The following is a 57671-nucleotide window of genomic DNA, read 5'->3' as shown; positions in this document are numbered from 1 at the left end:
AGTTTGCTTACCATGAAATAATAGAAAAAAGGCTGCACAGCTAAAAACGGCTGTGCAGCTTCCTTTTGCTCATTGAATATCGCTTTCACTGGTGCTTCTTCGATTTACGGGCAACGCGCTCTATCGCAGAAATAGGTTTGGTAGCTAGGTACTTGTTTCATTTACGAGTGGTAATGCAGAACCTTACTTGCAATCTGCAACGCACAGGCTTGTTCCTGTGCGGAAAACAGATGCAGAGCGGGAGCTCAGTCGGATTCCAAAGGCAGAGCCTTTGGTCGTTGAGAGGGAATCCAAAGGGAGAGAATCGATACTCTCCCTTTGGAAGGCCTTTGCCTACTTTCACCCTTTCGTGAAAGTAGGTGCCCGCCCCGGCACGAGGGGCAAAGCCCTGCGCCAGCAGAATACCTTGCGCCCAAGCGGAATTCTTCTTCTCCAACAAAGCAAAGACCCTTACTAAATAAAAAAAGATAGCACAAGACACGAGGGGCAAAGCCCTGCGCCAGCAGAAAGCCTTGCCCAAGCGCAACACTTCTTTTACTAGCCAAGCAATGACTCTAAACTAAATAATTAAAACTTCTAATTTAAAGAGGAGTTTGAGGAAACTTAGAATAGCTTATCCTCTGCCATCTGCTTGTACAGTTCGTAACTATTATGCGCGTTCTTTTCTGCTTCCTCCATAAGCTGGTCTGCGCTCTCTGGGTTAGCAGAAATCATCTGCGTGTACCTCAGCTCACCCTTGAGGAAATCGCGGTATGGCTCTGCAGGCTGCTTAGAATCCAACACAAACGGAGCTTTGTCTTGCGCTTTTAGCATGGGATTGTAGCGGTATAGGTGCCAATAACCAGCGTTTACAGCTCTTTTCTCTTCGTTCATGCTCGTTCCCATCCCCTTAATAATACCGTGGCTTACACAGGGTGAGTAAGCAATAATGAGGGATGGCCCGGGGTAGCGCTCAGCTTCCATAATGGCTTGCAGTGTTTGAATATAGTTTGCACCCATTGCAATTTTCGCTACATAAACGTTCTTATAGCTCATTGCCATCATACCAAGGTCTTTCTTACGGGTTCGTTTACCAGCTGCCGCAAATTTGGCTACCGCGCCAATTGGGGTAGATTTGGAGGCTTGCCCTCCGGTATTGGAGTAGATTTCGGTATCCAAAACCAAAAGATTTACATCCTCACCGCTTGCCAGCACATGGTCAAGCCCACCGTAACCAATATCATAGGCCCAGCCGTCGCCTCCAATAATCCAAACAGATTGCTTTACCAGGTAATCCTGCATATCGCGTATCTTTTGTAATTGAGGGCAATTGTTTGTGTTCGCTTTTTCCAATGCGGAAATTAACGCCTTGGATTCCTCTTTTGCTGCTGTTCCGGAGAAAAATGCCTCTAGCCAATTGGAGAGTGCAGTGCGCAGTGGTTCTTCCAGCTTTGGCTGCTGCAAAGCTTCTTCCACCTGTAATGCGAGGTTTTCACGAATTTGCTTTGAGCCCAAATACATACCGTAGCCAAATTCTGCATTATCCTCAAACAAGGAGTTAGCCCAAGCGGGGCCTTTCCCATTTGCATTCGCAGCATACGCAATGGAGGGAGCGCTGGCACCCCAAATTGAGGAACAGCCAGTCGCGTTTGCAATGAGCATGCGGTCACCAAACAACTGCGTAACTAGCTTTACATATGGTGTTTCTCCACATCCGGGGCAAGCACCGTTGAATTCAAGAAGTGGTCTGCATAGCTGGCTGCCTTTCACGGTGCTTGAGGGGATTAAATCCCTCTTTTCGGTTAGAGTCATCGCAAATTCCCAATTACTGCGCTGTGCTTCCTCTTGGTCAGCGGGCTTCATAATCAGTGCCTTACCCTTAGCCGGGCAAACATCTGCACAGTTGCCGCAACCGGTGCAATCTAAGGGGCTTACCTGAATGCGCATTTGGTAGTTTTCCAGCCCTTTTCCGGTTGCCTGCTTGGTCTCAAAGGATTCTGGCTTACGCTTTGTTTCCTCTTCGTCAAGCACCATCATGCGAATGGTAGCGTGGGGGCAAACATAAGAACACATACCGCACTGTATGCAGCGCTCAATTTGCCATTCCGGCAGCATAACGGCAATACCGCGTTTTTCATAGGCAGTGGTTCCAAGTGGGAAGGTACCATCCGGCATATCTAAAAATGCACTAACCGGCAAATCGTTGCCTTCATCTCGTGCCATCACCCTTTGAATACGAGAAATGAACTCCGGTTCATTTGTTTCTTTTTTGGAACTGCTCAAAGTAGAGGAAGTCTCTTGCCCCCATTGTTCGGGAACTTCCACTTGGTGCAGAGCCTGTATGCCGGCATCTACTGCGGCATAGTTCATCTCAACCACCTTTTGTCCCTTTTTGCCGTAGGCTTTGAGGATACCCTCCTTGAGCAGGGTAACCGCTTGGTCAAGTGGAATTACTGGTACAAGCTTAAAAAATGCTGACTGCATAATCATATTAATGCGATTGCCAAGGCCAATTTTTGATGCTATATCAATCGCATCCACCGTGTAAAACTTCAGCCTTTTTTGTGCGATAGTACGTTTGAGTGCCTCCGGAAGATTGTGCTCGAGCTCGTCGCCAGACCAGTTGCAGTTTAATACAAAAATACCTTCTTCTTTGATGCCGCTTAAAATATCGTAATTATAAAGAAAGCTTTTGTTGTGGCAGGCAATATAATCCGCTCGGTCAATTAAATAGGGGGAACGGATGGGGTTATCACCAAAACGAAGGTGAGAAGTCGTAGTTCCGCCCGATTTTTTACTGTCATAAGAAAAATAGGCCTGCACATATTTATTGGAGTTCTCTCCAATAATCTTTACGGCAGATTTGTTCGCCCCCACCGTTCCGTCGGAGCCTAATCCCCAGAACTTACAATTGATGCTTGTCGACTCGTGTTTTGGCTCAATTTCAGCCAAAGAGAGCATGGTTACGTCATCATCAATTCCAATTGTAAAACGGGGAAGAGGCGTTTCTTCATCCATATTGTGAAAGACAGCCAAAATATGCCCGGGGCGGGTATCTTTTGAGCCTAGACCGTACCGTCCACCGAAAATGCTCACATTCTTTCTTTGCTCTAAAACAACCTTGCTTACATCCAAATACAAAGGTTCACCAATGGAGCCAGGTTCCTTGGTGCGGTCCAGCACAGAAATAGAGCGTACGCTTTCCGGCAAGGCGTTTAGAAGGTGCTCGGCAGAGAACGGCCGGTAAAGATGAACACTTACAACACCCACCTTTTTGCCCTCTGCGGTAAGCTGGTCAACCACTTCGCGAATGGTGTCGCATACAGAGCCCATTGCGATAATCACATGAGTTGCATCCGGTGCTCCATAGTAGGAGAACAACTGGAATTCTCTGCCTGTAATTTTGGAGTAGGACTGCATAAGCTCTTCTAAAATGCCGGGAACACGGTCAAAATAGGGGTTTTGTACTTCACGTCCCTGAAAATAAATATCTGGGTTTTGTGCAGTTCCCCTTGCCACGGGGTGATTTGGGTTAAGCGCTCTTTCTTTAAACGCCTGCAATGCCTTTTGGTCGAGCAGAGGCAGAACCTGCTCGTATTCTGGAACTTCAATTTTCTGGTATTCATGAGAGGTACGAAAGCCATCAAAGAAGTGTATTACAGGCAAACTCGCTTTAATGGCACAAAAGTGAGCAAGGAAAGCATGATCCACAACCTGCTGCACATTGGTGGAGGCCAGCATAATGGCTCCGGTTTGGCGGCAAGCCATGACGTCTTGGTGGTCACCAAAAATAGATAAAGCATGAGTCGCAAGCGCACGGGCAGAAACGTGAAGAACACCGGGCAGCAGCTCGCCAACCATTTTATAAATATTGGGTACCATGAGCAGCAGGCCTTGTGAGGCGGTGTAGGTAGTACCGAGTGCACCGGCCTGCAAAGCCCCGTGCATGGCACCAGCCGCTCCTGCTTCCGACTGCATTTCTACAACCTTTACCGGCTGTCCGAATAGATTTTGCTTCCCTTCGGTTGCCCATTGATCCACATGCTCTGCCATGGGGGAAGAGGGAGTGATGGGGAAGATGGAAGCAACCTCTGTCATCATGTAAGAGGCGTAAGCCGCAGCCTGATTTCCGTCAACTGTTTTCGTAGACATGGAAGTAATCTCCTTTATTTCTACAAACTAATTTACAGTTAGTGTTGCTATAAGTAAAAGGCTTATTCTTATTTGCCTAAAATATGTGTATGGTGTATCATAAAATAAAAAGGAGAATGAACTTTATGATAAAAGTAGTTGCTAGAAGTATCATTAAAGAGGGTTGTTTAACAGAAGCATTGCAATTATATCGATTGTTGATTGATGAAACGGTTCAAGAAGAGGGTTGTATATCCTACGAGTTGTTTCAGGAATTAGACAATGCACATCATCTAACATTAATTGAAGAATGGGTAGATTTAGAGGCACTCAAACGGCATACAGAAACACCCCATTTTATTAATTTGGTGGGCAAGCTCTCCTCCTATGAAACCGAATTACCAGTATTGCTTTATAAAAAGGTATTTGAATAACACAAAGGAAAGCCGCCGATATTTCGGCGGCTTTCCTTTTATAGATAGGGTTGCAGGTGAAAAATTAATCCGGCAGGTTTGCCAAAGAAAGAATCTGCTCGCAAATCTCTTCTTCTTTTTTCTGTACACCTGCAAAATTCATGTGTGGAATATAATAGGCTTCCAGCTCGTCGTGCAGCTTTTTGGTTCTGGAAAGAGCACTAACCGCCTGTGCAATGAGCATATGGTAATTCTTTGCGCTAAAGTCAATTGCTTCAATCTGGGCGTCAGTGAGTAATTTGTCAGTATATTGAGTCATATCAATTACAGAGTCACCCACGTGGCTCCAAGAATAACCCACCGGCTCTGAAATAAATGCGACCTTTAATTCCGGAATAAATACGTGCTCAATGCGGGTGTCTGGTGCTAAGGGGCAATAGTACCGCTCAACATCTAACCCACGGAATACCGCTTCTGCCGTAACTTTTTCCAGCAATTCATGTACACCAATTCCCCAAAGATTCTGAATTAAATACACTTTTGTCGCGCAGTTTGAGAGCGAATCCAAATGATACACCACACCGGATGGAGTAATGGCACTTGCAAATAAACGGCGGATAGTCCCCATTTTACCCGTAATCGGGATTTGCGACAGCTCATTGTTAATAATGTGCCGTGCCTGGGAAAGAGCACCGGCTTTGTCTGTTACAAGCTCCAGCGTCTCGGTCACGTCGTCCATAAGGCTCTTAGCCGCCGCTAAATATTTGTATGCGTGTTTGTATTGCTGCTTGTTTTCTCCACTAATACGCACAATTTCATCACGGTTTTCCCGAATGCCTTCGTCGTCCCAATACTCCCCTAAATTAACAATTTCATCGACTGCGGCAGGGTAAACAGGGTCGGTTACGTGCGGCGCGGTTCCATCTACTAACGCCACACCCAAGGCGGGGATTACAAGGCCGTCCAGAGAATCGGGGTCAGAGGCACAGTGCATGTACTCAAGGTCGAATCCCTCCAGCGCCATGCGGTCACCAATGTGTTTTAAAAGGGTGGATTTCCCCACGCCGGGCCCGCCCTTCAGGCAATAAAAACGCTTGGTTTGCGGTAAGGGTAGTATATAAGCAAAATAAGAGAAAAAGCCTTGGCTTGTATTATTACCCGGGAATAAGTGACGAATTTGATTGTCTGCCATAGAAGCACCTCGCAATTTGCAATATAAATATTCTTCTTACATACTATGCGTTAATCGAAATTCCAATACAAATATTTTGTTTGAGAACATAGGATTTTGTAAAATGGCTCCTTGGGATGCACCAAAACTGAATATTAAAAATACAGTAGGCTATAATACAAACAGCTTTTCACACCGGTTTTGTTGAGAAATGAGTCATAAGGCAGAAGGAGATTTGTAATGACGAATAAAGAAATTGGGCGGGTTTTAAATCTGTTTGAGGTCGGCGAAGCGACAGGGCATAATTTTATATTGTCAAAGACGAGCCCCGTTGTTCATGAGGTGAGTGATGATAATATTGAAGAGCTCCTCGAAAAACACTTAATTACTAAAATTCGAGAGGGCGATGCCGGGCAAAACCAATATATGATTACCGAATTAGGGCTAAGGGTACGGAATGGGCAGGCAGAGGTTTAACTCTGCCTGCTTTTCTATTTTTAATTAATTCGATAATCTAAGCCCAATTAATCACTGCCGTTATCTTGAAATCGGCTGAGGGAATGGTCGCCAGTTTAAAATCGAGGGCTGTGATGACTGCGACGATTGTGGTGATATCGTTGCTGCCGAGCCTTGTGCTGCCTGCTCCAGCTTTTTAAAGTTAGGACGCGCCGCAGATTTTTCGATAAAATAGGCGCTTTGGGTTGCACCGTCCACTCGGTTGGCATTGAGCATACGCAGAATTCGGTCGGCAGTGGTTAGCCCAATACCGTGCCCGTAATAAAGCCCACCCGGCATGATGATGACGTTTTCCCCCTGTAATTCTGAGACCTCGGGGTCCACTTCGGGATTAATGAAATACCCGCGGTCACCTAGCATAACATCGGCAACCGATTGAGGAGTTCCCACTTCCCGCAGGAGGGGGTCAAGCCTATGCCAGTTCATCAAGTAGATTGAGGGAAATAGTCGGTTAAAGGTATCGTCTGAAAGAAGCTCTAGCAAAGCTTTATAATACACGATTACCATTGCTGTGGCACATTCGGTACCATACAACCGTCCATTTTTGAAAATATCGCGTATTGCGTCGCTGGGCTTTACCCCTTGCTTTAATAAAAAACCGCCGTTGCTGGTTCTTTCCCAAAATTCAGGGTTTACTTTGGATTTGTGAAATACCGTAAAATTCAAACCGCTTTGGTTTAAGTCTCTTGCGGCATTCACAATTTCTTTTCGTAGAGAGAGCTCAAATTGCAGCTGCTTTAGTGTATCGTAACGGTAGGTTTCCGCACTGTCAGACATCTGCTTTAGCACCTGCTGCTCTACGCTATTCTCCGGGTACGCAGCAATTAGTTCGGAGATTGGTTGAGATGAACCGGTGATTGCAATCATTCCTCTCCCTCCAATCTTGCCTTAGCAGCTTTCATTTGTTCGTGGGTAGGTACTTGCAGCCATTCCTGCCAATCAGAAATACTTTTGTTGTGGATTCGATGCGAGTAGTTGGATAATAAGCGTTTTTCATCCTTACTCAGCTTTTGGAAGCCAGCCATACATTGCTGTTCTTCCGGCGCTAAAGTTGCAATGGGTACCTTATTTAAGGAGGGGGTACCCTTTTGCAAATATTTGCGCTCTAAATCCAAAGTGCAGAACTCCGGTTTACTGGTGTATTGAAAGCTTTCATCGGTAAAGTAGAGGTAAGGCAGGTTTTCTTCCAGCCAGTCGAGGTAAGCATCCAATGCTTCTTTTCTACCGCTTTTTAAGGCAGATTTCTCAATCATGTCAGTGTGCAATAATTCTGCGGCTAAATTGGCATCTTTCTGGTTCTCTGAGGAGAGACGCTGCGCAATCAGCTTTAGCACCTGTGGGTCGCGGAAGCGAAACAAGGCCCACACCAAATCGTGAATGAGGCGGTCGTTTCGGTTTCTCTGAAACAATACATCTGTCGCTGATGGCAAAATATCGGCGTCCTTGTGAATGTTGATGAGGACGGAAATACTTAAATCCAATACTTCTTCATAATCATCTTCCAAAATCTCTTCCTTAGAGCCTGTTTCTAGAATCCACTTTAGAACCGGGTAAGAGGATTTTTGCTTGGCAGAAAATGTGTTCATACCAACCGCTTTATACCCTTTTACTTGGTTGATGAGTTGCAATGCAGTCATGTTTCGCATATTTAAATATCGTTGCGCATGTTGCTGTAAAATCGGTTCATGGAGTATGTACAGGCAGGGGAAAGCTAGGCGATTATCGTTAAGCTGAGAAACGGCCTGCCGTACATCCTTTTTCGCATTCTCAATAAAGGCAGTTTTACATGCTTCATTTCCCTGTGAGGTGCGAATTTGATCCCAATAACTCATATTACTTATCTGATCTGAATTCATAAAAAATCAACTCCGTCTTTTTTAGCCCCAAACCTTTATCTTTAAAAGGCATGGGTAAAGGTTATCTTCTACTATGTTATTAAGGCAGGGTGTCCTTGTTTCTTATAAAGACAGAAAAGTTGAAAAAGAACGACGATACATAGCTGCTATCTTACATAAAAGATTTATTTAAATATGAAAAAACCACAGGATTCTTCTAGTGAATCCTGTGGTTTTTGAGCTCATTTTTTGTTGAAATAAGCGGGCGAAAATGTCGCAGTTTATCCAAGACCGAGACGTGTAATTTCGACACGATATGACGTTTTTTATTATATATTATCTCTTTGAAGAAGTCAATCTTGCTAAAAAATCAACTAAAAACAACGAAAAAACATAAATATTTTAGTTAATATTATTGAAGCGTTGTAGACTTTTAATAATTCGCCGTCAGCATTAACGTCATAGAAAGGAGTTTTAACCATGGCACGTAAAGGTGAAAATATATATAAACGTAAAGATGGGCGCTGGGAAGGAAGAGTAATTCAATCGGAGGGAAAGTATCGATATTATTACGCAAAGTCGTACCGCGAAGTACGCGAAAAAATGAAAAACTCTAACGAAAACGAAACGCCAACAATTATAAAAGAGCAAGAATCAAAAGGAAATGCCGCAGTTTTATTTAACAATTGGTTATTAAAAGATTCGCTCAACCAATTAAAACCTTCGACGTACGAAAGCTATTATTACTGTATGAAAAGTTATGTAATCCCGTATTTTTCTCAATCACAAAATACACGGTTGTCTGAAAAAACAATTACAGATTTTGTGCAATCGATTCATAGCAATCAAAAGCTATCTGTAGCTTATCAAAAAAAAATCTTATCAATATTTAAAACAGCTTTGAAAGGAATTTTTAAAAATTCACCTGAGGATCAGACTCTCATTGATAAAGTAATGCTTCCGAAAGTAAAGTCTTCAGTAACTGAAGTACCAGTTTTCAGCTTAAAAGAGCAGCGACTGATTGAATATACGGTTCAAAGCTCAAAAGATAAAAGAATGTTAGGAATTATTCTGTGCTTTTACACAGGAATCCGTCTTGGCGAGCTTTGTGCATTGAGATGGGGCGACTTTGATTTTGAAGCTGGAACGATGTCTATTCGCCGTTCTGTGTCACGTGTTCGAAATTTTGAATCAGAAGAAGCGAAAACGAAGCTTAGCATAGGTACTCCTAAAAGTAGTACCTCATGCAGAAAGATTCCCATTCCAGCATTTTTTTACAAACAGGTAAAAGATAAGATTCTTATTCCAAAAGCTGAATATTGTTACGTTCTTTCCGCGAGCACAGAACCATTCGACCCAAGAGCTTACCAAAGGCTTTATAAAAAAATATTAATAGAGGCAGGAGTGACAAATCGTAAGTTTCATGCAATACGACATACCTTTGCAACAAGAGCGTTAGAGCTAGGGGTTGATATGAAAACTTTGAGCGAAATTTTAGGCCATTCCAATGTTAATATTACTCTTAATGTGTACGCCCATTCTCTGATGGAGCAAAAGAAAATAGCGATTGAAAAAATGAATGAGCTGTATTTTACCCATGTAGAAAACAACTCATTCGCCGTCAATTCAGCCGTCATAAATACAAATACAGCAGTATAGACCGCGTTTTTATTGAATTACGCACGGTCTTGGATAAACTGCGACGAGAAAAAATTATTCTTTTTATTATATTACCCTTATTATAATACGATATGATTCAAAAGGAAAAGCTAATTCATTTAGTATTTTATGGCAACAAGCTCAAAAGAATGAGGTTTTAATAATCTCTTCTAAATATTTATCATTCTGAGAGGGGTAATTAAATGCGGAAAAAGAATTGTAACAGCGTGAAAAAAACTTTAGAAAACATCTTAGCAAAAGGGAAGTGGCTTGTCGAGAGTCATACATTCATATTCTCTGGAAAGGATGAAAAAAACTAAGAGAAATACGGTAAGAAAATAAGCATTTGTTATAGAAAGGCGATTTATTATGAAAAAATATAAAGATTTTAGCATAGCTCGCAAACTATCTACCGGATTTTTCGCAATGATCTTTTTTATGATCGCTATTGGCGGTGTAGGCACTTACGGAATGATAAGTATAAATAACTTAGATACATATTTGTACCAACAACAAACTGCTCCTATTGAAAAGTTAATTAATTCCTACGAAGCAATTTACCAGAGCCGAATTGATGTAAGAGAAGCAATTATTGAAGTTGGCGATAGCAATGAAATCTTAAAGTATGAAAAAAACTGCAAAGATAGCGTGTCGGTTTTTACAGATAATTTGAAAGAGTATAGAAAAACAACCGTAAGGCAAGACAGCCTGGTTTTACTAGATGAAATTGATAAGCTGTACAATGAATCTTATGTTATTGCCATGAACAATGCTATTCAAGAAGCTAAGGCTGGAAAAGCAAGGGAAGCTGCTGACGAATTGGACCGCGTTGCAGATAAAACAGAGCTTCTGTTTCAAGATTTACAGAAGTTAGTGGATTTACGCATGGAATCCGCAAAGCAAACAAGCGATTCCAACGAGCGTTCCGCTCTTATTATGACCATTGTCCTAGTCGTATTTGCGGTTATTGGTGCGATTGCCGGTATGGTTTTAGGCAAACGGATTTCCCTCACCATTACAAAGCCGATTGGCCGTGTTGTAGAGGCTGCCGATTTAATTGCGTTAGGTCATGTAGATGTAGATTTAAGCGACATGCTTTCCAAAGACGAAACCGGTCAACTTGCCGCCTCGTTCAACCAAATGGTTGATGGAATTCGCAAGCAGGTGGTTGCAGCAGAGGTAATTAGCAAAGGCGATTTTACGCAGGAGGTTCCGCTGCGTTCTGGTGAAGATGCGCTGGGTCTTGCTCTTGACAGAATTAAAAACGAGTTGAGTAATACGCTCCAGCTTATCAGTATGGCAGCCGACCAAGTAAATACCGGCTCTGAGCAGGTTTCTTCTGCCGCGCAGGCCCTGTCTTCCGGTGCTACGGAGCAGGCAGCGTCCGTTGAAGAGCTTAACGCTTCCATTGTAAGTGTTGCAGAGCGTGCTGCTCAGAACGCAGTGAGCGTAAATAATGCAACCACCTATGTCGATCAGTCGGTAAAGGGTATCTCCGAAAGCCACGAGTATATGCAGAGACTCAATGGCGCTATGCGTGAAATTGGAGAGGATTCTCATCAAATTTCGAAAATTTCGAAGCTGGTAGAAGACATTGCGTTCCAAACAAACATCCTTGCGCTGAACGCAGCGGTTGAGGCCGCTCGTGCAGGCAGTGCCGGCAAAGGCTTTGCCGTTGTTGCGGATGAGGTACGTAATCTTGCCGCGAAATCGGCTGAGGCAGCCAAGCAAACATCTGACTTGATTCAGAAATCGGCAATAACCGTAGCAGAAGGGGAGCGCATTGCAGTTGAAACTCTAGGCGTACTGGGACAAGTAGCTGAAAAATCCCAAATGGTAGACCAGGCGATTCGAGAAATTGACGAGGCTTCTACGGAACAGGCTGCTGCGATTGAGCAAATTAACCAGGGGCTTTCTCAGGTATCTGCGGTCATACAGAATAATGCGGCAACAGCGGAAGAAAGCTCTGCCTCCAGTGAAGAGCTTGCGGCACAGGCTCAAACCTTACAGCAGGAAGTTTCTAAATTTAGGCTTGCAGGTTCACCAAGCAATAACACGTATCGTTTACAAAATGATACGAGCGACTCGTATTCCGGGTTTACATTTTAAGCCTTTCAGAGTCTAAGGTGAAAGAAAAGGAGGCCTTTTAGAATATGGGACAAACAGTTGAGCAGGATTATGACATACAAGATGAGGTAAAGGGGCGCTATTTAACCTTTTGGATTGACAAACAGCTTTTTGCAGTTTCCATTGCAGATGTGGTTCAAATTGTTGGAATGCAGGATATTACCCAGCTTCCCGATTACCCTCACTATGTAAAAGGAGTAATAGACCTGCGTGGGCAGATTATACCGCTTGTGGATGTACGTCTTCGCTTTGGAAAAGCCGAGATTCCTTACAGTGACCGAACTTGCATCATTATTATTTCGGTGAAGGAAAATCACTTTGGCTTAATAGTAGATGAGGTGGATGAGGTTACTGATATTCCTTCTGAAAAAATTGCCCCAACACCGAAAGTGAATACCGATCAAACAAATTCTTACTTAATTGGAATTGCTCAGCTAGAGAGCACAGCGGAAAAAAACCGAATTGCCCTCATCATTGATACCCTGAAAATTTTAAGTGAAACAGAGTTATTGGTGAAAGCCGAAGCAAACTAGGAATAAAGACGGAGTTACTTCTAAGTTACCGGTATGGTTTATCAAAATAGCGTACTCCAGATTCTTCTAAGGAGTGGAACCATTGAAAGGAATCAATGAGATAGTATCTGCAGATGAAATATTACATCTGCTCCCCGAAGAACAAATTCAACATAGCATCAATGTGGGAAAGCTCATGGAGTACTTTTCTGTATGGCTCAGTGGATATGCTGACCAGCCCATGCTCCAGTATTACAGTTTAGCGGCTTATTACCACGATATAGGCAAGGCGTATGTTCCTGCCGAACTGCTAACAAAAACAGGGATTTTAGCTACGGAAGAGTACCGTTTGATACAACAGCACACCGTATACGCCAGAAAATGGTTGGAGTCTGCCGGTAGGGAAAACGTTGCCGTAATCCCAAAAGAAATATTAGACTTACTGTTCGATGCAGCAGTGTACCACCATGAACATTGGGATGGCACTGGCTATCCGTATGGAAAAAAGGGATTGGAGATTCCGCTTGTGGCTCGTGCAACTGCCGTTTGTGATGCTTACGATGCCATGGTAAGTGGTCGCTCGTATCGACCAGCGTTTTCTCATGACTATGCCTGCGGTGAGCTTAAGAGGGGAGCCGGTCGGCAATTTGATCCGGAACTGGTAAAGCTATTTTTAGAATATCAGGAGAAAAATGAATAAGTCTATTTATTCTACTTCTGAATAAATAATGGTCTTAGTACTCAAATTCAAACACCCACCAACCTATTTGGCTGGTGGGTGTTTTGCAGTTTTTATATCATTCTGTTCGTTCATGGTTCAATATCATCGCTTGTTATAACTGGAATTTATCAACAAGTTCTTTTAATACTTGCGCTTGTCCAGAAAGCTCTTCACTTGCTGCTGCGCTCTCTTCCGCTGTTGCTGAGTTTGTTTGCACAACGCCCGAAATTTGATTTACCCCCTCTGTTACTTGATCGATTCGTTCGGATTGATTTAATGACGCTTTGGCAATTTGATCTACCTTATCTGCAACCACCTGAACGCTTTCAACCACTTCGTTGAGTGATTTCTGGGTGTTGTCTACAATCAGGGCACCTTTTTCCACTTGTTCACGTGAATGATTAATTAATTGTGCGGTGTCTTTTACGGCGTTCGCACTCTTTGTGGCAAGGTTTCGTACCTCATCTGCCACTACGGCAAAGCCTTTTCCTGCCGAACCAGCTCTGGCGGCTTCAACAGAGGCGTTTAAAGCGAGAATGTTTGTTTGAAAAGAGATATCTTCAATTGTCTTTACAATCTTTTCAATTTGATTCGAAGAATCATTAATTTTAGACATTGCCTCAACCATTTCCAGCATGTATTGGTTACTGGTTTCAATTTGCTGCAGTACATTAGCCGCTCTATCATTTGCGTTATCTGCATTCTGTGCATTTACTTTTACATGCTCCGCGATTTCAGAAATGGCAGTAGAGAGCTCTTCAACAGAATTGGCTTGTTCACTAGAACCCATGGCCAAAGACTGAGCGCCAGTTGCAAGCTGTTCAGAGCCGCTCGCAATTTGGTCGGATGCCTGATTAATCGAATTCATGGATTCATGCAGAGATTGAGTGATGTTCTCCAGTGAGTTTTTGATTGGTATAAAATCACCATTATATTCAAGGTCGGACTGTACCTGAAGGTTGCCATTTGAAAGCTCATGCAGAACGGAACTAATTTCTGTAATATAACTTCGTAAAGATAAGATTGTAACCTTTAAAGATTGAGCTAAAATGCCAACCTCATCTTGTGTTTTTACTTCAACGGTATCCGATTGTAAATCGCCTTTTGCAAGCAGCTCCAATCGGTTACAAACAAGTGAAATCGGTTCCGCAATTGATTTTGCGGTTTTTCTCGCAAATAAAGCACTTAAAATAATACAAATCATCGAAGAAATCAATAAACCGATAACTGTAAAATTAATCGACGATGTCATCTCTTTGATGGGAGCCACAATTCCAAAGGACCACCCGTTTGTTCCTGGTAAGGGCGCGTGGTAACAAATGCGATCTCCGGTACTGTAGGAATAAACTGTTATTCCACTTTTTGTAAGGTCAGCATATTTGTGTATCTCCGCAGTTTTGCGTTGCTCAACCTTTTCTTTTGAAATATTACCAATCAGAACACCATCTTTATTAATTATAAAGGCGCTTCCGCTTTCACCCACCACAATGTTTTGAATAAAGGGGCTATATACATTGTAGTCTAAAATCGCCATTAAAACACCTTTAAAATTATGATTTGAGATTGGTGTACAAGCAATAACACAGAATTTGCCATTAATATCGTTCATTGGTTCTGAGAAATATGTATTTCCAGCCAAAGCATCTTTAAAATACGGTTGATCGGCTATGTTCTTCCCATTCAAATCCGCATTACTGCTTAGGATAAGGCCATCGGTAGTTACTAGACTTAGGGACTCGTAACCCATCGAGTTCTTTTGTTGCTCTAAAATCGTCTTTAACTGTGTGCTTGTTAATCCCGGTTCTGCAAGTGTGCTGGAAAGAGCAACACCCCGAAATGAGGTTTTCATTTGATTCATGCCATTGTCAATGGATTCTGTGAGGATATTACCCATGGTGGTTAAATCATCGTTCATGTTCTGCGTTAATCCCTGATAGCTGGAATAAATGCCTACGCCCAGGCTTAAAAGAACGGTAAGAATAACAACTGGTAACGTATTTAAGATCAGCTTTACCTTTAGGGATTTGAGATTGCGTATCATTAATCGTTTTCGCATTCTAAGCATCCTTCTTCTCATTATTTTCTGCGTTTGTTACAGAGTCCTCCTTTTGCCGCAAAGAATCTTCTAATAAGTTATTTCGACCTGATACGACAAGAGTTTGAATTACTTTAGTTACTAAAGAAAATAGAATGAAATATCATTTTTAGTTTTAATATAGGAATATCACTGTGTTTTTTAAAAGAGATGATTATCTAAAAATGGAAAGAAGAACAAATAGTGCACTTGCACTTACAAAAATCAGTGTTATAATTTGGGTACAGAGAACCTTCTTCTAACATGAATTGGTTAAAACAGAAGAACTCTGAAATTTGCAAATGGAAAGTTTGTGCGGCATGATATTTACTTTTTTACACGCAATTGAGAGCATTTTAACCATCATCATTATGTTTATGACCGGTTGGGTTTTAACACATGTAGGTTGGTTGGATGAAAAGACAAGTGTTATCTTCTCGAAAATCATTGTAAATGTATCGTTCCCATGCTATATGCTATGGAATTTGATGTCTAACTTTGATAAAGCCAAGCTGCAAGAGCTTTCCGGCGGCTTGATAATTCCCATCACCTCTATTTTACTTTCGTATTTTTTAAGTGTACTCGTAAGCAATCTTATGAAAATAGACCCCAAGCGCAAGGGGATTTTCCGCTGCATCTTTTTTACATCCAACACCATATTTATTGGGCTGCCCGTTAATTTGTCTTTGTTCGGTGCGGAAAGCACACCTTATGTTCTAATTTATTACATTGCGAATACGTGCTTTTTCTGGACGCTGGGAAATTATGAAATCAGCAAAGACGGAGAAGGGAATCGAGAAAAACAAAAATTCTCTTTTGATGCCATAAAAAAAATCGCAAATCCGGCAATGGCAGGCTTTGTTGTTGCCATCATCCTTATTCTATTAGAGGTACAGCTTCCTCGCTTTGTCATGGATAGCTGTAAATACATTGGTGAGCTAACAACTCCGCTCGCAATGTTTTTTATTGGAATTGTTCTTCACTCCACTCCATTCAAAAAGCTGCGCATTGACCGCGACATAATTGTATTACTGCTTGCACGTTTTGTTCTTTGCCCCGTCGTTGTAATTGCATTAGAGCTATTTATTCCAGTGCCTTCCATGATGGCGAAGGTGTTCGTGATTCAGGCAACCATGCCTGCTGTTACCAGCACTGGTGTTATTGCAAAGCAGTATGGAGCAGACGTTGAATTTGCGACCATTGCAACCGTAGTTACTACCATCGCCAGCATGATAGTAATACCAATTTACATGATTTTGATTTAATAACAAGGGGCAGGGAATTCTAAGATTATAGAATTTCTCTGCCTTAACTTTTGTTTTAAGAGAACTAAAAATAAGAGATTTATTCCAATTCGACAGCTTGTTTTTTTAACAATCAATTGGTATAATAAAGCTTAGTTTCGCCATGCTTTAACAGGTAAACATGCTTATTTGAGACAAGCTTCTCTTTCACAAAAATCCAGTCAAAAGCATCTACCGAAACAGAAAGACAGGTGAAGAGTGTGAATGAAGATTTTATTACTTTTACCATTGGCAAACAGAAAAAAATAGCACTGATCGCGCACGACGGCAAAAAGCGAGAAATGATTGATTGGTGCTTTGAGAACCAAGAGATTTTAAAGGGCCATTTTCTATGCGGAACCGGCACAACAGCGCGGCTGGTGGCAGAAAAAACTGGCTTGCCCGTAAAAGGGTACAACAGTGGTCCGTTGGGCGGCGACCAACAAATCGGTGCTAAAATTGTAGAGGGTAATATTGATTTTGTCGTCTTTTTTTCAGACCCTCTTGAAGCACAGCCCCACGACCCCGATGTAAAGGCTTTGCTGCGTATTGCTCAGGTTTACGATATTCCAATCGCAAACAATCGTGCCACAGCCGATTTTTTGATTCGCTCTGAATTTATGAATCAGGAATACCAGCATAAGGTGATTAATTTTAAAAAATCCGTTAGTGATCGTGTAAATGACCAGAATCTGCTTCATTGAGCATCCAAGGGGAGAGCAATTATGATAACAACTAAAATTTTAATCAATAACGTGGAAAAGGTAAAAGCGTTTTCTTCTATTGTTTCTCAGAAAAATGTTGATTGTGAGATTGTAGAGGGCATTTATATTATTGACGCAAAATCCATAATGGGTATTTTCAGCATTGATTTGTCGGAACCGGTTGAGCTTCGAATTCACTCCGACGATACCTCCATTCTCAATACATTAAAAGATTTTATAGTTACAGAAGCCTAATTGCAAAACAACTTGGGTACGGCTGAATTCAGTCGTACCTTTTTTGTGTAAAAAAATAAAAATGGAACTGCGGTTACACTTGCATTTTTATTGACAGAGCGGGCAGAATCGCCTATGATAAGTACGTGTTCCGTTTTATGGAAAAAAGTAAAAAGAGTGAACGATATTTGATTTTGTGCGTAATATTGGCGCTATGGAATCAATACTAATACAACAGGGCAAATGCGCTGTTTTCGAAAGAATGCGCCAGGGTAGACCGGCGCTTTTTCAATGGTAGAATCAGGGGGTTGTATCATGCGTTTATTGGATTTGCTGCAAGGTTTGCAGTATACGGCTGCCGGTAACCTTGAGGTTCCGGTGGAAGATGTTATTTATGATTCCAGAAAAGTAAAATCCGGCTGTGTATTTGTGTGCCTTCGTGGTGCCCGGGCAGACGGCCACAAGTATGCCCAGCAGGCGGCGGAAAGCGGTGCCTGTGCAATTGTTGCAGACCACCCGTTGCAACTTACAAAAGAGGTTCCGGTTGTTGTTGTACCAGATACGCGCTTGGCTTTGGCAGAATTGTCTGCTGCGCATTTCGGTCACCCCGCAAAGCGGATGAAAACCGTTGGCGTTACTGGTACCAAGGGAAAAACGACTACAACCTATATGATTCGTGCCATTATGGAGCAAGCGGGTCTGAAAACAGGTTTAATTGGCACAATTGGAGCGGTAATCGGCGACCGTGTAATCCCTACGGAGAATACAACGCCGGAGTCTTATGAGATACAATCTTTCTTAAAGCAGATGGCAGACGAAGGCTGCCAGTGTGTGGTGATGGAGGCTTCCTCTATTGGCCTGAAAGCAAACCGTACCGCGGGCTTTACGTTCGACATTGGCTTGTTTACGAACTTTTCGCCTGACCATATAGGTGGCGATGAGCATGAATCCCTTGAGGAGTATTTGGCGTGTAAGAGCATGCTATTTCGCCAGTGTAAACTTGGGATTGTAAACATGGACGATGAAAACTGGCAGGCGATTTTAAAGTACCATACCTGTGAGGTGGAAACCTATGGCTTTTCTGCCGAGGCACAGCTCCGTGCAGAAAACGAGGGCCTTGTTTCGCGCCCCGGGTATTTGGGCGCAAAGTTTGATTTAAGCGGGCTGATGAATTTCCCCGTTACCGTAGATATTCCCGGTAAATTTAGTGCCTACAATGCGTTAGCCGCCATCGCCGTGTGCCGCCACTTCCCGGTTACACAGGAGCAGATTCAAAGCGGGCTGAGTGCAGTTACGGTGAAAGGTCGGGTTGAGCCGGTTCCGGTTCCCGGCGATTACACACTGCTCATCGATTATGCGCACAATGCGGTTAGTATGGAGAATATTCTCGAAACGCTTCGCGAATATGAGCCGAATCGATTGATATGTCTGTTTGGCGCAGGCGGTAACCGTGCAAAGTCCCGGCGGTACGAGATGGGTGAGGTGTGTGGCCGCTTAGCCGACCTTTCCGTTATCACTGCCGATAATTCCCGATTTGAGGATGTAATGGACATCATTGCTGACATTAAGATTGGTATGGCGAAAACCGATGGAAAATATGTGGTGATTCCCGACCGGCGGGAGGCGATTCGCTACTGCCTCGAAAATGCTCAGCGGGGAGATGTTATTGTTCTAGCGGGAAAAGGACATGAAGATTACCAGGAAATCCGTGGAGTGAAACACCCGTTTGATGAACGCGTGGTAGTGGCAGAGCTCCTGAAAGAAATAGAGAAAGCGTGAGTGGAAACATGAAAATGCTGGCCAGAGAGATTGCTCAGGCATGCGGCGGCAAAATTCTTGGGGGCAACCCCGAGCAGGAAGTAACCTTTGTAACAACAGATAGCCGCACAGCGGGTAAAGGAGCGTTGTTTGTACCAATCGTGGGTGAACGGGTTGATGCGCACCGCTTTCTGGCTGCCGTGGCAGAGGCGGGGGCTGCCGCCGTTTTAACACAGCAGGGCAGGGTGGAGGCTCCCGCGGGGGATTGCGCGTGGATTGCCGTAGAAGATACCCGAACCGCTTTACAGCAGATTGCAGGAGCATACCGTTCTCGTTTTTCCATTCCGGTAGTAGGTGTTACTGGTAGTGTAGGGAAAACCACAACAAAAGAAATGCTTGCACTTGCTCTTTCTGTGGATCGGGATATTATGAAAACCGAGGGTAACTTTAACAGCCAGCTTGGTGTTCCACTCACGGTGTTCCGGCTTTTACCAGAGCACGACATAGCGGTTATTGAGATGGGCATGAGCCAATTTGAAGAAATGGGGCGTCTCGCTCAGGTGGCAAAGCCTACTTGCGCGGTGATGACCAACATTGGCATTTCTCATATTGAAAACCTGAAAACACAACAAAACATTCGGGCTGAAAAGCTGCACATTACCGATGCTTTTACCAAAGACTCCGTTTTGTTTTTAAATGGGGGTGACCCGTTACTGGCAGAGCTAAAGGGCACACGTTCCTGCCGTACGGTGTTTTTTGGTTTTGAGCCTTGGTGCGATGTAACTGCCGAAAATATTATTTCGCACGGCGGCATTACAGAGTTTACTGCGGTATCGCGGGAGTTTTGTGTTCCGGTAACACTTCCCGTTCCCGGGGAGCACAATGTGCTCAATGCGCTCGCCGCCTTGGCGGTTGCACAGTACTTAGGTGTTTCACCCTTAAAGGCAGCGGAACGCCTGCAAACATATTCACCGCCCTCAATGCGCCAGCAAATACACCGAATAGGCGAAGTAACGGTTATCGATGACTCGTACAATGCGAGTCCCGATTCCATGCGAAGCAGTGTGAATATCTTAATGGATTTAAAGGGGAGCGGCCGTGCCATCGGCGTGTTTGCAGATATGCTCGAGCTGGGTGAGTATTCGCGCCAAGCACATTTTGATGCAGGTGCGTATGCGGCATCACGCGGAGTGGATGCGCTGTTTGTAGTTGGTGAGCAAGCGCAGGAGATTCGCTGGGGTGCGATTTCGGCAGAAGCCCATTTGCCGGTGTTCTCTTTTCTATCGAATGAAGAAGCACTCGAGAAGTTGAAAACATATTTAAAGCCGGGAGATGTTGTTATTGTAAAAGGCTCCCGAGGGATGAAAACTGATGAAATTGTTCGGGGTTTGCTTGCAAGTAAAGATTTAGTTTTTATCAAATAGTGATTATATAAGAGAAGCGTTTGCCGATTGGCAAGCGCTTTCTTTTTTACTTTGCAAGTAATTGTTTTGTTGGTGAAAAAAGTTTTGCGCTAGGGCGCAAGGTTTCTGCTGGCGCAGGGCTTGCCCCTCATGCCGGGGCGGGCACCTACTTTCACGAAAGGGTGAAAGTAGGCAAAGGCCTTCCAAAGGGAGAGTATCGATTCTCTCCCTTTGGATTCCCTCTCAACGACCAAAGGCTCTGCCTTTGGAATCCGACTGAGCTCCCGCTCTGCATCTATTTTCCGCACAGGAACAAGCCTGTGCGTTGCAGTTTGTGCGTAAGATTTTGTGTAACTGCCTATAAATTTAGGAAAAGAAATGTTGCGATACAGGTTTCTGCGAGGGGACGAGAGCGCTCTAAAAATGACCGCCGACGGACGGAATCGGGTTGCTCATTTTTTTATCATGGCTAGGAGAGTGGGCATTTTTAATGGAGCGCCTTACCAGTAGCTATTGTATTACGGTTTGGGGTCGTTTCNGGCGAGCCTGCCCCGGCTTGAGGGGCGAACGAAAAGAAAGAAGAATCTTCCTACGGCGGAAGCCGCTATAAAAGCTTCTATTATAGATGATTTGTTATTTAAGTAGTTTTGCGCTTGGGCGCAAGGCTTTGCCCTCGTGCCATGTGCTATCTTTTTTTGATTTAGTAAAGGTCTCTGCTTTGTTTGGAAAGAAGAATTGCGCTACGGCGCAAGGATTCTGCTGGCGCAGGGCTTTGCCCCTCGTGCCGGGGCGGGCACCTACTTTCACGAAAGGGTGAAAGTAGGCAAAGGCCTTCCAAAGGGAGAGTATCGATTCTCTCCCTTTGGATTCCCTCTCAACGACCAAAGGCTCTGCCTTTGGAATCCGACTGAGCTCCCGCTCTGCATCTATTTTCCGCACAGGAACAAGCCTGTGCGTTGCAGTTTGTGCGTAAGATTTTGTGTAACTGCCTATAAATTTAGGAAAAGAAATGTTGCGATACAGGTTTCTGCGAGCGGACGAGAGCGCTCTAAAAATGACCGCCGACGGACGGAATCGGGTTGCTCATTTTTTTATCATGGCTAGGAGAGTGGGCATTTTTAATGGAGCGCCTTACCAGTAGCTATTGTATTACGGTTTGGGGTCGTTTCCCAAACGGATTCCAAAGGCAGAGCCTTTGGTGAGTCTTTCCTCCTTTTCTTCTCATCAAGAAAAGGAGAGCCTGCCCCGGCTTGAGGGGCGAATGAAAAGAAAGAAGAAATTCTCTGCGGCTCTAGCCGCTCTAAAATCTGTTAGACTCTTTTTTATTTAGTTTAGAGAAAGTTTATGCTTGGCTAGTAAAAGAAGAGTTGCGCTCAGGCGCAAGGTTTCTGCTGGCGCAGGGCTTTGCCCCTCGTGCCGGGGCGGGCACCTACTTTCACGAAAGGGTGAAAGTAGGCAAAGGCCTTCCAAAGGGAGAGTATCGATTCTCTCCCTTTGGATTCCCTCTCAACGACCAAAGGCTCTGCCTTTGGAATCCGACTGAGCTCCCGCTCTGCATCTATTTCCGCACAGGAACAAGCCTGTGCGTTGCAGATTGTTCCTAAGGTTTTGCTTTACGCTTATAAAGCCATCATCCAGAATTGTGGATAAAGACAAAAAAGAACGCCGTTCCATAAAGGAACGGCGTGAGCCGCACGGGCGATTGTGCGGCGTTATACTCTTACAGACAATAGCGCGGCGAAGCTGGGGGATTCTATTTATTCCTCCATATGCTCAGGGGTTCTTTCTTGTGCTCAGGGGTACTTTTGCTTGTTCACTTTTTTTCCTGGGAGTGGAAAGTGAATGTGTGTGCTCAGTGGTGTTATTGTTAAAAATGCAATATTAAATCCCACAATCTTTCACGGCTTATCACTTTTGTGAATTCCGTGAACCCCAGCTCCGCGTTGCCCTGTCTGTAAGGCAACAAAAAGCGCTCGTCACGGATAGACCCTCCTCTTTCAGGATCAGTTCCACAACAAGCGCTCATTCTATCAGTGCATCTCACAACCAGAACAGAAAATGTCCCTTTTTGTGTTCCCCTCGCTGTTTACAAGTGGGAACAAATGGGTTATAATTGTGAAGCAATCCGCAGCGTAAGCTGTTGTTATGGAGGTGTGTTCTCCGTAGCAGAGGGTGGGTGCTGTGAACACCCATCCTCGCTTTGCACTTATATGTGCCCTACCCCCATAGTTTAACAGTATTTGCCAGAAAAAGCAATGCTAAAATTGAATTTTGGGAAAAAATATCACATTTTTCGTTGTTTTGTCGGATTTTTAGAAATCCGGCTTTTTTATATCCTATTGTTTTTATAACGAAAGAAATGGAGTAAATTTGCATGAATCATCAAGAAATGATAAGGCAGTTATATGGCGCAAGGATGTTAAGCACAAGTTCGGATTATGAATTGTTTGATGATGCTTTCGAAAAATTGCAGGAACCGATAACTGCTGATGACGTTTGCGAATTATGCAAGGTTTTTCATGACGATACAAACGACGATGAGGTCATGTTTGGGTTGGTGCATCTTATGGAACAGCTTGAGAGAGACGAGTACCTTAAATGTATTGCGGAGTGTACCCCCAATATGGTAGAAGCGCCGGTATGGGCAAAGCTTCTAAATAAACGAATCATCAACAATCAGCAAGATTTTATGGAGTATATCACAGTTATAAGAAATTTAGATGTACATAGTAAAGAGAAGATTTTGAGTTTGCTAAAAGACGTCAAAAACGATAATCCGCAAAGATTCGGTGAAAAAGTGAACCTTATCGTTAGCACTGCAATGGGTACAAATGGGTGAGTGATTCAGTGAACGTTTGGGTTCGCCGCACTTTAAAGATTAAAGGAACGTAATTCGAAGAAGAAGGTGCCGCATCATGCTACATAGAAAGAAAAAAAGTGAGCTGGAGCGCGTTTTGTACCGCGGTTTTATGCTTATTTCTACCTTGGTGATTCTGCTGTCGCTTGGTGGAACACTGTACTTTGACATTGACCGCCAGCAAAAAGAAATGGACACCATGATTAGCGGTATTGCCGCCTACATTTCAGAGGGAACCGATGTGGTAACCATGCTCGAAAGCGGTTACCCCTCCCCCTATGTGAAGCAGTCGCTCGATGCACTGTATGGGACAATCCCCAACATTAGCGTAGCGGAGGTCTGCAATAAAGACGGGGTACGTTTTTATCGTACTGACCGCCAAAGCACGGGGGAATCTTATGTAGACGGAGAGGAAATTCCCATTTTACAGGGCAGTAAGCCGTATATCACCATGGGGTATGGTACAAAGGGAGCACAGCGCCGTGCGTTCCATGCGGTAAGCAACGCTAAGGGTGAGATAATTGGCTTTGTGATGGTGTCTGTGTTTGTGGGTGTGATTACCGCTCGCGCGCAAAGCATCGCCTTGGTGCACCTTATGATTTTGGGTGTGATGCTGATTATCGGGTTTTTCTTGAGCCATGCGATTCTTCGTGTTCTTCGCAAAACCTTGATGGGCTTTCAGCCAGAGGAGCTGCTGCGCCGCTATTTGCGGCAGGATGTTGTTCTAAGTGCCGTTGCAGAAGGCTTGGTGGCAACCGATACAGCGGGTACGGTATTGTTTGTGAATTCAGCGGCTCGCAGTATGCTCGGTGAGGAAGAGGTGTTGGAGGGCAGGCTGGTTTCTGAGCTGCTGCCGGATTCACGGCAGGAGGCCGTTTTGAGTACCGGGCAACCGGAGGAACGCCGCTCCTGGATTGTAGGCGGGCACTCGGTGCTGGTGAACGAGGTACCCATTCGAAAAGATAATAACTCGCCCGCAGAGGGAGTACTCACGGTTTTATATGACCGAACGGAAATGCTCCATATGTCAGACGAGCTGTTCGGCGCACGCAGTATGATTGATGCGCTTCGTTCCTATAACCATGAGTTTTCGAACCGCCTGCATGTTATATTAGGGTACCTTGAAACAAATCAGAACGAAAAGGCGATTGGGTATATTATTAACAGTAACCTGATAACCGGGCAGGTAATCTGCCAAACGGCAGATCAAATTCGTGTGTCGGAGCTGTGCGCGCTGGTTGTGGGTAAAATGATGCACGCGGCAGAGCAGGGGATTCAGCTCAAATTAATGGGAGACAGCATTTGCATTGAGCAAGATCTTCTCATCCCGGTAGACGATATGACTAGCATCGTAGGGAACCTGCTGGAAAACGCAATTGAAGATTTGAACCTGTACAAAACGGAGCTTCGGGAGATTAAGCTTGGCCTGTATTGCCGGCCTGACTGCAATATATTAATTTGTGAAGATACCGGCCGTGGTATTTCGAATAAGGTTATGGAGCATATGTTTGAAAAAGGTTTCTCCACAAAAGGAGAGTACCGGGGTACCGGGCTGTACCTGGTTCGCCGTGTTGTGCGGCAGTACGGCGGGCGAATCGATGTAGAAACGGAAGAGGGAGAAGGCACCGTTTTTACAATCACTTTCACCAGAGAGGAGCAAAAGGATGTATCAGGTAATCATAATTGAGGATGATTCTATGGTGGCGGACATCAATTGCCGGTATATTGAGAATACCCCCGGATTTGCGGTTCAGGCGGTGTTTCAAAATGGCGCACAGGCGTTGGAATATTTAAAAACACATGAGGTGCCCCTCATCATTCTGGATTTTTACACTCCCGTGATGAACGGCATGGAGTTTGTGGATTGCCTGCACGGGATGGGCAAAGCACCCGATATTATTATGGTGACCTCTGCCAGCGATGCACAAATCGTTTGCCAAATGGTGACGCGCGGGATTATTGATTATTTGGTAAAGCCGTTTGAGTACCATCGCTTTCGAGAGGCGCTGGATAAGTTTCGCCAATCCCGTGAGCGGTGGGATACGATTGACCATGCACTCCGGCAGGAGGATATTGATGAGCTGTTGTCTACCGGTGCCAACAAAACGGCTCCCGCGCAAATTTTAGCAAAGGGACTCAACGAAAGCACCATGAACATGATACGCCGCTTTTTAATGGAGAATCGTTCTACACTCTTTACGAGTGAGGAGATTGCCGAGCGGGTACATCTCTCTCGTATCACGGTTCGACGTTATATGAGCTTTATGGTGGAAACAAACGAAATTACGAGCACAATCGACTACCAAACGGGTGGACGACCTGCAATTAAGTATTCTTATAGTCAAACTAAATAAAAAAGCTTTTTGCATTTATGGCGTTATGAATAAGTCACACAGTTACTTTAGCTACAAAAGAATTACCTTAGTTACTTAAATTGAAATCATTCTTTCTCCGATTTATACTCAGATTGTAATCAAGGTGGCCGGGGAAGCCTCCTAGAATACGAAGAAAGGCTGGTGACAAACTACATAGGGTAGATGAATGGAACGGCGGTTCGATTCACAGAATAGTAACTACATAAGGGAGAGGATTTTGTGGTAGTATCTTTTGACGTAATGCAAAGCTGTGCACTTGCGGCCCTCGTTGTACTGCTTGGCCGTAGTCTTGTAAAGCGCGTTAAATTTTTTCAAACCTATTGTATTCCAGGCGTTATTGTATGCGGACTCATTGTTAGTATTTTATTGTCTGTCCTGAAGAATGGCGGAGTTTTAACCGTTAATTTCGATGTTAAGGTTCTTAAAGAATTCTTTATGGATATCTTCTTTACGGCGGTTGGTCTAACGGCTTCTGCCAAGCTGATTAAGAATGCTGGTGGTAAGCTTCTAATTGGCATCACCATTACAACCATTGGTTCCATTCTAGCTCAGAATTTACTGGGTATTCTTCTGACAAAGCCCTTGGGCTTGCACCCGCTGCTCGGCCTTGGATTAGGCTCTCTGTCTCTCATGGGTGGTGTTGGTACCTCCGGTGCAATTGCTCCTATGTATGAAGCACTCGGTGCCGCTAACGCAACGGTAATCAGCGTTATGGGCGCAACCTTTGGCATGATTTTTGCCAGCCTGATTGGTGGCCCCGCATCTCGCTTCTTAATTAAGCGTTATAAGCTCTCAGCAAACAAAAATGAAGTGGATGTCAGCAAGCAAAGCGATAATGACGTAACTCCTTTGAATGCAAAGAGCTTTATGGGAAGTGTTTGCCTAGTTGTTATCTCTGCTGGCCTTGGTTCTTATATTGCAATTGCTGTGGGTAATCTCCCCGCAATTGAGTTCCCTTATTTCGTTGGCTGCATGCTCGGTGGTGTTATTATTCGTAATATTCTTGACCACACCAGCTACGAAGTAAACGAGGCAGAGGTTGATGTTCTCAACTCTGTTACACTCGACCTGTTTATCGCAATGACCATGATGACCATTGACGTTACAAAGCTGGCCGATGTTGCTGGCCCGTTCATGATCATCCTTGCTTGCCAAATCGTTCTCATGTTCCTGTGGGTATGGCTTGCAACCTTCATGCTTTGCGGCAAAGATTACAATGCTGCTGTTATGGCCGCTGCTCATGTTGGTATTGGTCTTGGTTCCGGCCCGAACGCGATGGCAAACATGCGCGCTGTTATCTCTGAATACGGCCCCGCAAACGTAGCTTGGGTTGTTTTCACTCCCTTCGCATTAATCGTACTGGACATTGTTAACCCCATCTTCTGTACTGTAATTGCTCCTTGGGTAGCAACTCTGTAAAAAAACAATCTCTTTCAACTACGTGTTCATTACTTATTTGTTTATAAGATTTTCATTTTTTGCTCTACAATAGTAATTTGGTATGCAAAAGGCAGGTTTCTTTGAAGCCTGCCTTTTGCATTTTTGCTGAACATTTTTCATATGCTTATCCCATAATACAATTGCCAAGCAAACTGGTTTCTTTTTTGTGCATAAATCAATTGGAAATACTTAGGAAGCCATGGTATAATACGAAACAGAAAGCTGCCTGCGGCAAAAAAGGCGGCAAAGTTAGCGACGACGGGGCATTAAAACAGGAGAGGGGTGATGTCAATGACTACAGCACAATATTTAAGAAAATCTGCGGCGGTATTTTCTATTTTTGCATTGATGATTACCGGGTGTCAGTCGGCAAACAACAGTTCTTCCGCAAATACCCCACAAAAGGAACAGCCCATTCAGGTATTAACCATTGGCACAGCAGACAGCGGGGGTACCATGTACCCCGTAGGCCGAGCCATCTCTCAGGTAATTAATGAAAAAATACCTCAAATGAAGATTAACATTGGCGCTTCAAATGGCTCTCTTACCAATATTGAAGGGCTGCGGGGCGGGCAAATAGACCTTGGCCTCGTGAGTGGTGATGTAGCCTATTGCGCTTACTGGGGAGAAGAGGAGTTTTCTGGCAAGCCAATGAAAGACCTGCGAGCAATTGGTGCGGTGTATTTCAGTCAATCGAACTGGATTGCGAAAGATACTTCGAACGCGGTATTTGTGCACGATTTGCTTGGCAAGCGTGTAGCCGTAGGGCCAGAAAGCTCTACGACAGAACTTTCTGCTAGAATTGCACTTCAGGTAGTGGGTATTAATTCAAGTAATACAAAGCTAGTGAACTACGGACTGGGTGCTGGAAGCAAAGCTATGCTAGAGGGGAAGATAGATGCAATGCATGGGCTTGCTGGTATTCCAATTAAAGCGATGCAGGATCTTTTCAAAAGTGAGTCCTGTCACTTGCTGCGCTACACAGATGACGAGCTAAAGGCGATACTTGACGACAATGGGCAGTACCTTAAAACAATCATCCCTGCGGGCACTTACTCCGGTCAAAAGGAAGATGTGCCAACCTTTGGCGTAAAGTGTGTGCTTTGTGTAAATGCCGATATGGACGAAGAAACGGTCTATAACATTACGAAGATTCTGCGTCAATCCGTAGAGGATTTGGATGAGCTTCATTATTCATTGGATAACATGAAGGACACAGATTTTGTAACAAAGGATCTTCCGGTTCCCCTGCACCCAGGTGCAGAACGCTTTTACAAGGAAGCGGGTCTCATCAAATAAAGAGCTCTTATCATAAAAAGACCATTCATTGTACTTAAATGTACGGTGAATGGTCTTTTTTTGCACAGAAAATATGATTTTATTTAGTGTATCAGTTGAATCCGCTTTTTATAATCGCTTACCACACGTACAAAATAATTTCGCAGAACACGGTAACATAAAAATGCTAATCCCGCTAACAGAGCAGCGGTGAACATGCTTGCAGGTATACTGAGAATCTGTGGCACCTGCAAATTAAACATCGTCATTTCAACTGCTGCGTTCCCAAAGGTGCGCATGATTCCGCCAATTACGGAAGCAACTGCACCTACCCCAAACAGTAATGCCATACCACCAAACATAAAAATCATAAAAAAACTGGCGGCACCCTTTGAAGCGAAAAAAGGAATCGCCTTTAGCAGGCTGTTTTTTTCCACATAATACTCTCCCGCAAGGGACTTTGCAAGATCTTTCGGGTCACCTAGTCGGCGCAATACCTCTTCCTCGCTCTTACCGGCGGCGATGGTATCATCCATATGCTGTTTAATTTCAGCTATGATGTCTTCCTGCTGCTCCGCAGGCAGCCCTCTTAAATTCGCCCTTAACGCATGGATATAAGCTTCTTTATTCACTTAAGCCCACTCTCCTTTTGATTATTGAGGTCGTTTATCTCTTTTGTGAAATCAACCCATGTCAACGACATTTTCGAAAGCAAATCATTGCCCAATGCGGTTAATCGGTAATATTTTCGCGGGTGACCGCTGCTTTCCGATTCCTGCCAATAAGATTCTAATTTGTTTTCTTTTTGGAGTCTTCGCAGTAAAGGGTATAGTGTGCCTTCCGTAATAGAAAGGTAGTTATATTGCTCAAGAGTTGAAACGATTTCATACCCATAACAAGCCTTTTTGTGAATGAGAGCTAAAATACAAAATTCCATAATGCCACGCCGAAGCTGTGCAACCCATTCCGAATCATCCATTGTTTCACCTCCTAATACAGTGTAGCACATCTTACTATGCGATACAAGGTATATTTGAAAAGATTTTCTATAAAAAATTGGGTAATAATAAAAATGAAAATTTTAAGTCGAAATTGAAGCATGCAAAAAAATCCAATTTTTATATTTTCTGCAATTCATCTAAAAATTAAAAGTTATATTTATGATATGTTTATAAAAAAGAAGAGAATCGTACCTTAATTCCCTTATTTTTTTAAACAAAATTGGATAAATTATATAGAAGTAAAATGCTTTGTCGTATTTTTTATTTGACAAGAATTTCATGCTCGAATATAATTGTACTAACAACTTAGCGTTTGGACATAGGTTGTTACTATGAGAGTAGGTAGAAAAATGTGAATGGGGGATGAGCAGAAATGACAAAGGTTGAAATCAAAAACGTATATAAAGTATTCGGTGCTACCCCGAAAAAAATGATTCCGCTTTTACAAGCAGGTGAAAGCAAAGAATCTGTACTTAAGAAACACAAGCACAGTGTTGGTGTAAACAATGCTTCTTTTTCCGTGGAAGAAGGGGAAATATTTGTTGTTATGGGGCTTTCCGGCAGTGGTAAATCTACATTAATACGGTGCTTAAACCGTTTGATTGACCCCACCTCGGGTGAAATATTGATTGATGGAGAAAACATTGCAGATTGCAACGCCGAGCGGCTTCGCGAAATTCGCAGAAAAAAGATTGCGATGGTCTTTCAAAATTTTGCGCTGTTACCACACCGTACGGTAGCGGAAAATGTCGCTTTTGGGCTAGAAATTCAAAAAGAGGACGAAAGCGTTCGACTGAAAAAAGCAGCAGAGATGCTTGCCGTTGTTGGCCTAAAAGGGTACGAGAACTCATATCCATCTCAGCTTTCCGGTGGTATGCAGCAGCGTGTTGGGCTAGCCCGTGCACTTGCCACTTCACCAGATGTATTGTTGATGGATGAAGCGTTTAGTGCGTTAGACCCACTGATTCGAAAAGGAATGCAGAATGAGCTGCTCAATTTGCAGCGCAAAATGAAGAAAACAATCATCTTTATTACACATGATTTGGATGAGGCACTAAAGCTGGGTGATCGTATCGCCATCATGAAGGATGGTGTGATTGTGCAGATTGGCACGCCGGAAGAAATTTTAAGCCACCCTGCGAATGACTATGTAAGCAAGTTTGTTCAGGGAGTAAACCGATCAAAGATACTTACTGCATCGTCGATTATGAGAGAAGCCGACACTGTAACCACCGTAACGGGCGGTGCGCGTGTGGCACTTCACCAAATGCGGGAAGAAGAAATCTCTAGCGTGTATGTTACCGATAAACAGGGCAACCTGCTTGGGCTTGTTACCATTGATGATGTAACTCGCCTGATTCGTGAGGGGAAGGAAGACCTTACCAGCATTTTAGAAAAGGATTTTTGCACCGTTGGGCCGGATGTGTTAATTGAAGATATTTCGCCCTTGTTCTTAAAAACAAAATACCCGGTAGCTGTTGTAGACAGTGAGAATGTACTTTTAGGGCTCATTTTCAAAGTGTCTGTATTGGCTGGTATTGTAGGAGAGGTGAATGGTAATGATTAGACTACCCATTGGCGACTATGTGGAAAAAGGTATTGATTGGCTCACCATAAATTTAGCGCCATTTTTCACCGGAATAAAAAATGGTTTGTCCGGTATTATTGATGGTTTCGATTTTATTTTTAATGCAATTCCTTTCTTTGTTACCATTGCCATCCTAGCGGTCATCGCTTGGAGGCTTGCCGGCAGGGGAACTGGAATCTTTACCGTGGCCGGTTTGCTATTAATTGTATCGATGAACTTATGGCGCCAAACAATGGAAACGCTTGCCTTAGTGGTAACGGCCACCTTGATTGCGCTGATACTGGGGCTGCCGCTTGGCATATGGATGTCACGCAGTGACAAGGCCAATAACGTAATTCGCCCCGTTTTGGATTTTATGCAAACCATGCCTGCGTTCGTTTACTTAATCCCTGCGGTTTACTTCTTTGATTTAGGAGAAGTACCGGGTGCAGTGGCAACCGTTATTTTCGCAATGCCACCGGTTGTGCGCCTTACCAGCCTCGGGATTCGGCAGGTTCCGGGAGATGTGGTTGAGGCATCAAAGGCGTTTGGCTCAACCTCTGGCCAGCTATTGTGGAAGGTACAAATCCCCATGGCGATGCCAACTATTCTGGCGGGGTTGAACCAGACTATTCTTCTTTCCCTTTCCATGGTGGTTATTTCAGCCATGATTGGTGCAGGCGGCCTTGGTAATGTGGTGTTACAGGGTATTACTCAAATGAAGATGGGTCAAGGCTTTGAAGGCGGGCTTGCAGTGGTTATACTTGCAATGGTCATTGACCGTATTACCCAGAGCCTTGGGAAGAACAAAAAGAAGGCATAAGATTTACTTGTTGATTGCCGCTTTTCATGATTTCATTCCCTAAAAACGTGGGGAAACAGCAGCCTTTTGAAAAGTGCCATAAATAGAGTGACAAAGATCGAAGGAGGAAAACAATGAAAAAAGCAGTAGCAATTGGAATGAGTGTTGTAATGCTTCTTGGTGCAATGGCAGGGTGCGGCCCTTCAGGCGGTAGCTCCGGCGGAGCGGAAAAGAAGACGGTTAAGCTGGGGTATGTGAATTGGTCGGAGGGAATTGCAATGACCAATTTGGCGGCCGCCGTGATGGAAGACCAGATGGGCTATAAGGTTACATTAACAATGGCGGACGTTGCCCCCGTGTTTACATCCGTAGCTAGTGGCAATACCGACGCCTTTATGGATGTGTGGCTCCCAACCACCCACGAGGATTATATGAAAAAGTATGGCGATAAGCTGGAGGATTTGGGAGTCAGCTACGAAAATGCTATGATTGGCCTTGCGGTCCCCAGCTATGTGTCGATAAACAGCATTGATGAGCTGAATGCGAATAAAGACCAGTTTGGCGGTGAAATCATTGGCATCGATTCCGGTGCAGGTATTATGAAAGCAACCGACAAAGCCATTGCAGATTATGGCCTGAATTATTCGCTCCTGCCCGGTAGCGGCCCCACGATGACAGCCGCTCTGAAAAAGGCGATTGATGCGAAAAAACCGATTGTGGTAACCGGCTGGAAACCACACTGGATGTTCTCTCGCTGGGATTTAAAGGTTCTGGAAGACCCCAAGGGTGTTTATGGAGCTGCTGAAAACATCCACATTGTGACTCGGAAAGATTTATCAAAAGACATGCCAGAGGTTGTGAACTTCTTGAAAAACTTCAAGATGAGTGAAAAAGAGCTCGGCGATTTGATGGGTGCCATAGAAGAAAAGGGTGGCGAGCCTTTGGATGTGGCAAGAGCTTGGGCAAAAGAGCATCCCGATTTAATCAAGAGCTGGGTTCCTGCAAAATAATCTATAATAACAAGAATCATCCCTTGCTTAGGCAGGGGATGATTCTTTTATGAATATAGAAATGGCTTCCAAAGTATAGGTAACACATGCAATATTTTGAATATAATTAAAGCACAAGATTGTATTTTTGGAATAAGAAGGTATTTATTTCTTCCGTGTTGGAGCAAGACAACAAAAAACCAATCTCGCTCTCATTTAATTCAGGGATGGAAAAATGCTTTAAGTATTTCTTTTGGTAGCATTTATAATCCCCTCGTAGGGAGTAGCTCACACGAGAGATATAGTATTCCATAACCCCAGAATTTAATATGGTTTGCAATACGGCTAGAGGGTATCGTCCTCCGTCTGCAATCGCATAACCGTTGCAAAAGAGGATTTCTCCATCCGCCTCCATTAAGAACTTTGGGCGTCGGCTGAACATAGGTAATAACAGCTTTGGAACACGGCAGTTAAGCCCTTGGCTCCTGCCATAGGCATACCAGGCTACCGGGTTTGGTTTTCCTTTGTCCCGTGCGGCAAGCACTGGTCGGCAATCCAACAGATATTGGTAACACAGGGGGTACCGAGCCGCCAGCTCTTCTTCTCCCAGAATACGATAGGGTGTTTTAGGGTCGTTGTCACCGCTATAAGGGAATAAAATGTGCTGTCGTTCCTTTACAAGAGAGGCAGCATCCGTTATTTCGGAGATTTTATTAATGGGCTTTACAACATTCGGTTCCATATAATAGCGAGTTCTGCCACGCTGTTTATAATAATAACCGGCTGCTGAATCATAACCATCCAGAAAATAAACATGGTCGCGCAAGGTAGCAATCCCAATTCGGATTTGCTTTTGAATGGATTCACCCGCCTGCTCTATTTTTTGAATGTTCTCCTGTTCGGTCATAGATAAAAACTTCCAACCGGTTGGGTGTAAGTGCATTGCGTCCGTTTGGTAAGGAACTGTACTACTCAAAACAGCAGGAATGTCTGAACTTTTCTTTAGCTTTGCATAAGAAACAGTTCGATTCTCCTGCTTATTTAAAAATAGAAGTGAGCTATACGTATGAACCGGTTCAAACACTAAGTTTTCCCCAAAGTCAATCACCTTTGAAACCGCACGGCGTTCTCCCAATAGTTTTCGCAGTTCTTGTGCGGAAGAAATGGAAAGGTAATTGTTGGGAACAATAAAGCCGATAGAGCCTTGTTCCGAAAGAAAGTGCAGGCTTTGCTCAATAAAGGCATAGAACAGATTAAACGTGCCCCGGCGAGTGGTGCGAAAGCTCCTCTTCAGCCGTTCACTTTCCTCTTTGGGAATGGTGTGCGTATTGATATAAGGTGGGTTTCCCACAATATAATTGAAATCGCTGCAACCAAAAAGCTGTGGCCAGTTACAGTCAAGTGAATCCGCCGTGGCTAGGTGGAATTGAAGCCCCTCTGCACTTTTGTCTACCTGCAAAGCCAGTAAAGTGAGTAAAAGCTGGGTTCGCCGGGTTTGGTCAGCGCTAATATCAATTCCATACAGATGCTTCGATAGTATCTCTTTCATCGGTATTTTAAGAACACGGTGTAAATGGATTGCAGCAGGCAGTAAAAAGGAGCCACTGCCGCAGGCTGGGTCAATCAACCGGCAGCTTTGGGGGCAGGGGGAAGGAATGGTTTGTTCCAGTATGTAGTTCGCAATATACTCTGGTGTAAAAATAACGCCGTTTTTTCCTCTTTCGTGAAGGCTGACCATTTCTTCTAAAATAGATTTAATCATGGTGATAGTTAGCGGCGGTAACGTACGCAGCAAGCCGCATATGCTTGGCTCCGCTTTTTGCACCAGCTCTTGCAGATTAGGGGTAGTTGCTGAAAAGCCGTTTTGCTCCAGAAAAACCTGAACTAAGCTTGCTTCTGTTTGCAGGTGGGTAAAGGATAGAGGAATTTTGCGAAGCAGTTCTTTCGCGTTCATTTGTTTCACCCCATATTAAGAATAACAAAAGGAGAAAGAAAAATGCCATGCTTCCTAGTAAAAAGAAATACCTTCCTTTTTACTAAGTCAATCGGAAGGTATTTCATCAAAGTTCAAACTATAATTTAGTATTGTTCTACCCGGCGCTGGCGGCGCAGCTCGTTTCGACGCTCGCCGGCTTTCCAGTCCACCTGTTCTTCTTCGCTTTCCAGCAGTAGTGGAGGAACTTGCGTTGGGTGGTCATTCTCATTGAGAGCTACCATCACAAAATAAGCACTGTTTACCAGCTTCCGGTTGCCATCCAGGTGTTCTACATAAGTATCAACCCGTATTTCCATAGAGGTTTTGCCAACATAAGTGACTCTGCCGTACAGAACAAGAGTATTGTTTAAATAAACCGGTTCTTTAAATTGCAGATTATCTATGGAGGCAGTGGTGGTATTGTGATTGGAATGTCTTCGGGCTACAACACCTGCAACAATGTCAATCCATTCCATTAGCTGGCCGCCAAACAATCGTCCTGCACCGTTAATATGACTGCTCAGTACAATTTGGATTTGCTCCACAGCGGAATCAGCCACGCGTTTTGGGCTTAGTTCTTTCACAAATCATCACTCCTTTTTTTGTCTGTTTTGACGATTTCATCTTACCGTATTTTTTTCCAAAAATCAATCCAAAAGTTTTGTAAACATTTATTATTTGAAATATGAATGAACTCTGAATTCTGATGAAGTAACAGCATTGTAATTGCTATGGCGCAAAATCCATACTATAATAAAACAAAAGGGTGCCGCTAGCAGGCGCCTTTGTTTTGTGAGAAAGACGGTGAATAAAATGAGAGATGGCAACCGTTGCTGCGCAATTGTAGTTGCAGCCGGCAGCTCCAGCCGAATGAAATGCACCGATTCTAAAATATGGCTTCCACTTTGCGGTATTCCCGCCATTGTACGTACACTGATGGCCATGGAACAGGCAAAGACAATTGACGAAGTGGTTGTAGTCTGCCGGGAATGCGATATCGAAGAGATGAATCAAATGATTGTGCAATATTTGTTTCGAAAACAGTATCATATTGTAGCGGGGGCAAACTCCCGTCAGAGCTCCGTAGCTTGTGGTGTGGCTGCTGTACCGCTGGACTGCGCGTACATTGCCATTCATGACGGCGCCCGCCCTTTGGTTCGCCCAGAGCTAATTGACCGGGTAGTTCTAGATGCACATAGCTTTGGAGCCTCTGCTCTTGCTATTCTGGCTAGAGATACGATAAAGAAAGTGGATGAACAAGGCTTTGTAGTGGAAACCCCGCCGCGTTCGCAGCTTTGGAACGTACAAACACCGCAGGTATTTCGCCGTGAGTTGTACGAATCTGCAATGAAAACGGTCGCCGGTGATTATACCGATGACTGCCAGCTCATTGAACAAACCGGCGGCAGGGTTCACCTGTGCGAGGGCTCACCAGATAATATTAAACTGACAACGCCCGAAGATATTTTGTTTGCGCAGGCAGTATTAATGAGTAGGGAGGGTGGTTATACATGAGAATTGGGCATGGTTACGATGTGCACCGTTTGGTGCCGGAGCGTCCCTTAATCATTGGAGGAGTAACAGTTCCCTATGAGCTTGGTCTTTTGGGGCATTCCGATGCAGATGTATTGTCTCACGCAGTGGCGGATGCCCTGCTTGGCGCCGCCGCATTGGGCGATTTGGGAGCATGGTTCCCGGATTCTGACCCCGAATGGGCCGGGGCAGATAGCCTCAAGCTGTTGAGCCGCGTATGCGAATTAATTGGCGAAAAGGGCTACCAAATAGAAAATATAGATGCTACGGTGGTGGCGCAGGCTCCAAAGCTTCGTCCGTACATTTCTCAGATGAGGGAAAATATTGCACATGCCTGCGAAATTTCATTGGATGCAGTTAGCGTAAAAGCCACAACGGAGGAGCATCTTGGCTTTACCGGAGCAGGACAGGGCATCGCCGCTCATGCAGTTTGTCTGCTAAAGTAGAAAAACAGGTTATCAACTCGTCTTCCCACCGCATATTCTGTTAATAAAAACAGAGAGGTGATGTTTGTGGGCAAGCCTGTTATTTTGCTTGGTTCCATCACTTATGCGATGAAAAGCCGGGACATTTTGTTCCGTTATGGAATTAAATCGTATGTAGAGAGAACACCGCGCACGCAAGACCGACTCGGGTGCGGTTATGGAATTTTTGTACCGGATAGAACCGATCAAGCGGAAGATATTTTAAGGAATTCAGGTGTTCGAGTTTTGGGAAGATCTGAGAGAGCTGGTGGGGTATGATTTACCTCGATAATGCAGCCACCACGTACCCTAAGCCTCCTCGTGTGATAACGACAATGGCAGACGCACAAAGGACGAAGGGTGCGAACCCGGGTCGCAGCGGGCATAAGCTTTCTATGGCCGCTGCGGAGGAGCTTTATAACTGCCGGCAGCTTGCCGCGGATATGTTCTCTGCTCCCGGGCCGGAATGTGTTGCATTTACGATGAATTGTACCATGGCTCTTAACATGGTTATTAAAGGTGTTTTGAAGCCAGGTGACCATGTGGTAACCTCAAATTTGGAGCACAACGCAGTCATGCGGCCGCTTCAGGCTCTGGCAGACCAAAATATAACATTTACGCAGGCACAGGTTGTACCTGGGGATAATGATGCGACAGTAGATCATTTTCGCCAAGCATTGCAACCCAACACAAAGCTGATTGTTTGCACGCACGCCTCAAATGTTTGGGGAATTCGCTTGCCTGTTGAGCGTATTGCTGCACTTGGCAAGGAATACGAAATCTGCACAGCAGTAGATTGTGCGCAAAGCGGTGGCGTGCTGCCTATAAACCTAAATGATAGTGCAATTGATTACCTTTGCATGGCCGGCCACAAAGGGCTCTATGGCCCCATGGGAACCGGAATGCTGATTGCCAAGTGCGGCTCACTGCCCAAAACAATTCTGGAGGGTGGAACCGGTACAACGTCGTTTTCATTCCTGCAGCCGGATCAAATGCCGGAGCAGGCGGAAAGCGGTACGCCGAATCTACCGGGAATTGCAGGGCTTAGAGCCGGTATGGAATTTGTACGCATGAAAACAGAAAAAGTCATATTTACGCACGAAATGCGCCTTGTGCAGCAGTTATACGATGGTCTGGCTAAAATGAACGGTGCGCACCTTTACACGCAGCGGCCGGAAGAAGCCTATTTTGCACCGGTTCTCTCCTTTAATCTGAAGGGAATGTCGAGCGAGCAGGTAGCTGGTAAGTTAGATAACGCCGGAATAGCGGTACGGCCCGGTTTGCATTGCGCACCTGCAGCACATCAATTTATGGGTACGTTGGAACAGGGAACTGTGCGCGTATCACCCTCTGCTTTTAATAATAGGAATGAAATCGAACGGTTTCTGATGGTAATTCGCAAAATCAAAGCGGAATCCTAAATTAAATTGTTGCATATTGCTGTATATATGGTAAAATAAATAAAAAGAGGCTAGAGTTGCGGGTAATTTACTGCGAGTCTGCTACGGAGAGGAAAAACATGGAGCTTCTCATAAATGGTTGGGGTAATGTTATCGGCTTGGTTAAGTCGTTTCAAATAACGGATGCTCTGGATGTCATTGCGGTATCCTTTATCATATATAGTGGTATTAAGCTGGTTCGCGAAACACGGGCCGAGCAGCTGGTTAAAGGTTTGATGATTCTGCTGCTGGTATGGGGCGTGTCCTACTACCTGAACCTGCACATGGTTGGCGCTCTGCTGAACTATTTCTTTCAGTTCAGCGTGTTTGCGTTGCTGGTTGTGTTTCAGCCGGAGTTGCGCCGCGCTTTGGAGCAGCTAGGCCGGAGCGGGATTGGCAGCAGTGCCAAAGGCTGGTTATTTACCGGCGTAAAAGATGAATCGGACCTTCACCAGAAGCTCACCCGTGGAATTAATGCAACGGTTGAGGCTACTGTTGTTCTGCAAAAGCAGAAAATGGGAGCCTTGATTGTGTTTGAACGCCAGACAAAGCTGGGGGACATTGCAGACACGGGTACAGTTATTAACGCAGACGCATCTGCCCAGATAATCGGCAATATTTTCTTTAACAAAGCACCTTTGCACGATGGTGCTATGATTATACGTGACGGCATGGTGTACGCAGCTGGCTGTATACTCCCTCTGACCAAAAGCGACAAGGTCAGCTTGGATTTGGGTACGCGGCACCGTGCCGCTATTGGTATTAGTGAAAACTCCGACGCAGTGGTTGTGGTAGTCTCAGAAGAAACGGGGCAAATTTCTATTGCAGTAAATGGGGTATTAACCCGCAACTATACCCGAGAGACTCTCAGAAGTGAATTGCAAATTTTAATTATTCCGGAGCAGGAATCCAGTGAAAAGCGGTCCCGCAAGATTCCTTCCATTAGGAGGGCAAAGAAAGATGAAGAATAAAAAGCTGGATACTTCCGTTCTGTTTTATAATGACCGCTTTGTAATGGTCTTCTCCGTTTTTACGGCAATTGTGCTGTGGTTTATTATGGCGACTGTCAATACACAGGAGCGGCCTCGGATTATTTACGATGTGCCGGTTACCATTAAGCTGTCAGATGCGAGTCAGGAACAAGGGCTCAAAGTATTTGATCAAACTGTTAAAACAGCAAAGGTATCCATTCGTGGCAACAGCATCGTTGTCAATCGCATCAAGCCCGAAAACATTCAGGTAGTTGCTTCTTTGGCATCCTCTATTACTCAGCCAAATAACTATACGCTGCCTTTAACCGCGCAAAAGGTAGGTTCTTTGGCAGATTACGAGATTGTTTCGGTTGAGCCAAGCTCGATTATTGCCAATGTGGATGTGTATAAGGAAGTAACCTTCCCCGTGCAAGATAATATTACCTTTAAAGCAGACCCCAATTATTTTGTTAGCCCACCTTCTTTCTCAGAGGATACAGTGGTTATCTCTGGCCCGGAAAGTGAGATTGCTAAGATTAAAAAGGTATCTGCGGAATACGAGGTAAAAGAGACCCTAACGAAAAATAAAAGCTTTACTACCGATTTGGTGCTGTATAATGCGTATGGTGAAAAGCTTTCAACCGATAAGCTGACGATGAGCAATAAGTCTGTAGATGTGAATATCACGGTATTGGCAAGAAAAGTGGTAAAGCTGTCACCAGCCTTCACTGGCAAGCCTGTGGGACTAGCCCTCTCCTCTGCTGTACAGAAGATTACACCGGAGACCATTGAGGTTGCAGGGCCGGAGGACGTTCTTGCAAACCTGAATGAGCTAAGCCTGGAAGCGATCGATTTTTCGAAGCTTTCCATTAATAATCAAAATCTTCAGGTAGATATTACTCTCCCACCTGGCTGCAAAAATTTAAGTAATGTGTACACAGCTACCGTTAGCTTGAATTTTAATGGATTTAAGAGCAAGAAGCTTAGTGTAACAGATTTTCAAGTGAAAAACTTGGCGGCAAGCAAATCAGCTCAGGTATTTACAAAGAGCCTAGAGATGACCTTAATTGGGCCAGCCAAACAAATTGATGCTATTACAGCAGCCGATGTATTTGCTCAAATTGATTTAGCAGGTAAAGACAGCTTTACCGGTCACTCTGAGTTTCCCGTTACGCTAGTAACGAAAAACAATACGAGCATTTGGGCTTTTGGCGAGTACAAAGCGAACGTAAGTGTAACCGAAAAAGCTAGTTAAATCTGAAACACGGAATATATTTATAAGAAAAGGGATGCGTTACCGCATCCCTTTTGGTAATTTTTGTATTTTCAAGAAATCACAGGTATGTAACTTGACATAATCTGGTAGGAGAAATATAATAAATGTAATTGCTGTATTTTCCTCTTTTTTGATGGAAAATGCCAGTAAATATTATTTTGTGGGAGGAATTGGATTGAAAAAAAGATTGGGGTCATTTTTTCTGGTTTTCGCGATGTTGATGACGCTGATAATCCCAGCGTATGCAGATACATACACAACCGATTTTATGATCAGCTCTACCTTTGCTCAGATGAAAAAGGGAGATACCATGCAATTGCGGGTATACAGCGGCACAACAGAAGTGACGCAGGCCACTTGGTCTTCCAGTAACCCATCTGTAGTGCAGGTTAGCAGCACAGGAACGGTAACTGCGCTTGCAGTAGGCCAAGCAACGGTTACAGCCACTTCGCCCACTGGGGCAACGGTTAGCTGTTCTGTGAACTGCCTGGTAAACGTTGGTATTCCGGGAATCGATGTTTCGCAGCATCGCGGAGTTATCGACTGGCAGAAGGTGAAGGCAGCGGGCATTCAGTTTGCCATCATTCGTACCGGTTATGGAAACGAAAACTGGGCTAAGCAGACCGATACTCAGTTTGAAGCGAACTATAAAGGTGCAACCGCAAACGGAATTGCAGTAGGTGCATACCATTACAGCTATGCAACCAACGCCACCATGGCAGCTCAGGAGGCAGAGATGTGCCTAAATGCCATTAAGGGGCGCCCCATGCAATACCCGGTTGTTTTCGATGTAGAGGATAAGGTACATAATTCGCTTTCTGCTGCGCAGATGGGTGAAATTGTAAATGCGTTCTGCAGCAGAATTCAGCAGGCAGGCTACAAAACAGCGGTTTACAGCTATGTGAACTTTTACAACGCACGCCTTACCAGCCCTCTTGTAACTCAGTACGATACGTGGATTGCCCATTGGGGAGTAAGCCAGCCTAACTTTAACCGCCCCTATACAATGTGGCAGTACAGTGCGCAGAACGTACCCGGCGTGAACGGCCTTTGCGACATGAATTACAGCTATGTAGATTATGCCGGCACAGCCTCTCAGCAGCCGACGAAGCCAACTGACCCGAGTGTGTTTGCGAGCAGCGCATTAAACTCATATGCGTTTACAGAGCAAAGCCAGGATTACTTCTATCGAATCACAACGGCAGATGCTGCGGCACCTGTAGCTACGTCTTCTGACCCGAATGTGGCTGAGGTTCGATTCTCGCAGCAGTCTTCTGACGGCTACATTTTCCATGTAATCCAAAAGGGTGAGGGTCAGGCGACCATTACAACAACCTCTTCTGTTACCGGGGCATCTACGTCCTTTACCGTAACGGGTAATGCTTTACCGAAAATCGTGTATTTTACCGATTTAGGTACAAACTTTAGCTTGCAGAAGGGTCAAACCTATTCTCTGCGTGTAATGCCTACCGTTATTACCAGTAATGTAAAATTCTTGATTGGTAATCCATCTGTTATAACGGGTGGAACGGTTCAGTCCACCACAGGTGGCTGGAGCTACCCCATCACTGCAGTGAACAGTGGCAGTACCCCCATTTATGCGCAGGTTGGCAACCGTGCACCGGTTCTGGTTGCAACTGTAACGGTTTCCTAATACAATTATAACAAGTTGAAACCCGACCGGCTCACAAAGGCCGGTCGGGTTTTTATATGCGTTGTAGTGAAATGAGTCTCTATTTCAATTTTCAATGTGATTTGTAAGTCTTTTATATTGTTGAGAATCACGCCCAATAAATGGTTTAATAAAATTTCAAAATAGAAAATAGGTTGGTGAGAAAATGGAATATATCCTCATTGGTATTATTATTGTTTTAATTATATTGCTATTATTGAGCAGAAAGAAATCGTCTGCGCTGGATAAACTCCCATACCAATATAAAAAAAGAACATATTTCTTTACCAAGAATGAACTCAAGTTCTATCGTGACTTGGTAAAAGAAACGGCAGACCTTAATGTTGTGTTGTTTTCAAAGGTTCGTCTTGCGGATCTTATTGAGCCAAAGGAAAAGGGGGAGAAATGGCATTCTCAATTTAACCGTATTAAATCCAAACATGTTGATTTTGTGATTTGTGAACCGATAAGCATTAAGCCAATACTGGTTATTGAGTTGGATGATAGCAGCCACGACAGAGCAGATAGGCAAGAGCGAGATTCCTTTGTGGACAAGGCACTTGCTCAAGCAGAAATACCAATCATACATACCAAAAACAGTTCTGGTATAAGGGAAAAAATCAACTCAGCCATTTAAAAAGATGCATAGGGGAGAGGTACAGAGACAAGGGGATAAAGACGCAAAAAACCCACCTGAAAACAGGTGGGTTTTGTTATGGTGGACGATATAGGACTTGAACCTATGACCCTTCGCACGTCAAGCGAGATTATCCGGATTGTGTTCGGCTGAAAATTGAAAAAGGGAAGAGGAAAGATAACTGTCCAGCTTATCCACGTTCTTCGATTTCATCAGTTCATCAAGGTGTGTATAAACGGAGATTGTTGTTTTAATATTACTATGACCGAGTAACTTTGCGGCGGTTAAATAATCAACTTCTGACAGATACAACAACGTTGCGTAAGTGTGCCGCAGGTAATGAGCAGTAATTTCTTTTATATTAGTAGTTTCTGCTCCCGGAGCTTTGCACAAAGTTGTAATGTAGCTCTCCCACATACGCCGCCAACTTATAAGGGTGTGCATCTCACCGTTAGTACGGGGACAAACATACTTTGACCGGGTAGCCGCTTTTGCATCTTGCAATATCAACGCAAGGTCAAGTGTAATATCAACCAGCCGTCCCATTGATGTTTTTGTACCGGACTTTATCTCAAAGCGATTGCCGCCTTTGCATTCTGCGCTCTTGGTGACGTTAATTTTTAACCCGTCAATGTCAATATCGTCCCAAGTCAACGGGATAAGCTCACCTCGCCGTAAACCTGCCAGCATCATCACCAGAGCACCCACACGAGCACGGTGTGGCGTGGAGATAATCAACCCTTGCTCAGTTGCCGTCAACGCTCTACGGTAACGGCGGGGAGCATAGCGGGATACCTCACGTCCCCGGGCAGGATTTTTGTTAATTAACTCTAAATCCATTGCATACTCAAAGATACGGTTTGCGGTACTGCGTACATCAACCAACGTTTGCCGTGATGATGGTCTACCTGTATTTGGATTACAATCCGTCAGAGCGTCCAGCAGGGCATCTATATCCATAGGCTTTATGCTCTCTACGTCCATAGTGCCAATATACCGCAGTAGATGGTTTATGTAGCAACGCAGGTTTTTAAATTGGGAGAAGCTAACCTTGTTTTTACGAGTCTTAAGCCAGAGAGCCGCCAGAGATTCAAAGGTCATTCAATACCCACCTTACGTTATAATAACTGTAGTCATATTTCCCACTACGGCGAGTATCAAAAAGCATTAATACATTAGAGTTATAAAGATTCCTTGCAACAATGGCAGAAACAACTCCCAAAAGCTCGCCATCGACAGAAAGTAATACAACATAGCGGAATTTTTCAGAACCGTGTAAGCAACGAACACTAATATAACCACCATCAAAAAGGACTTGCAAAACCTGATAGACATTATACTTTTTCATGTTCTTCCACATTTTCAATCTCTCCAATCGCTTCCAGTATTTTTTTCGTATTGCTTGCGGCGGTCTCATCTGCTTCACCCTCCGAAAAATACTTAAACCAGATATTAACACCCTCTGGTCTATATTCCTGCGTTTCAACGGCATCATAGTCGCTATCGTAAATCTTGGTTTTAGGTTTTCTGACAAGGCCATGACCACCCGCATAGTAAAAAGAACCGAATATTTTTCGAAAATCCTTTGTAACATACTTTGTAATGTAGCGGGATACTCGTTCTTTCTGGTCATCAAGAGCAATAGCCGTACTATAACCAAGTGACCATTGAGGCATGTTGTAAATGGTCTGTCCTGCTTTGGTTGTATGTCCAGAGTCAATCATTTCAAAATTCCCGGAAAGCAAACCGTGCATATGTATTGCACCTTTCTTGTGATACTCCGGGATAACCAGATACCGAGCGTTATTTCTCTTCACACGATTATTTAAAAAATATTTGAGCTTCTTGCTAACTTCTTGCGGATTAAATCTGTCAATCAAATCCGGGTCTAAAGTCCATGTAACAAAATAATCAAAATCATTGCACATAGCAATGTCGAAAATCTTTTCTTTTGCACGTTTCACATTATCAGCCCTTACTTCATTATCCATATTTTTTGGTTTAGAAATGGGTTCAGGAGGGTCTACACGTTCCATGTATTCATCAATTTTAAATATTGGTTTTGAGCAAACCGTTATTTTACGCTCCCCATTGGGATAGATTCGCTCTTTCGTATTCGCAAAGACCTCCCTTGCCATTGTCACAGTAGGCAAGTAAATCATTGCTTATTCTCCTAGTGACTGTAATTTGAGGCTATTATCAAGTAATAGCCACCCAACCCCACCCGCTACCGGGCGGGGGCTTCGGTGCCGCCCAAGGGCGGAGCCCCGGAAAGCCCCCTTACTTACCTTTCCGCATACGCTCTAGCTTACGGCTGGGCTTTGTCACTGCTTCGGGGTTTGCGGGCTGGTTGCACTGTAATGCCAAGATTTCTGTCGAGGAAAGCATATCTCCATCTTTAACCGACTTTTGCAGATTTCCAACACAAGCCAATGTATCATAGGCATTATAATCTGCATCAGTTACAAACCATGCACGACGTGCAAGAGGTGCTATAAGTTGCACATTTGTTGCGTTTTCCATCTCCCATGCATCGTATACGTTTTGCCGCTGAAATCTCCAAAGTTTATTACAATCGATAACCGCAGAGGTTACTTGCCGTAGAAGAGCGTCAACGTGTCCAAATCGTTGTGCAGTATAAAACAGCGAGATATGATAATGTCGGCAAGTAAGCAATGTATTGAGAAACAAAGGGTCTATGTTCGTTTTAAAATTGCGTGAGTTCATTTGAACGCTGAATTCATCCCCAAGGACAAGCGTAACCGTAAGAGTGTCATTAATATCATCCAATTCAGCACTATTTTCCGCATGATAAATGATTTGCCCTAAAGATGTAAATTGCTCATATGGAATATTTAAATTTACATTGGACAAAACACGTACCTGCTGTGTAACAAATTTATTGCGGCGAGAGCACCAGACCATTTTTCCATCATATTTTTTAAAATCTGAAACAACTCTATGAACAACAGAAAGTGTCTTGCCCTTACCAAATAAACCAACATAAGCGAGAAGCTCTCCAGTCTGGCAAAGGTTATAACGTTTCTCACGGAAATATGAAATAATATCCTTAACTCCACATGAAACCACCTTAACAGGATGAAAAACAGCGCACCGGAATACAGGGAACATCACAAAGCAAAAACCAAGTGCTATTAGTATAAAAAGCCCCATTTTTAAACCCTCCGGATAAAAGCAAAAAATCCGGTGAGAATCGATGTGAACGACCGGAATACAGCAAGCACCAAAAGCAAACCAACAAAAACAGAGAGCAAATAGGGGATAAGTTCCGCTAAGTTTGTGGGCGGTACAACGTCAATGCCCACAATACCAAAAAATTCGAGGATTGTCTGATTCATCAGCGAAAACTCCTTTCAAAGAACCAGAAAATAAAGCCGCCAAGTAGCATCAAAACAAGAATCAACAGCAAGCCATCTGTTACAGAATAATCGGTGAAAGGTACAGTCAAAAAATCCTGTACAGGAACAGAAGAAATTTCTTCTATTGGTAAAGTAGAGGAAACCTCCGAAACAGTACTAGTAACGTCCATCATTTACCCTCCAAAACGCCAAATATAAACCAAAGTACGATGCCAGCAACAACCGAAAAAAGAAATACAGACCAGAGAGAAAAGGTAAAGCCATAGGCATTAATCGGAATGTTTAATACATCATAAGTGAACTTAAAAACAGCGGCGAAAAGTTCCATTGTGTCCTCCTATCGCTTTATAAGCACACGAATCAAGCCTGCCGCAATAACAGCCGCCATGCCTAAAATAATCAGAGAAGTAAACTCTTTAGGCAAATAAGGGAATATAGCGGCAAGAAAAGCAGTAAAGCCAGCAAACAACGGCGGCAATTGCTCAAAAATAGATAGGAGGCTTTTAACTAAACCGCCAATACCATCTACAATCACACTCAAAAGAGCAGTTAAAGCACCAAAAATTGCCCCAAGTATAGCACCAAGAAAGTCTGCAATACCCTTAAAAACCTTACCAAGCATCTCGCCAATTACCGACCAGCTACCACCGCCATTATCTTCGCCGGGAGTGCTGCTAGAACTATTTCCACCAGACGAATTACCGTCTGGAGACCAATACTTATACTCCGTCGTAATCGCACCTTTATTGACCGTGATACCATCATCACCATAGACTACGACAGCAGTGCTGCCATCCTCCAAAGTGAGATTATATGTACGGTCACCATAGTCATAAGTCCAATTTGTGATGTTATAAGTGGTATTAGTGCTATAATCATGCAACGTTGTCACATCGCCGTTAATAACATTGCTATTATCAATATAGTTTGGATTGTCACCGGGTGTAGCTAAAGTACCATCATATCCAGATGGACGAGTGCCGTAATCTTCCGCACCAGCTAGTGCATAATCGTCTGCCACTATATCAACAAAGCAAGCACCCTGAAAAGATTGTGAAGTTTTATTAATATGAAAAGCTGTATAAAAACAATAGACTTGATTCGCATCAAAATATAAGGAATCTGTAATGTGCATACCATTATCAGTAGGGTATAATGCTAAATCATTAAAAACTACAGTACCGTTAGGTTTGTTTTTGTATATACGATTAGTTAATGAGCCATTAGAGCCGAAAGTTAAATTAGGTGCAAAAGATAAAATATACTTACCTGAAACTGGCACTGTAAAATAAAAAGAATAATTAAAAGTATGATCACCGGTTGAACCAGAAACATATCTTAAAAGCAAAACCTGTTCTTTAGTAACAGATACATGAGTTTCTTCTGTAGGATAAGAGTGCACAAGGTCAAAATCTTCTTGATAAACATCAGATAGAGTATTTGCATTATCAGTTCCACGAGTAGCAGGCCAAGCGCGGAAAACATCAGATTTTGAAATGGTTGTTTTACGCAAACTCGAAACATACCTATCGTACTCGTCTTTGCTAGTGAATCGGCTTGCACCACCACCAGAAGCACCGCCACCATTACCAACATGCTCCGAATCTTTATTTTTATTTATCCAGTCATAAATGGAGACATAGCCGCCCATACGGCTAGGCTGGGAAGATTCAGCGGCAAGGGCTACCGAGCCAGAGAGCGCAAAGCAGAGAGAAAGAAAGAGAGCAAGGAAACGGCGCATACTGTCACCACCTTTTTAATTTACGGTTAAATGCCGCATAGAGAGCCACAGCCATGGCAAACAAGATAAAATATAGAAAAAACGAAAGAGCCGGGACGCTTTGAATAACCGCTAATGTGTGCGTAAAAAGGCTCATGCAAGAAAAATAGAAATCAAACATATTACACCCCATTAATCAAACCAGATAATCAAGCGAGCAAAACAAAGCATAATAAAATTGAGGTAAAGAAAAAACCGACAGAATTTTTCATTATCCAATCAATAACCCCCCCAAAAAAAGAAATAGGGGACGGAGCTTTTGCCCCGCCCCCGGCTTTGGAACGCTGGATTTATTTTGCTGTCTTTTTGGCCTTGCGGAAAATAGTAAAACCAACACCTGCAACACTTGCACAGACCGAGAACAGCAGAACCGGATTACCAAGAATCATAGTAAACACAGCACCAACAACCGTTGTTACGTCTGCAATTCCTCCAACAATAGCTTCCATAGTTCAGACCCCTTTCTAAAATAGATTAATAATGTAAAGGCTTATTTTGCCGGGGATACAATGTCAAAATCATTAACGCGACCGTATTTGTTATAATACAGTTCAATATCAGAGCCAACGGGGATTTGAGCGACCATTTCAGGCTTCAAGCTAATTGCTTCGGCTATATCGCCCTCTGTGCCTTTCATAGATTCGTCAGCCGGATACACAACAAAGATTTTTCCAAAGGTGATAACTTCTCCGGTCTTTTTGTCTGTAAAACTTCCTACACGTTTTCCAATTACGTTCATTGCCATTTCATGCACCCCTTTCTTTGTAATAATGATTCCTAATTGAACGAAACTTGCTTCCGAGGAAGAAAGTGGTATACATTCTTTTGAATGTATACCAACATTTTACATTTAAACGAATGTAAAGTCAAGACATTTATTCGAATGTAGTATAAAATATTTGCAAAGGGTGGTGATGTAATCTGTATTATTTAGAAAGACTTCGTGAATTACGGGAAAATGCTGATAAAGGACAAAAGGAAATTGCAGAATTTCTCGGTATAACTCAGCAACAATATAGCTTGTATGAAACAGGTACAAGACATATTAAAGTAGAACATTTAGTAGCTTTAGCAGAATACTATAAGGTAACTACAGATTACATACTTGGTATTTCTAATAAGAAAAGGCCGTGCTCTTAAGCACGGCCTTTCTTTCATTTTGAACTTAGTACATCATCTCGACCAACGCCCCAGCTTGCAGGTGAGCCGCCCCCACCCTTAATAGAATCATCCGATTTAGCAGATACATTAATGAAAATTAAAAAGCAAACCAATGCCAAGACAATAAAAAAGATAATTGATTTCCGCATTTTCATACATCCCCTTTCCCCAAAAACAGATATATGTCTTATTTTCCATTATTTTACAATATAATATATAATAATACAATACATTCTTATAAAAAAGCCCCGGCTAATTGCCGGGGCTTAGCGTGATTGAGCACCGCCAACGGCTACGCCGGGCGGGTGCAGATACGTGCCAGCAGGTGCAGACACTCCCGTGTGCGTGAGTGCCTACGGTAGCGGCATCATCCATCGGGGCGCACCTACCGAGTTTACTGGACAGACGGACAGGGGGAGTTCAGCGGTACAACTGCAAGGCATCAGGACGCAAAAAACCCACCTGAAAACAGGTGGGTTTCTTTACGTAATATTCGTTGGTGGACGATATAGGACTTGAACCTATGACCCTTCGCACGTCAAGCGAATGCTCTAGCCAGCTGAGCTAATCGTCCATATTATAGTTGCTGTGCTTTTCGAATGCTTGGTTATTATATCTTATTTTAATTTAAAAATCAACCCCTAAATTCAAGATTTTTTGTTTTTTATGGTTAGAATTTTGAAAAAAATGTAAATTAAAAGAAAATTTTATAATTTTAAATAATTATACCAAGATATTTAAGACTTCTGCCGATATACGTAATGAGAGTTTCTGATTCTTCAGCAATCGTCAAACTCAAGGAGGATACAGAGTGGATATTTCAACAATTATTGGAGTAGTGATAGCATTTGGCTCTATTATTGGGGGCTATTTGCTGGAACACGGCGTTCTAAGCGCTTTGGTTATGCCATCCCCCTTTCTTATCGTTGTTGGCGGTACGTGGGGAGCAATTATTCTTTCCTTTGGATTAGGGGAGATTGGAGCAGCGTTTAAGTTTTTTCTCAATACTGTCTTTACAAAAAATGCACCAAATCCAGAAAAGCTGATTCAGAAAATGTCCGAAATGGCAGATGCCTGCCGTAAGGAGGGTCTGCTCAAACTGCAAACCATGCTGGATGATTCCGACATTAGCGATGACAGCTTTCTGCCACTCAAAGAGGGCATGATTCTAACGCTGGACATGAAGCCGGCAGAAGAAATCGCAGCCACTATGGAAGCAGATATGGAAACCTACATGGTAAAAAAGAACATGGAAATTGAAGTGTTTATTGCTGCGGGTGGTTTTTCACCAACACTGGGTATTATTGGTACCGTTATGGGTTTGATTCAGGTGCTTTCGAATATGACGGACGCAGCTGCGCTGATGGCCTCTATTGCGGTAGCGTTCCTGGCAACCTTGTATGGTATTTTGTTTGCAAACCTTTTTTACTTTCCGATGGCGAATCGAATGAAAGCAGACTTAAAGCGCCAAAAGGTATACCGTGAGATGATGATTGAAGGCATGTGCCTGATTGCCAGCGGTAAATCTGCAAGAGACGTAGAAAATCAGTTGTCCCTTTACTATCATGTGTTCAAAAATGGCCATAAGAAGTATAAAGAGGGCATCAATAACTAATTGCATGGAGAATAAACTGCTATGGCGAGAAGAAAAAGAAGTGGTGAGGCGGAAGCCCCAGAAAATCATGAAAGATGGCTACTCACCTATTCAGATATGATCACGCTGCTTTTGGCGTTGTTTATGATTCTGTATTCGATGAGTTCTATCGATGCAAAAAAGTTTGCCAAAATGGCGGAGCAAGCCGGGCACCAAATGGGCGCAGTCACTAGCGATGTCACCGCGGGTGGCGGTGGTGGTGGCGGTGGTACAGGCGGTAGCGGGAATGCTGCCGGGGCTGGCAGTGGAGTGGAAACAAATGCTGGTAATCTTACCAATAAGATGGATGCCTTGGATGAGGTATACTCCATTTTACAGTCTTATGTAGAAAAGAATCATCTTGAGGACCAAATTGGCTTGGTGAATACGAATACATATGTCAAAATTCACCTGAAGGATAAGATGATGTTTGTTCCAGATAGCTCCCGAATGCTGCCCGAAAGTGAACCAGTGCTCAAAGAAGTGTCGGATGCGATTTCAAAAGTGTATGACCGTGTAGACCACATTACGTTTAGTGGACATACAGCAGACGTAGGGCCGCATACGTTGTCTGGCGACCAAACCTCTTGGCGGCTTTCTACGGAGCGCGCCGTCACAGTGGTTACCCGAATGATTGGTTACGGAATGAAGCAAGATAAAATCTCAATTGAAGGCTACGCCCATTTTTCACCGGTTGCAAACAATAACAATGAAGAGGGTAGAGCCAAAAACCGGCGTGTGGAAATTACTATCTTGAAAAACCCGCCGATTATACCGGCAGATATATCAAAACCGGCTCCGGATGCTGCTTCTTCCTCAACACCACAAGCCAGCGGACAAACGGAATCCAGCAAAGCAGCGCACTAAAGTACAATATGTTCGAAAGGTTAACAGGCCGCCGTTACAGGCGGCTTGATTTTTTCTATTTACCTGCGCAAAAGGCAGAATCCGCCGGCTTGGCTTGAATTCTAACCGCAAAATGGTATAATAGGAAAAAGATACTGACATACTGAAGTCAAAACCGCCTTTGTTTTGGCGGCTGCGCTTTTTGGGAAGATTTTGAAAAAAAGCATACTGAAATTGTTAAAGGGATGGATTCTATGGAAAAAAAGACATTTTATATTACTACTCCAATTTATTACCCCTCTGGGCAGCCGCATATTGGGCACAGCTATTGCACCGTTGCCAGTGACGCAATTGCCCGTTACAAACGGCTGCAGGGCTTTGATGTAATGTTCTTAACCGGCACGGATGAGCACGGCCAAAAAATTGAGAACAATGCAAAAAAAGAGGGCATTACTCCCAAGGCATATGTTGATAAAATTGTAGAAGGCTTTCAAGATCTTTGGAAGCTTTTGGATATTAGCAACGACCGCTTTATTCGTACAACAGACGATTACCATGAAAAAGCCGTTCAAAAGATTTTCCGTGCTCTTTATGATAAGGGCGAAATTTACAAAGGAAAATATGAGGGCTGGTACTGCACGCCCTGTGAGGCATTTTGGACGGAAACTCAGCTAAAAGATGGCAAATGCCCCGACTGCGGTCGTGAGGTAAAGTGGGCAGAGGAGGAAGCGTATTTCTTCCGTCTTTCAAACTATGCAGACAAGCTCTTAAAGCTGTATGAAGAGCAGCCGGATTTTATTCAGCCGGAAAGCCGTAAGAACGAAATGATTCAGTTTATTAAAAACGGCCTGAATGACCTTTGTGTTTCTCGTACCAGTTTTTCTTGGGGAATTCCAGTGGACTTTGACCCGAAGCATGTTGTGTATGTTTGGCTGGATGCACTGACCAACTATATTACTGCTATGGGTTATGGCTCCGAGGATGAAGCAGATTACCGCAAGTATTGGCCTGCAGATGTTCATTTTGTGGGCAAAGAAATCGTTCGTTTTCACACCATCATTTGGCCTGCCATTTTAATGGCGCTTGACTTACCCTTGCCGAAGCAGGTATATGGCCACGGCTGGTTGCTGTTTGGCGATGGCAGTAAAATGAGCAAAAGCAAGGGCAACGTGGTTGATCCCGTTGTTTTGTGCGACCGATATGGTGTGGATGCCATCCGTTACTTCTTGCTGCGTGAAATTCCGTTCGGTGCAGACGGTAACTTTACCAATGAGGCTCTCATCAGCCGTATTAATTCTGATTTGGCGAACGATTTGGGGAACCTCGTTTCCCGCACAACCGCCATGGTTGGCAAATACTTTGATGGTGTAATCCCCGCGGAGCAGGAGAAAGCTCCTGTGGATGAGGAACTGGAGCAGGCAGTTATTACCCTGCGTGAAAAGTGCGACAAGGCAATTGATTCCTACCAGTTCTCGAACGCACTTACAGAGATTTGGAAGGTAATTTCTCGCACCAACAAATATATCGATGAAACGGCGCCTTGGGTTCTAGGAAAAGACGAAAGCCAAAAAGCAAGGCTGGCATCCGTCATGTACCACCTGTGCGAAGCGTTGCGTGTCATTTCCATCCTCGTTACTCCCTTTGTGCCAAATACCGCTCCCAAAATTCAGGAGCAGCTAGGTGTTGGGCAAGAGGTGTTGGGCTATGAGAATGCCGCCACATGGGGTCTTCTTCCGGCAAATGCGGTCATTCAAAAGGGTGAGACTTTGTTCCCCCGTATTGATGTGGAGAAGGAAATTGAGGAGCTCAACAAGCTGATTCCCTCTACTGTTCCGGCACAGGAAGAAGCAAAAGAAGAACCGAAGGAAGAGAAAAAAGAACTTCCCGAGGGGCTTGCACAGATTACCATTGATGATTTTATGAAGGTAGAGCTGGTCGTTGCGAAGGTGCTTCATTGCGAGCCCGTCAAACGTGCAAAAAAGCTTTTGAAATTTACTCTGGATGATGGCGTGGGCGAGCGTACCGTTGTTTCTGGCATCGCAAAATGGTACAAGCCGGAAGATTTAATTGGCCATAGCATCGTTCTGGTTAAGAATTTAAAGCCAGTAGTGTTGTGCGGCGTAGAAAGCCAAGGAATGATACTTTCTGCGGACTGTGGGGAAGATAACGTTCGAGTATTGCTGATGGATGGTATTCCCGCAGGCTCTAGCATTCATTAAAGGATAGATGAAATTGGAACGATTAATATTTGATTCTCATGCTCATTATGACGACGAAGCGTTTACGGATGACCGTGACGAGCTTCTGCATCGCCTTCCAGAACAAGGCGTGTGCAATATAGTCTGTATGGGTGCAGATTACGACGGATGCAGGGGAGCGCTTGAGCTTGCTTCCCGGTACTCCTATATTTATGCGGCGGTGGGAATCCACCCGGAAAATGCGGCGGGTCTTCCACAGGACTACCTCAACCAACTTGAAGAATGGGCAGAAAATCCAAAGGTAGTTGCCATTGGAGAAATCGGTCTGGATTACCACTACGAGGATATGGCACCGCGTGAGTTGCAGCGAAAGGTTTTTGAAGACCAGATTTTGCTGGCAAAGCGCAGGAATCTGCCCATTGTAGTGCATGACCGTGAAGCACATGGTGATATGCTGGAGATATTGAGTCGGCACAGGCCCAGAGGCGTAGTGCATTGTTTTTCCGGCAGTGTAGAAATGATGCGAGAAGTGGTAAAACTGGGCATGTACATCGGCCTTGGCGGCGTTGTCACATTCAAAAATGCTCGCGTAGCTGTTGAAGTGGCTCGCGAAGTCCCATTAAATCGCCTATTAACAGAAACGGATGCGCCATACCTGGCGCCGGAGCCATTCCGTGGGAAGCGCTGTGATTCCTCTATGATTCAATATGTTGCACAGCGTATTGCCGAGATTCGTGGAATCACGGCGGAGGAAGTGTTGCTGGCTGGCCGCCGTAATGCAGAAGAACTGTTTAACATCATCTCTGAGGGGTAATGCAATTTGACAATCACCTATGTAGTAGAAGAAGACCATTTATATGTTAATATGACCAACCGCTGTCCCAATGCCTGCGATTTTTGCGTTCGCTCTTTAAACGAGCGGAAAGAGGGCGAGGCAGACCTTTGGCTGGAGCGTGAGCCCACCAAAGAAGAGGTTTTGGAACAATTAAAAAGCAAAGATTTAGACAGCTACCGAGAACTGGTGTTTTGCGGTTATGGCGAACCTACCTGCCGTTTTGATGACTTGGTCTGGCTGTGCCAGCAGGTGCGGCAGATTAGCTGTGTTAACATACGGTTAAATACAAACGGACTCTCCGACTTGATCAATGGGCGCTCTACCGCACCCGAGCTTGACGGACTTTTGGACAGTGTTTCCATTAGCCTGAATGCTGCTACGCCGGAGAAGTACCATGAAATATGCCGGTCAAAATATGGGCTGGAGGCGTTGCCGGCCATATTAAAGTTTACCAAAACCGTAGGTATGTATGTTCCGAAGGTGTATATGACTGTGGTAGATAATATGCCTCATGAAGAAATCTTAGCCTGCGAAAAGCTGTGCAAAGAAACGGGGGCTACTTTCCGTGTTCGCCAGTTTTTAGATCATCAGTCTTATGTAGAGAAATAAAAGATGCGCCTCCTCGGCTCGAACCGAAGAGGCGCATCTTTTCTAATGATTTGTTGATAGAAATCCAAAATGTTCGAATTAGTATCATTATCAACGAAAAAAGAATCGGAGGTTTGTAAAATGATGCAAAGCATAGAGAGCCGAAGAAGTATTCGAAAATTTAAAAGAGATGGAATACCCATGGAGCTGCTTGAGCAGGTGCTTTCGGCAGGAATAAAAGCACCCTCCAGTAAAAATAAGCAGCCGTGGCGCTTTGTTGTGCTTGGCGGTAAAGCGAAAAACGAGATGCTCCACTCTTTTGAGGCTGGGCTAGAGCGTGAGCAGGAGGGGAATGTCGCCTTATTAGAAAAGAACCGGAATGCTTTACCAGACGCATGGAATACGTTGAATATTTTAAAACAGGCACCGGTTGTACTTATGGTGCTTAATGCGGAATCGGGAGATCCGTTTGTTTCTATCAGCAAGGAGGAACGGGTTGCGGAGATTGCGAATACGCAGTCAATCGGTGCGGCTATTGAGAATATGATTCTAACTGCACAAGAGCTGGGTCTTGGCTCTCTTTGGGTTTGCAATACCTTTTTTGCATACACTGAGCTTAGCCAGTGGCTTGGCAGCAGTGTTCAGCTTGCTGCTGCGCTTGCCCTTGGCTATGCCGATGAAGCACCCATGCCGCGACCAAGAAGAAAGCTGGAAGATGTAGTGACATATCGTTTGGAAGAATAAGTGCTGATAAAAAATGAAGCCGTCCCTTTTAAAGGGACGGCTTTTTTTGATTATTAATCAGTCTTTTTTCCAAGTCATGAAAAGCTCCTGCTCGCCGGTATCGGAGTTTTTCTGCTCACGCTCCACCGTAAAGCCGTGCTTTGTGTAAAAGTGAACGGTATTTTCACTCTTCTTATACACGTTTACTTCCAAATGTGTATACTTTTCTTGGCACCACTCAATGAGTTTGGTACCAATGCCTTGATTCCAGTTGTCTGCATCTACAAAAAGTGCAGCAATAAAACTATCCTCTAATATGCTGACAAAACCCTTTAAACGGCCATGCTCACCGTAAACAACGGTCTCAGCCATAGAGAGATGTTCGTTGCGAACCGTTCTATATTTGTTCAGCCAATGTTCTCTGGAAATGAACGGGTGTGCCTTTGTAATGGCGTTCATCCAAAGCTGCATTACGGCATCTAACTCGTCTTTATGAAACTCTCTGATCATAAGTATTACTCCAATCTCTCATTTTGTTCTGCCATATTTCCCTAAAACCTGGGAACGGTGAATAAGCGGTACGAATAAAAACGGAAGGATGTTGGTTATATTATACAATTATACACCATTAAAGTTAAATTGAAAAGGTGAAATTGAAAATATTCTATGAAAAAAGCGCACAGTTTCCTCAACTGAGCGCCATTCTCCTTTGAATCAGCTTATCGTTTATTATAAGCATTGAAAGACCAAAAATCAAGTAAAAAATAAATCGATTTACCATGTTTATGTGCTAATCTTGTAAATGGATTTTTTATTAGGATTGTGCATGCTGCATATTGGGGTACACCTTTCTTAGGTAGTCGTCTGTATACTGCTGGTCGAGCCATTGGCTTACCGGGCCGGATGCAGGAATGCCATCCTGCCGCATGCTCTGGCGTTTCACCGCCATGCCCGAAATTGCAATATTTATCACCATAAAAGCCAGAAGAATACGGGTTAAAATAACACCGGTACGGCTGGGGATTTGTTCAATCCAGTTCGTAAGGGAGGGCAAGGTGTGTTTGATAAAAACAAGGCCAAGAATCCCCCAGAACACGGAGTAAGTAAGGTTGGTTCTTCCATGCAGGTTTAAGACAGAATCACTGTACTCCCAAGAGATGGTGCCGAAAAGCTTTTCCTGTAAAAAAGAGCAGACATACTCAAGAGCACCGCCTAAAAACATGCTGCAAAAAAAGATAATCATACTATTGCGGTGGCGTATGCGGTACAGTGCCACAGTAAAGAGTAAAGCCCCGAGCCCATAAACAGGAGTAAAAGGGCCGTACAATAAGCCCTGCCGGCTCTCAAAATAACCAAGCCGAACGTAACACCACAGGGTCTCAACAATATAGCCGATCATGCACCCGCTTAGAAAAATCCAAAATTGTTTGTATCGGTTTAACCCGTGTGCAAAAGAATAGGGGTTTCCCTCCATTATGTAGCCTTTGCGCTGAAGCTTTGTTGTAATCATTGAATGGTTCCCTTTCTTTAGTGTACTTCATTGAGTAGTTTTTTTATGAATGAATTAAGTAAATAATTGGATTATCGCAATAAAATGAATATTGATATGATACCATAATTGAGAAGATTCGGCAAAAAGCAGGCCATTACCAGACCTTAACAGTAGAGTACGAATTGTATTATAGGGTAAATTATGGTATCATAAAAGAATAAAATCCTAGATAAGTTGGG

Annotated in this window: 61 protein-coding genes and 1 tRNA gene (1 of these 62 only partly in view); 37 read left to right on the top strand and 25 right to left on the bottom strand. The window is 43.9% G+C overall.

From position 1 onward, the window contains the following. A protein-coding gene (locus CAN90_RS10535) for a CDIF630_02480 family spore surface protein (protein ID WP_085833779.1) crosses the window boundary here: on the top strand, positions 1–2 show a 2-nt sliver of it. Its footprint begins 157 nt before the window's first position; just 2 of its 159 coding nucleotides fall inside the window; its start codon lies beyond the left edge, outside the window; the stop codon is cut by the window's left edge — 2 of its three bases fall inside, at positions 1–2. A 215-nt stretch (positions 3–217) separates the two neighbouring features. After that, a complete protein-coding gene (locus CAN90_RS10530; protein WP_143750823.1) occupies positions 218–457 on the top strand; it encodes a hypothetical protein in 240 nt (79 codons plus the stop codon). 146 nt (positions 458–603) lie between these two features. Here CAN90_RS10530 and nifJ read toward each other — a convergent pair whose 3' ends face one another. Beyond that, positions 604–4131 (bottom strand): pyruvate:ferredoxin (flavodoxin) oxidoreductase, encoded by a 3528-nt coding sequence (gene nifJ, locus CAN90_RS10525; protein ID WP_085833777.1) that lies wholly within the window; start codon positions 4129–4131, stop codon positions 604–606. A gap of 125 nt (positions 4132–4256) precedes the next feature. Between nifJ and CAN90_RS10520 the strand changes: the two genes are divergently transcribed. Then, positions 4257–4544 carry a putative quinol monooxygenase gene (locus CAN90_RS10520; protein ID WP_159450369.1) on the top strand — a complete coding sequence of 96 codons (288 nt, stop codon included), beginning with the start codon at positions 4257–4259 and terminating at the stop codon, positions 4542–4544. 64 nt (positions 4545–4608) lie between these two features. Here the strand turns inward: CAN90_RS10520 and CAN90_RS10515 are convergent, their stop codons facing one another. Further along, positions 4609–5715: a hypothetical protein gene (locus CAN90_RS10515; protein ID WP_085833775.1), complete on the bottom strand. Its 1107-nt coding sequence runs from the start codon at positions 5713–5715 to the stop codon at positions 4609–4611. Positions 5716–5934: 219 nt separating this feature from the next. On the opposite strand from CAN90_RS10515, the gene CAN90_RS10510 reads away from it, so the two are divergent. Continuing rightward, on the top strand, positions 5935–6171 hold the full coding sequence (locus CAN90_RS10510) for a hypothetical protein (protein ID WP_085833774.1): 237 nt from the start codon (positions 5935–5937) through the stop codon (positions 6169–6171). Positions 6172–6231: 60 nt separating this feature from the next. Here CAN90_RS10510 and CAN90_RS10505 read toward each other — a convergent pair whose 3' ends face one another. Then, the gene (locus tag CAN90_RS10505; RefSeq protein ID WP_085833773.1) at positions 6232–7077 is read right to left on the bottom strand and encodes a protein-glutamine gamma-glutamyltransferase; all 846 of its coding nucleotides are present in this window, start codon (positions 7075–7077) and stop codon (positions 6232–6234) included. Next, positions 7074–8066, bottom strand: a complete 993-nt coding sequence (locus CAN90_RS10500; RefSeq protein WP_085833772.1) for a hypothetical protein — start codon at positions 8064–8066, stop codon at positions 7074–7076. Before CAN90_RS10500 ends, CAN90_RS10505 begins: the two co-directional genes overlap by 4 nt. A gap of 459 nt (positions 8067–8525) precedes the next feature. Between CAN90_RS10500 and CAN90_RS10495 the strand changes: the two genes are divergently transcribed. The 4 genes from CAN90_RS10495 to CAN90_RS10480 all read left to right on the top strand — a co-directional run bounded on the left by CAN90_RS10495 (position 8526) and on the right by CAN90_RS10480 (position 13043). Next, positions 8526–9704, top strand: coding sequence for a site-specific integrase (locus CAN90_RS10495; RefSeq protein WP_085833771.1), 1179 nt, complete (start codon positions 8526–8528; stop codon positions 9702–9704). Positions 9705–10073: 369 nt separating this feature from the next. After that, positions 10074–11813, top strand: a complete 1740-nt coding sequence (locus CAN90_RS10490; protein WP_085833770.1) for a methyl-accepting chemotaxis protein — start codon at positions 10074–10076, stop codon at positions 11811–11813. A 44-nt stretch (positions 11814–11857) separates the two neighbouring features. Continuing rightward, positions 11858–12364: a chemotaxis protein CheW gene (locus CAN90_RS10485; protein ID WP_085833769.1), complete on the top strand. Its 507-nt coding sequence runs from the start codon at positions 11858–11860 to the stop codon at positions 12362–12364. An 82-nt stretch (positions 12365–12446) separates the two neighbouring features. Next, positions 12447–13043, top strand: a complete 597-nt coding sequence (locus CAN90_RS10480; protein WP_085833768.1) for an HD-GYP domain-containing protein — start codon at positions 12447–12449, stop codon at positions 13041–13043. 133 nt (positions 13044–13176) lie between these two features. On the opposite strand, the gene CAN90_RS10475 is transcribed toward CAN90_RS10480, so the two are convergent. Beyond that, entirely contained in the window at positions 13177–15120 is a 1944-nt protein-coding gene (locus CAN90_RS10475) for a methyl-accepting chemotaxis protein (RefSeq protein ID WP_085833767.1), read from the bottom strand. Between the two features lie 338 nt (positions 15121–15458). Between CAN90_RS10475 and CAN90_RS10470 the strand changes: the two genes are divergently transcribed. From CAN90_RS10470 to CAN90_RS10450, 5 genes are all read left to right on the top strand, one after another. Further along, complete coding sequence (locus tag CAN90_RS10470) at positions 15459–16403, top strand: AEC family transporter (RefSeq protein WP_085834344.1); 945 nt, start codon at positions 15459–15461, stop codon at positions 16401–16403. 239 nt (positions 16404–16642) lie between these two features. Continuing rightward, the gene (locus tag CAN90_RS10465) at positions 16643–17125 is read left to right on the top strand and encodes a methylglyoxal synthase (RefSeq protein WP_085833766.1); all 483 of its coding nucleotides are present in this window, start codon (positions 16643–16645) and stop codon (positions 17123–17125) included. 21 nt (positions 17126–17146) lie between these two features. Next, on the top strand, positions 17147–17380 hold the full coding sequence (locus CAN90_RS10460; protein WP_085833765.1) for a PTS sugar transporter: 234 nt from the start codon (positions 17147–17149) through the stop codon (positions 17378–17380). Between the two features lie 294 nt (positions 17381–17674). Continuing rightward, the gene (locus tag CAN90_RS10455) at positions 17675–19138 is read left to right on the top strand and encodes a UDP-N-acetylmuramoyl-L-alanyl-D-glutamate--2,6-diaminopimelate ligase (protein WP_085833764.1); all 1464 of its coding nucleotides are present in this window, start codon (positions 17675–17677) and stop codon (positions 19136–19138) included. 8 nt (positions 19139–19146) lie between these two features. Continuing rightward, entirely contained in the window at positions 19147–20541 is a 1395-nt protein-coding gene (locus tag CAN90_RS10450) for a UDP-N-acetylmuramoyl-tripeptide--D-alanyl-D-alanine ligase (protein WP_085834343.1), read from the top strand. 89 nt (positions 20542–20630) lie between these two features. On the opposite strand, the gene CAN90_RS13500 is transcribed toward CAN90_RS10450, so the two are convergent. Further along, positions 20631–20828 (bottom strand): hypothetical protein, encoded by a 198-nt coding sequence (locus CAN90_RS13500; RefSeq protein WP_143750822.1) that lies wholly within the window; start codon positions 20826–20828, stop codon positions 20631–20633. 325 nt (positions 20829–21153) lie between these two features. Beyond that, on the bottom strand, positions 21154–21459 hold the full coding sequence (locus CAN90_RS10445) for a hypothetical protein (protein WP_085833763.1): 306 nt from the start codon (positions 21457–21459) through the stop codon (positions 21154–21156). A 409-nt stretch (positions 21460–21868) separates the two neighbouring features. On the opposite strand from CAN90_RS10445, the gene CAN90_RS13495 reads away from it, so the two are divergent. The 6 genes from CAN90_RS13495 to CAN90_RS10420 all read left to right on the top strand — a co-directional run bounded on the left by CAN90_RS13495 (position 21869) and on the right by CAN90_RS10420 (position 28491). Continuing rightward, positions 21869–22063, top strand: coding sequence for a hypothetical protein (locus CAN90_RS13495; RefSeq protein ID WP_143750821.1), 195 nt, complete (start codon positions 21869–21871; stop codon positions 22061–22063). Positions 22064–22894: 831 nt separating this feature from the next. Continuing rightward, positions 22895–23359: an Imm30 family immunity protein gene (locus CAN90_RS10440; RefSeq protein ID WP_085833762.1), complete on the top strand. Its 465-nt coding sequence runs from the start codon at positions 22895–22897 to the stop codon at positions 23357–23359. Positions 23360–23435: 76 nt separating this feature from the next. Continuing rightward, a complete protein-coding gene (locus tag CAN90_RS10435) occupies positions 23436–25064 on the top strand; it encodes a sensor histidine kinase (protein ID WP_085833761.1) in 1629 nt (542 codons plus the stop codon). Beyond that, entirely contained in the window at positions 25042–25731 is a 690-nt protein-coding gene (locus tag CAN90_RS10430; RefSeq protein WP_085833760.1) for a response regulator, read from the top strand. The genes CAN90_RS10435 and CAN90_RS10430 overlap by 23 nt, the downstream gene beginning before the upstream one ends. A gap of 240 nt (positions 25732–25971) precedes the next feature. Beyond that, positions 25972–27171, top strand: coding sequence for a sodium/glutamate symporter (locus tag CAN90_RS10425; RefSeq protein WP_242953630.1), 1200 nt, complete (start codon positions 25972–25974; stop codon positions 27169–27171). Between the two features lie 306 nt (positions 27172–27477). Next, the gene (locus tag CAN90_RS10420) at positions 27478–28491 is read left to right on the top strand and encodes a TAXI family TRAP transporter solute-binding subunit (RefSeq protein WP_242953629.1); all 1014 of its coding nucleotides are present in this window, start codon (positions 27478–27480) and stop codon (positions 28489–28491) included. An 83-nt stretch (positions 28492–28574) separates the two neighbouring features. On the opposite strand, the gene CAN90_RS10415 is transcribed toward CAN90_RS10420, so the two are convergent. Continuing rightward, positions 28575–29102 (bottom strand): DUF1700 domain-containing protein, encoded by a 528-nt coding sequence (locus CAN90_RS10415; RefSeq protein ID WP_085833759.1) that lies wholly within the window; start codon positions 29100–29102, stop codon positions 28575–28577. Then, positions 29099–29449: a PadR family transcriptional regulator gene (locus CAN90_RS10410; protein ID WP_085833758.1), complete on the bottom strand. Its 351-nt coding sequence runs from the start codon at positions 29447–29449 to the stop codon at positions 29099–29101. The genes CAN90_RS10415 and CAN90_RS10410 overlap by 4 nt, the downstream gene beginning before the upstream one ends. A 395-nt stretch (positions 29450–29844) precedes the next feature. On the opposite strand from CAN90_RS10410, the gene CAN90_RS10405 reads away from it, so the two are divergent. From CAN90_RS10405 to CAN90_RS10395, 3 genes are all read left to right on the top strand, one after another. Beyond that, positions 29845–31038, top strand: a complete 1194-nt coding sequence (locus CAN90_RS10405; protein ID WP_085833757.1) for a quaternary amine ABC transporter ATP-binding protein — start codon at positions 29845–29847, stop codon at positions 31036–31038. Further along, positions 31031–31861 carry an ABC transporter permease gene (locus CAN90_RS10400; protein ID WP_085834340.1) on the top strand — a complete coding sequence of 277 codons (831 nt, stop codon included), beginning with the start codon at positions 31031–31033 and terminating at the stop codon, positions 31859–31861. Before CAN90_RS10405 ends, CAN90_RS10400 begins: the two co-directional genes overlap by 8 nt. Positions 31862–31974: 113 nt before the next feature. Beyond that, positions 31975–32850 (top strand): glycine betaine ABC transporter substrate-binding protein, encoded by an 876-nt coding sequence (locus tag CAN90_RS10395; RefSeq protein ID WP_085833756.1) that lies wholly within the window; start codon positions 31975–31977, stop codon positions 32848–32850. 106 nt (positions 32851–32956) lie between these two features. Here the strand turns inward: CAN90_RS10395 and CAN90_RS10390 are convergent, their stop codons facing one another. Both CAN90_RS10390 and CAN90_RS10385 read right to left on the bottom strand, forming a co-directional pair. Further along, positions 32957–34783, bottom strand: coding sequence for an Eco57I restriction-modification methylase domain-containing protein (locus CAN90_RS10390; RefSeq protein WP_242953628.1), 1827 nt, complete (start codon positions 34781–34783; stop codon positions 32957–32959). A 125-nt stretch (positions 34784–34908) separates the two neighbouring features. Further along, positions 34909–35388, bottom strand: a complete 480-nt coding sequence (locus CAN90_RS10385; protein ID WP_085833754.1) for an acyl-CoA thioesterase — start codon at positions 35386–35388, stop codon at positions 34909–34911. Positions 35389–35596: 208 nt separating this feature from the next. Between CAN90_RS10385 and ispD the strand changes: the two genes are divergently transcribed. From ispD to CAN90_RS10345, 8 genes are all read left to right on the top strand, one after another. Next, entirely contained in the window at positions 35597–36319 is a 723-nt protein-coding gene (gene ispD, locus CAN90_RS10380; RefSeq protein ID WP_242953627.1) for a 2-C-methyl-D-erythritol 4-phosphate cytidylyltransferase, read from the top strand. Further along, on the top strand, positions 36316–36783 hold the full coding sequence (gene ispF, locus CAN90_RS10375) for a 2-C-methyl-D-erythritol 2,4-cyclodiphosphate synthase (RefSeq protein WP_085833752.1): 468 nt from the start codon (positions 36316–36318) through the stop codon (positions 36781–36783). Before ispD ends, ispF begins: the two co-directional genes overlap by 4 nt. Before the next feature lie 60 nt (positions 36784–36843). Continuing rightward, positions 36844–37080 carry a putative Se/S carrier protein gene (locus CAN90_RS10370; RefSeq protein WP_085833751.1) on the top strand — a complete coding sequence of 79 codons (237 nt, stop codon included), beginning with the start codon at positions 36844–36846 and terminating at the stop codon, positions 37078–37080. Continuing rightward, the gene (locus CAN90_RS10365) at positions 37077–38222 is read left to right on the top strand and encodes an aminotransferase class V-fold PLP-dependent enzyme (RefSeq protein ID WP_085833750.1); all 1146 of its coding nucleotides are present in this window, start codon (positions 37077–37079) and stop codon (positions 38220–38222) included. The genes CAN90_RS10370 and CAN90_RS10365 overlap by 4 nt, the downstream gene beginning before the upstream one ends. Positions 38223–38320: 98 nt before the next feature. Beyond that, on the top strand, positions 38321–39211 hold the full coding sequence (gene cdaA, locus CAN90_RS10360) for a diadenylate cyclase CdaA (protein ID WP_085833749.1): 891 nt from the start codon (positions 38321–38323) through the stop codon (positions 39209–39211). Further along, positions 39201–40466, top strand: a complete 1266-nt coding sequence (locus tag CAN90_RS10355; protein ID WP_085833748.1) for a CdaR family protein — start codon at positions 39201–39203, stop codon at positions 40464–40466. The genes cdaA and CAN90_RS10355 overlap by 11 nt, the downstream gene beginning before the upstream one ends. 196 nt (positions 40467–40662) lie before the next feature. Then, entirely contained in the window at positions 40663–42141 is a 1479-nt protein-coding gene (locus CAN90_RS10350; protein WP_242953626.1) for a GH25 family lysozyme, read from the top strand. A 184-nt stretch (positions 42142–42325) separates the two neighbouring features. Beyond that, positions 42326–42796 (top strand): DUF2726 domain-containing protein, encoded by a 471-nt coding sequence (locus CAN90_RS10345; protein WP_085833746.1) that lies wholly within the window; start codon positions 42326–42328, stop codon positions 42794–42796. 120 nt (positions 42797–42916) lie between these two features. On the opposite strand, the gene CAN90_RS10340 is transcribed toward CAN90_RS10345, so the two are convergent. The 10 genes from CAN90_RS10340 to CAN90_RS10305 form a co-directional block, all read right to left on the bottom strand. Beyond that, on the bottom strand, positions 42917–43897 hold the full coding sequence (locus CAN90_RS10340) for a tyrosine-type recombinase/integrase (RefSeq protein WP_085833745.1): 981 nt from the start codon (positions 43895–43897) through the stop codon (positions 42917–42919). Further along, on the bottom strand, positions 43887–44144 hold the full coding sequence (locus tag CAN90_RS10335; RefSeq protein ID WP_143750820.1) for a hypothetical protein: 258 nt from the start codon (positions 44142–44144) through the stop codon (positions 43887–43889). Before CAN90_RS10335 ends, CAN90_RS10340 begins: the two co-directional genes overlap by 11 nt. Further along, complete coding sequence (locus CAN90_RS10330) at positions 44131–44958, bottom strand: rolling circle replication-associated protein (protein ID WP_085833743.1); 828 nt, start codon at positions 44956–44958, stop codon at positions 44131–44133. Before CAN90_RS10330 ends, CAN90_RS10335 begins: the two co-directional genes overlap by 14 nt. A gap of 118 nt (positions 44959–45076) precedes the next feature. After that, positions 45077–45970: a hypothetical protein gene (locus CAN90_RS10325; protein ID WP_085833742.1), complete on the bottom strand. Its 894-nt coding sequence runs from the start codon at positions 45968–45970 to the stop codon at positions 45077–45079. A 2-nt stretch (positions 45971–45972) separates the two neighbouring features. Continuing rightward, on the bottom strand, positions 45973–46155 hold the full coding sequence (locus CAN90_RS10320; RefSeq protein WP_085833741.1) for a hypothetical protein: 183 nt from the start codon (positions 46153–46155) through the stop codon (positions 45973–45975). Then, the gene (locus CAN90_RS10315) at positions 46155–46349 is read right to left on the bottom strand and encodes a hypothetical protein (RefSeq protein ID WP_143750819.1); all 195 of its coding nucleotides are present in this window, start codon (positions 46347–46349) and stop codon (positions 46155–46157) included. The genes CAN90_RS10320 and CAN90_RS10315 overlap by 1 nt, the downstream gene beginning before the upstream one ends. Next, positions 46346–46504 carry a hypothetical protein gene (locus CAN90_RS13600; RefSeq protein WP_159450368.1) on the bottom strand — a complete coding sequence of 53 codons (159 nt, stop codon included), beginning with the start codon at positions 46502–46504 and terminating at the stop codon, positions 46346–46348. The genes CAN90_RS10315 and CAN90_RS13600 overlap by 4 nt, the downstream gene beginning before the upstream one ends. A gap of 9 nt (positions 46505–46513) precedes the next feature. Then, entirely contained in the window at positions 46514–47917 is a 1404-nt protein-coding gene (locus tag CAN90_RS10310; RefSeq protein ID WP_085833739.1) for a hypothetical protein, read from the bottom strand. A gap of 329 nt (positions 47918–48246) precedes the next feature. After that, on the bottom strand, positions 48247–48405 hold the full coding sequence (locus CAN90_RS13595; protein ID WP_159450367.1) for a hypothetical protein: 159 nt from the start codon (positions 48403–48405) through the stop codon (positions 48247–48249). Between the two features lie 41 nt (positions 48406–48446). Further along, a complete protein-coding gene (locus CAN90_RS10305; protein WP_085833738.1) occupies positions 48447–48701 on the bottom strand; it encodes a hypothetical protein in 255 nt (84 codons plus the stop codon). Between the two features lie 176 nt (positions 48702–48877). Here CAN90_RS10305 and CAN90_RS10300 point away from each other — a divergent pair, with 176 nt between their 5' ends. Beyond that, complete coding sequence (locus CAN90_RS10300; RefSeq protein ID WP_085833737.1) at positions 48878–49096, top strand: helix-turn-helix domain-containing protein; 219 nt, start codon at positions 48878–48880, stop codon at positions 49094–49096. Positions 49097–49110: 14 nt separating this feature from the next. On the opposite strand, the gene CAN90_RS13590 is transcribed toward CAN90_RS10300, so the two are convergent. Continuing rightward, positions 49111–49266, bottom strand: a complete 156-nt coding sequence (locus CAN90_RS13590; protein WP_159450366.1) for a hypothetical protein — start codon at positions 49264–49266, stop codon at positions 49111–49113. Positions 49267–49614: 348 nt separating this feature from the next. Then, positions 49615–49691 (bottom strand) — tRNA-Val (locus CAN90_RS10295). A 237-nt stretch (positions 49692–49928) separates the two neighbouring features. Here CAN90_RS10295 and CAN90_RS10290 point away from each other — a divergent pair. The 6 genes from CAN90_RS10290 (at position 49929) to CAN90_RS10265 (ending at position 55961) form a co-directional block, all read left to right on the top strand. Continuing rightward, entirely contained in the window at positions 49929–50732 is an 804-nt protein-coding gene (locus CAN90_RS10290) for a motility protein A (RefSeq protein WP_085833736.1), read from the top strand. 21 nt (positions 50733–50753) lie between these two features. After that, complete coding sequence (locus tag CAN90_RS10285) at positions 50754–51617, top strand: OmpA/MotB family protein (RefSeq protein ID WP_085833735.1); 864 nt, start codon at positions 50754–50756, stop codon at positions 51615–51617. Positions 51618–51850: 233 nt separating this feature from the next. Further along, a complete protein-coding gene (metG, locus tag CAN90_RS10280; RefSeq protein ID WP_242953625.1) occupies positions 51851–53815 on the top strand; it encodes a methionine--tRNA ligase in 1965 nt (654 codons plus the stop codon). A 13-nt stretch (positions 53816–53828) separates the two neighbouring features. After that, positions 53829–54608 (top strand): TatD family hydrolase, encoded by a 780-nt coding sequence (locus CAN90_RS10275; protein WP_085833733.1) that lies wholly within the window; start codon positions 53829–53831, stop codon positions 54606–54608. A 6-nt stretch (positions 54609–54614) separates the two neighbouring features. Next, entirely contained in the window at positions 54615–55238 is a 624-nt protein-coding gene (locus CAN90_RS10270; protein WP_085833732.1) for a TatD family nuclease-associated radical SAM protein, read from the top strand. A 120-nt stretch (positions 55239–55358) separates the two neighbouring features. Further along, the gene (locus CAN90_RS10265) at positions 55359–55961 is read left to right on the top strand and encodes a nitroreductase family protein (protein WP_341456303.1); all 603 of its coding nucleotides are present in this window, start codon (positions 55359–55361) and stop codon (positions 55959–55961) included. Positions 55962–56018: 57 nt separating this feature from the next. On the opposite strand, the gene CAN90_RS10260 is transcribed toward CAN90_RS10265, so the two are convergent. Continuing rightward, positions 56019–56450: an N-acetyltransferase gene (locus tag CAN90_RS10260; RefSeq protein ID WP_085833731.1), complete on the bottom strand. Its 432-nt coding sequence runs from the start codon at positions 56448–56450 to the stop codon at positions 56019–56021. Positions 56451–56754: 304 nt separating this feature from the next. Then, positions 56755–57450, bottom strand: a complete 696-nt coding sequence (locus CAN90_RS10255; RefSeq protein WP_085833730.1) for a putative ABC transporter permease — start codon at positions 57448–57450, stop codon at positions 56755–56757. Between the last annotated feature and the right edge of the window lie 221 nt (positions 57451–57671).

Origin of the sequence: Clostridium merdae, assembly GCF_900176635.1 — a bacterium.
In the GTDB taxonomy this organism is placed as follows: domain Bacteria; phylum Bacillota; class Clostridia; order Oscillospirales; family Acutalibacteraceae; genus Faecalispora; species Faecalispora merdae.
This window is presented reverse-complemented; position numbering and strand designations above follow the sequence as displayed.

What these genes read in the sequence shown, in the direction of transcription:
- nifJ (WP_085833777.1), bottom strand. Translation starts at nt 4,131, where the DNA reads ATGTCTACGAAAACAGTTGACGGAAATCAGGCTGCGGCTTACGCCTCT.
- CAN90_RS10520 (WP_159450369.1), top strand. Translation starts at nt 4,257, where the DNA reads ATGATAAAAGTAGTTGCTAGAAGTATCATTAAAGAGGGTTGTTTAACA.
- CAN90_RS10515 (WP_085833775.1), bottom strand. Translation starts at nt 5,715, where the DNA reads ATGGCAGACAATCAAATTCGTCACTTATTCCCGGGTAATAATACAAGC.
- CAN90_RS10510 (WP_085833774.1), top strand. Translation starts at nt 5,935, where the DNA reads ATGACGAATAAAGAAATTGGGCGGGTTTTAAATCTGTTTGAGGTCGGC.
- CAN90_RS10505 (WP_085833773.1), bottom strand. Translation starts at nt 7,077, where the DNA reads ATGATTGCAATCACCGGTTCATCTCAACCAATCTCCGAACTAATTGCT.
- CAN90_RS10500 (WP_085833772.1), bottom strand. Translation starts at nt 8,066, where the DNA reads ATGAATTCAGATCAGATAAGTAATATGAGTTATTGGGATCAAATTCGC.
- CAN90_RS10495 (WP_085833771.1), top strand. Translation starts at nt 8,526, where the DNA reads ATGGCACGTAAAGGTGAAAATATATATAAACGTAAAGATGGGCGCTGG.
- CAN90_RS10490 (WP_085833770.1), top strand. Translation starts at nt 10,074, where the DNA reads ATGAAAAAATATAAAGATTTTAGCATAGCTCGCAAACTATCTACCGGA.
- CAN90_RS10485 (WP_085833769.1), top strand. Translation starts at nt 11,858, where the DNA reads ATGGGACAAACAGTTGAGCAGGATTATGACATACAAGATGAGGTAAAG.
- CAN90_RS10475 (WP_085833767.1), bottom strand. Translation starts at nt 15,120, where the DNA reads ATGCGAAAACGATTAATGATACGCAATCTCAAATCCCTAAAGGTAAAG.
- CAN90_RS10470 (WP_085834344.1), top strand. Translation starts at nt 15,459, where the DNA reads ATGATATTTACTTTTTTACACGCAATTGAGAGCATTTTAACCATCATC.
- CAN90_RS10460 (WP_085833765.1), top strand. Translation starts at nt 17,147, where the DNA reads ATGATAACAACTAAAATTTTAATCAATAACGTGGAAAAGGTAAAAGCG.
- CAN90_RS10455 (WP_085833764.1), top strand. Translation starts at nt 17,675, where the DNA reads ATGCGTTTATTGGATTTGCTGCAAGGTTTGCAGTATACGGCTGCCGGT.
- CAN90_RS10450 (WP_085834343.1), top strand. Translation starts at nt 19,147, where the DNA reads ATGAAAATGCTGGCCAGAGAGATTGCTCAGGCATGCGGCGGCAAAATT.
- CAN90_RS10440 (WP_085833762.1), top strand. Translation starts at nt 22,895, where the DNA reads ATGAATCATCAAGAAATGATAAGGCAGTTATATGGCGCAAGGATGTTA.
- CAN90_RS10435 (WP_085833761.1), top strand. Translation starts at nt 23,436, where the DNA reads ATGCTACATAGAAAGAAAAAAAGTGAGCTGGAGCGCGTTTTGTACCGC.
- CAN90_RS10430 (WP_085833760.1), top strand. Translation starts at nt 25,042, where the DNA reads ATGTATCAGGTAATCATAATTGAGGATGATTCTATGGTGGCGGACATC.
- CAN90_RS10420 (WP_242953629.1), top strand. Translation starts at nt 27,478, where the DNA reads ATGTCAATGACTACAGCACAATATTTAAGAAAATCTGCGGCGGTATTT.
- CAN90_RS10410 (WP_085833758.1), bottom strand. Translation starts at nt 29,449, where the DNA reads ATGGATGATTCGGAATGGGTTGCACAGCTTCGGCGTGGCATTATGGAA.
- CAN90_RS10405 (WP_085833757.1), top strand. Translation starts at nt 29,845, where the DNA reads ATGACAAAGGTTGAAATCAAAAACGTATATAAAGTATTCGGTGCTACC.
- CAN90_RS10400 (WP_085834340.1), top strand. Translation starts at nt 31,031, where the DNA reads ATGATTAGACTACCCATTGGCGACTATGTGGAAAAAGGTATTGATTGG.
- CAN90_RS10395 (WP_085833756.1), top strand. Translation starts at nt 31,975, where the DNA reads ATGAAAAAAGCAGTAGCAATTGGAATGAGTGTTGTAATGCTTCTTGGT.
- CAN90_RS10390 (WP_242953628.1), bottom strand. Translation starts at nt 34,783, where the DNA reads ATGAACGCGAAAGAACTGCTTCGCAAAATTCCTCTATCCTTTACCCAC.
- ispF (WP_085833752.1), top strand. Translation starts at nt 36,316, where the DNA reads ATGAGAATTGGGCATGGTTACGATGTGCACCGTTTGGTGCCGGAGCGT.
- CAN90_RS10370 (WP_085833751.1), top strand. Translation starts at nt 36,844, where the DNA reads ATGTTTGTGGGCAAGCCTGTTATTTTGCTTGGTTCCATCACTTATGCG.
- CAN90_RS10365 (WP_085833750.1), top strand. Translation starts at nt 37,077, where the DNA reads ATGATTTACCTCGATAATGCAGCCACCACGTACCCTAAGCCTCCTCGT.
- cdaA (WP_085833749.1), top strand. Translation starts at nt 38,321, where the DNA reads ATGGAGCTTCTCATAAATGGTTGGGGTAATGTTATCGGCTTGGTTAAG.
- CAN90_RS10355 (WP_085833748.1), top strand. Translation starts at nt 39,201, where the DNA reads ATGAAGAATAAAAAGCTGGATACTTCCGTTCTGTTTTATAATGACCGC.
- CAN90_RS10345 (WP_085833746.1), top strand. Translation starts at nt 42,326, where the DNA reads ATGGAATATATCCTCATTGGTATTATTATTGTTTTAATTATATTGCTA.
- CAN90_RS10340 (WP_085833745.1), bottom strand. Translation starts at nt 43,897, where the DNA reads ATGACCTTTGAATCTCTGGCGGCTCTCTGGCTTAAGACTCGTAAAAAC.
- CAN90_RS10335 (WP_143750820.1), bottom strand. Translation starts at nt 44,144, where the DNA reads ATGAAAAAGTATAATGTCTATCAGGTTTTGCAAGTCCTTTTTGATGGT.
- CAN90_RS10330 (WP_085833743.1), bottom strand. Translation starts at nt 44,958, where the DNA reads ATGATTTACTTGCCTACTGTGACAATGGCAAGGGAGGTCTTTGCGAAT.
- CAN90_RS10325 (WP_085833742.1), bottom strand. Translation starts at nt 45,970, where the DNA reads ATGGGGCTTTTTATACTAATAGCACTTGGTTTTTGCTTTGTGATGTTC.
- CAN90_RS10320 (WP_085833741.1), bottom strand. Translation starts at nt 46,155, where the DNA reads ATGAATCAGACAATCCTCGAATTTTTTGGTATTGTGGGCATTGACGTT.
- CAN90_RS10315 (WP_143750819.1), bottom strand. Translation starts at nt 46,349, where the DNA reads ATGATGGACGTTACTAGTACTGTTTCGGAGGTTTCCTCTACTTTACCA.
- CAN90_RS13600 (WP_159450368.1), bottom strand. Translation starts at nt 46,504, where the DNA reads ATGGAACTTTTCGCCGCTGTTTTTAAGTTCACTTATGATGTATTAAAC.
- CAN90_RS10310 (WP_085833739.1), bottom strand. Translation starts at nt 47,917, where the DNA reads ATGCGCCGTTTCCTTGCTCTCTTTCTTTCTCTCTGCTTTGCGCTCTCT.
- CAN90_RS13595 (WP_159450367.1), bottom strand. Translation starts at nt 48,405, where the DNA reads ATGGAAGCTATTGTTGGAGGAATTGCAGACGTAACAACGGTTGTTGGT.
- CAN90_RS10305 (WP_085833738.1), bottom strand. Translation starts at nt 48,701, where the DNA reads ATGGCAATGAACGTAATTGGAAAACGTGTAGGAAGTTTTACAGACAAA.
- CAN90_RS13590 (WP_159450366.1), bottom strand. Translation starts at nt 49,266, where the DNA reads ATGCGGAAATCAATTATCTTTTTTATTGTCTTGGCATTGGTTTGCTTT.
- CAN90_RS10285 (WP_085833735.1), top strand. Translation starts at nt 50,754, where the DNA reads ATGGCGAGAAGAAAAAGAAGTGGTGAGGCGGAAGCCCCAGAAAATCAT.
- metG (WP_242953625.1), top strand. Translation starts at nt 51,851, where the DNA reads ATGGAAAAAAAGACATTTTATATTACTACTCCAATTTATTACCCCTCT.
- CAN90_RS10265 (WP_341456303.1), top strand. Translation starts at nt 55,359, where the DNA reads ATGATGCAAAGCATAGAGAGCCGAAGAAGTATTCGAAAATTTAAAAGA.
- CAN90_RS10260 (WP_085833731.1), bottom strand. Translation starts at nt 56,450, where the DNA reads ATGATCAGAGAGTTTCATAAAGACGAGTTAGATGCCGTAATGCAGCTT.
- CAN90_RS10255 (WP_085833730.1), bottom strand. Translation starts at nt 57,450, where the DNA reads ATGATTACAACAAAGCTTCAGCGCAAAGGCTACATAATGGAGGGAAAC.